Source organism: Aestuariibacter sp. GS-14 (assembly GCF_006494365.1).
GTDB lineage: Bacteria > Pseudomonadota > Gammaproteobacteria > Enterobacterales > Alteromonadaceae > Alteromonas > Alteromonas mangrovi.
Genome location: NZ_VHIP01000001.1, coordinates 403700 through 461370 on the forward strand (window position 1 = coordinate 403700; position 57671 = coordinate 461370).

The window sequence follows — 57671 nt, forward strand, 5'->3', positions numbered from 1 at the left end:
GGTTTTGGTTTTTGCCAGATTTGAATTCACGACTAGCATCGATAAACAGTACGTTGTTATCAGTCTTGTGCTTTTTGAAAATCAGGACGGCAGCTGGGATACCTGTACCAAAAAATAGTTTTTCTGGCAGGCCTATAACCGTATCGAGTAGGTTTTCTTCAATCAATTGCTGACGAATTTTTCCTTCAGATGATGCTCGAAACAGCACTCCATGTGGCACCACAACGCCCATACGACCTGTATCCGGCTTTAGGGTTTCTATCATATGGCTAATAAAGGCGTAGTCACCTTTGGTTTTTGGCGGAATGCCTCTTCTAAAGCGACCATAAGGATCATTGCCTGCGTCTTCAAAGCCCCATTTCTCCAAGCTAAAAGGAGGGTTGGCCGTCACCACATCAAAATGCAGTAAGCCTGAGCCGTCTTTATCCTTTAACAGTGGGTTACGGATAGTATCTCCCCACTCAATGCGGTGGTTATCCTCGCCATGAAGGAACATATTCATTTTTGCCAAAGCCCAAGTTGAACCAATGGCCTCCTGCCCGAAAAGGGCGTATTTCTTGGAACCTGAATTCTTGCGTACGATTGCGCCACATTTCATTAGCAAGGAGCCGGAGCCGCAAGCAGGGTCGCATATTTGGTCTCCTTCTTGCGGGTCTAGCACTGTTGCCAGTAAGTCAGAAACTTCTGGGGGGGTGTAGAACTCTCCGGCGGAGCGGCCACTGCCAGCAGCAAAATGCTTAATCAGGTATTCATAAGCGTTTCCAATAACGTCTAATCCACCAATTCGGCTTGGGCGAAAATCTAACGTTGCTTTCGCAAAATCTTCTAACAAGTGGCGTAGTAATTCGTTCTTTTGTTTGTCAGGACCCAACTTATCAGTGTTGAACATGATGTCCTGAAACACATTCTTAAGTTTGCCACCATTGGCTTCTTCAATCGCATGAAGGGCTTGGTCGATACGTTGTCCATTGCCAGCCTGGTGGCGTTGCTCATGTAAATCCCAAAAGCTAGTGCCTTTTGGTAACACAAAGCGCTGTTTACCCATCATTGCATTGATGAGATCTGGGTTATCGCCATACTGCTCGGTTAGCTTGTTGTACTCATCGCGATATACATCAGAAATGTATTTGAGAAACAACATGGTAAGAATGAAGTCTTTATATGTATCTGCACTGATAACGCCTCTGAACGTGTCACAGGCTGACCATACAGCTTTGTTTACGTCTGATTGAATAATATTGTTCAGTAGTTCAATGGTTTCGTTTGAGTTGTTTGCTGAATCTGTCATTTGTATTCCTAATCTCGACCAGTGGCTCTGCTCGGCTCTAATTCATTTTTTGCAATGGCATTGATTTGTTGTTGTCGATTTTCAATCAATCTTTGCAATGTCTTTCTCTCGTTCAATGCACATAGTTGCATTGAGATTAATTGCCGTTGCCTTTCGATACTGGGCAACACCAAGGGAGTATCTTCAAGAACCTGCTTTCGAATACTGACGTAAAGCGAGCCCTCAGCACTATTAAAAAAATACCGTTGTGCGGGTATTTGGTTGAGCTGCCAAGCTATGAAAGCTGGTAAAGCAACGGCATGTTTCTTAGGTTTTATCCGCACTAAAAAAAAGTGGGGTGAACACACTGATTGTCCGGGTAACGCGCCATCATCGACAATCGCCGCATAATGCTTTGCGCCTTTTGCGACAAACAAAATATCGCCTGCTTGCAACCAATCCGGCTTTTTACGCCCGGTTAACTTGGTTATTACCAAATCTGAAGCATTAATTTCACCAGACTCGTCTGTGTCTCTGACTTGAACAACATGAACATCTCCATCATCCACTGCCTTTATTGAGCCACGGAATGGATGCCCCAAACGTATGTCTGCTATATCACTCAATGTGACACTCATTGCCTTTTACCTTAATAATCAATAAGAAAGCATTTTAAACCGTAAGATAAAACTCAAGTTCAAAGGGTACTTAATATATAGGTAATTATATTGACTGGCATTTTTAGATTAGTCAACAAAAAGTGCAGTATTTAAATGCTGCACTACGCTCTTGACATAGCAAACCTTCTGAACTATTTTCAGTGCAGTATTTTAATGGTGCAGTTTGGGTTTGGGTTGATGGAAGTGTTAAGGTTTAAGAGAGTAAGATTCTATAATGATATGCTGGGGGTTTATCTTTACGAATTGATACATCCTGAAACAGCTGAAAGTGTGCCTTTCTATCTAGATTTTTTAAAAAAAGTCGCATCCGACCAAGCAAAGGCAAGGAAAAGAGCTCAGAATTCAATAGATGCTTATGCAGATGACTTAAAATCATTTCTGGAGTACGTCTATAATGCTCAAAATGTCTTCTTTGATTGTGATTTTGAGACAGAATCAACACTGTTAGCGGATATTATTCTTTCTTATCCAGATTATTTGACACTAGGTACAAGCTCCCCGCAGAAACTGGCTAGTAATACTGCTACTGTATTAAACATAAAACCAGTCTCTAGCAAAACAGCAAATCGAAGACTAAGTACCGTTAACACGTTTCTAGACGCTTCAGCTCAGTTTCACTCGATTTTAAAATCGCTATCGGATACTTCATTTTTAAACGTTGATAGAACTTCCTTAGATATTCATAGAGATCTAAATAATTGCAGGAAGTTAGCTCATAGTGAGACTAAGCGTTTAAGGGAAAAATCTGTACTTGCACAAGTTGTAAGTTGTGGCCCGAAATACGCAAAGTCTAAAGCTTTTAAAATCAAAGGTGATAGTTCGTCTCAACAATTAAGAAATAAATATTTCCCCATGGAGTATTTAGCGCCGTTGTTTCAAGCAGCAACAACATTCAGAGACAGAGCAATCTGGGCACTTATGGCAGGAGGAGGACTCCGAATAAGTGAAGTATCTCAACTATTAATAAATGACATCGATATGGTTGAAAGTATAGTCCATACCTATAACTATCAAGACCGAACTGAATGTTTTGAAGGGTTAACTAGTTCCGAATCTTCGAGTTTATCATTTAAAGGAAGGAAAATTTCTGAAGTAACATTTATAGAGCCGTTTAAAAGTATATTTTTTGATTCAATTGCTAAGTACCTAGAGTTTGAACGGCCTATGGGACTCAAACACAATTATCTCTTTGTAACGCTTGGTAATAATTCACGAGGAAAACCACTTTTCACATGTTCAAATTCAACTCTTGCTTACCCTCTTAAAAAAGCTCTTACCCTCATTGGGGGTCCACTCCGTAGTGACGATGGTGATCCCTATGGCCCTCACTCGCTACGTCATTTTTACGGATATTGGCTAGTTAACTTCCACGTAACAGCTGAGGGAAAGGGTTTTAGTTTGCTTGAGGTCAGAGATTTAATGGGCCATGCAAGTGAGTCATCAACAGCAATTTATGCCGTAATTGATCATGAAATTTCAAAAGAAAAGATGCGTAAGGCGAATCTTGTCATCACTCAGGTCATTGACCCAATAGATTCAGCTCCTTTAGATAAATTAGTAGATCTAAAAAATTCTGTGATAGCCGCATATCGCAGTGGAAAATACTAGCTATGAGAACGACAACAACAATCATTACATCACCAGAAGAAGTTAACAAATGTGCCTATATGTGGTTTTCAAGGGCATTTAGCGATCTAGATAACATATCTTGGAATAAAAATAGAACAGGTTATATTGCGAAACGATTGAGGGATTTGTTAACAGAGTCAACTGGTTGGATAGATAAGCTAAACGATATTTCTTTGTACTTCAGTAAGAGTGAAAATGATTCTAAAACTAAACGAAAGGAATTTTGCGAAGCCTTAGGCTTCTTCTCGACTCATGGAAAGCAGTGTGACTCTATGGTTGTATATATGATCAACATATTATTTGTACACTTGTCTGAGGAAGGGCATATAGCATTGCGATATGGGCATCAATTGAGGTATCCCAAGGATGCCAATTCAATGCGTACTTACTATGAATGTGGATTAGTATCTGACCTAGTAATTAAAATCTATGCGATGTCTAGCAATACTCGATTTAAATTATTTGGATTCTTGCTGAAGAAAAAAATTAGAACCGAAATGGAGTCTTTGGGCACTGGCAAAGCATCAACAAGACAGCGCTCATTTATGAATATCTTAGAGGTAGTAGCTTATTTCGGCATAACTAGATTTGAAGATATTACAGTTAAAAGATTAATAGAGTACCATATTGTTAATTACAAGCTTACTGGGAGTACCTTAGCATTCGCTTTCTACCTAAAAATTATGGATTCAATAAACTCCACCACATATTTTAATGAGTTTAATGATGAAATAAAAAACAACATTCCAAAGTTAAGACAAGAAACTGCGAAAACAAATAAAACAAAAATTATTGATGCTCCTGGATTGATTAAAAAATTCACATGCGAATCGATAGATGTTAGAACTGTTGAACTTCAACATACCAGACCTGCTTCAAAGATAATAAAATTTGGAAACTTCGAATTTAGTGTAAAGTCGAACCTGAGTTTATACCACCCCGAGAACCTAGATGTAGAAAATTATTGGAAAAAAACACAAATAGATTTCGTGAATCAAATTAGAGAGTCAGGAACCAAAAAAACTACAAGGCTAAGGTTATCATACCTTAACTCTTATCTATTCGATTACCTACCCTCATTCTTTGCGACTAATCCTGAAATCCCTTATTCCATGCCATGGAATCCATCAGATTTTATACCTTATATTTTCGTAAAACATTCTATAACTTTAGTTGAACATAATTTCGGAAGAGGAAATGATATTCCTCTACCAATATCCTTACTTGATTATATTTATACAATAACTGAAGAAAAAGCATATGAGCAAGGTTACAACAAGACTAACTCAGGAAGAGATGCCATATCCTTAATCCAGCGATACTTCAATTTCATCATAGACAAGTTTAGCTCATTAGAGGAGTGTAAATTAAACTCAAACCCAATATCTGATTGGGACAAAAATGCTAGAGCAGGCTATTCATTAGCAGGCAGCAACAAAAAATTGCTCGAACTTGATTACTGGATTTTACTAAAGGAATTCTTAAAAGTATTAGCCTATGCATTAGTTAAAAACGCCGAAGATGTAATTTTTAAAGGAAAACCCAATCAAGAGACAATAATAATTAACAAAAAAATATGTTGGCTAGAATATGAAGTTTTCATTGGCAAGATAGATCTATCCTGTCTAGGCCTATTTTCATTTGAAGATGATAAAAACCCAAGAAAAACTACAGCTTATCAGGCCGTCATTAATTTATATCTAATTGCCTGGACTGCATTGAGAGATTCAAATGCTCGCTGGCTGGATGTAAATAACTTTAACGTATATTGTGGAGAGTCTGAGGTAGTTGAAGATAGTGCCGAGCTATTCGTAAATACAGATAAAGTGCGTACAAAACCTTTCCCAATTACTATACCGAGTCATGTATTAAATTTACTTAATAGAGTTGCAAAACTGCGTAGGTCCATAAATAGAAATGGATTCAATGCTCCTATATATTATAACGGAGAAAAATCATCCAAATGGGGTAAGATCTCACCATTACTCCAATCAACTCAAAAAAATAGTAGTGTTTACGCCGCAACAGATAGTTTTCTTCTGAAATTTTGTAAATTATTCGAATCTAAGATAGAACATCACAATAAAAATTGTGACTCGAATAAAATCATTAAATATAAATCATCAATTTATACCTTGCCACTTGAAGCTAATACAAGAACTTTTCAGAACACTAGTGTGTTTTTACACGCTGATATGGATTACTCATGGGTAATTAGATACCCCGATTATGAATGCCGTTACACCCCTTTAAAGCAATCTGTTGCGTGGACACCGCACTCTCTGAGAACGACTTTTGATTCAGTCTTAACCGTCTTAGTTGATCCTGAAACCGTTGGGAAAATAGCGACAGGACAAGGAGCTGCTACTGTCGGTTACTATTCACAACTCCCGCCTCATGAAGTTGAAAGAGTAAAGTTGTTAGCAATGAATTTGCAACTGAGTAAACAATTTTCCGTTCCAATTCCTGTTGAGTATGAAATTAATAATATCGTACCAGCTAAAGATACGGTCATTGATAAAGATTTGTTATTAGAAAGCCATGCCATGGGGAAAGCTATAGAAACGTTCAACTTTTTCAGCCTATCTCATATTAATACTAACAATTTAACTTCTCCACTAGATGCCTTTAGGCAAGCAAATAGGGATCAAATCGCTATTAACAGAACTCATATATGTCCCTACAACAATAACTGTCCTAAAGACGTAATAATCTTGCTCCAAGGAAAAAAGAATTGTTCAATCTGTCCTTATGCAATTCTATGCCACGCAAATAAAGTTGGAATATCAGCTGAGTTAAAACGTCTGGGAGACCACTCAGTAGAAATTACAAAAGAGCTATCTAGTGAAAACTTACTAGAAATAGAGAGAGAAAATTTAAGAATTTTGAAAGACGAAGTAATAAACCAAATTGGAGGTTGGCTCGTGAGGCATAACTTCCTTTCAAAAAATAAAGACAATGGTTCCTTCTATATAGGAGGATCAAGTGAAAAACACCTGAACCACATTAAAAATCTAAGTAGCAGCAATAATTTGATGGGGAGGCTTATCGAAAGTCAAGGCGTTTCCACGTTACAGTCAGAAACGCTGAAACGACAAGCGAGGCAGTTAACAAGAAGGATTAAGTCAATCCTCAATAAGCACCCTAATATGTTTGTCAGTGATACATCGGAAGGTGATGATGTAACTGTAGCTCTTCACATGATCAAAACTATTTGTGACGTCCACGACATAGAAGAATCAACGCTTGTAGAGTCTCTAACCTCCCCAAACCCTATAGAAGTTGAATGGATTAAATTGATAAATGAATAACAGAGAAAGTTCATTAGATTTATATAGAGAAAGAGTCACACAGCGTAGAATTATAGATATAAGGTCAATAATTCTAAGCCTAGAAAAAGAAAGAGCTCGGTTTACCAATATTACTGAGTTGAGCGAGATTATCGCAAAGAAGCTTTCCGTAATTGAAGGAAAACCAGTTGCGAGCTCTACATTGAGACGAAATGTGAATTATAGGATATTGCTCGATGAACACTTGTCTAAATTATTACCTAAACTAACCTCAAATGAACCTGACAAAATTGTTACTGAAAAGCTAAGAGCATATAAACTATCTAAAAAACTAACCACTGCATACAAAAATATTAAAGAGCTAAAAAAAGAGTTGTTAGATACAAGAAACCTTCTATCCAGTAGGATTGCATTGGAGCATGAGTCTTTGGATAAAATGATTTTAAGGAAAGTAGATCAAATTACGTCATCAAATGATGAGTCTATCGAGTCACTTTTTGAGGTAATATATGTGTTACTAATGGACTTGGGTAGTATAGATTTTGATGTTTCTCAGGGAGTGGTTTACGATTCAGCCGATGATATAGTAAGGCTCAACAGAAATGATTTTCCACTCTTTTTCAAGTGGCTCGAAAAAAAATTATAATCTAGGAAAGCTTATATTATTTGAATTAGTCTGAATGTAATCTGTCAGTTTCGTTTTTTTTATGTGACTAGCTCTGTCAGGCTATCCCAAATCTGTTCTTCCCCAAAGTGTATTAATCAACTCTGTAAATTTAAGTCTTTGACTGAATTTTAGTAAGAGCACAAAGTTTCTATAGTACTTACAAGATCAGCATCTACTTAGTAGAAAAATAGACGAGTAAACTCGTGGCTAGGCACGATAGTTTTCAAGCTATCGTGGTAGCATACAGAAGTATTGAAAATCAAAGTTCCGCCCCCATAAACAATTAGTTAACGATTTGCCCTCTATGGAGACTGAGCAGTGCCTAATTTAGATGTAGTGTTGGATTTTGGATATGTTATTGCTCAAAAGAGGCTATCGTCAGCTCGATACCTAATGAAAGTAGGCATTAGCGTTGCAGGTCTTTTTATAGGGCTCGGCTCTTTGGTAGGCTCTTTTTCCTATGAAGGCTTTACGTTAAGTGCGGACAGTAATAGCTCTCCTGTTATACCTTTTATCATTAATGGGTTTGCGTGTTTAGGTCTGGCTAGTCTAGTTATGGGTATATTATTAGAAATATATGAGCACCTCTGGGGAGAAGCGTCAAAAGACAATCGTGCAAAAAGTATAGATTTGAGGAGCTTAACAGCTGCCAAAGCCCCAACTCTGTCTAAGTCCTTTCCTTCATTGATCGAATCATCAGGTATACATGATGCTCTGTATTTGGAGGCAAAATCTGGGGATACCCTCACTGAATGGCTCACGAGATCTACTGAAGCCTTATCTAAGTTTGCTCAAGAAGATCTAGTCAAAATTAACGACTTTGAGAGTGACCATCCTCTAGCAATGGGGGCTTTAGCTCATGTACCACATTGTTTTTCTCTTGGGTTCCTTGTTGCCAATAGAAGATTAGTTCATTACTACTGTTGGAACAGAGATTCTAAAAAAACAGAAAAAAGTCGTTGGATAGATTGCAGAGACCAAAGGACTAGAGGACAGTCTATAAGTGGGCAGGTTAATGTTATTCAATCTGAACATGTCACTACGCCTGAAGACGTGACTAAGATAGGTTTGTCAATTGAGTTGTCTATTCCTTCTAATCCCCAAAACTTCTTGGAGAAGATTGGTGTTGATGTTGTATATCAAATTGGATTGAAGAACCAGTCAATCGGAAACCTCTTCTCGGAGAAAGAACAGGTTAAAATAGTCTGTGAAATTAGAGAGTTAATTAATAATGAAATATTAACTCATTACAAGAATTTGGAAGAACTCCATTTATCTATAACTGGCCAAGCATCATTCATAATGCGACTTGGCGCAGACATGAATCAAAATCATTTACCAAAAGTTATAAAAGTTTATCACTTTGAGAACCAGAACTATCCATGGTATTTCGAGCTCAGCCCGAATAGTGACAGTGTTCAATTCTCTGTGTTAACAAACGAGGAAGGATAAGGAATGAGCAAACGTGATAATGAACAACTACTAAGTCAGCTTGTTGATGACTTAGATCTACCTGACTCGGCTTATGAAACAGCAGTACGTCGCTATGAAAATATAGGAAAGTGGTTAGGTAGGGAAGGTTCTTCGTGTGCCGATTTTGACCCTCATATCTTCCCTCAAGGTTCGTTTAGATTAGGTATCGCTATTAAGCCACTATCAGGTTTAGAAGAATATGATTTAGATCTTGCTTGTAATTTACGTTCTGGTGTTGACTCTACAACACATACACAACTGGAGTTGAAAGAGTTAATAGGTTCTGAGTTAGAGTTGTACCGTAATGCGCGAAGCATTAAGCAGCCTTTAGAAGCAAAACATCGTTGTTGGCGACTAGAGTACGCTGATAACTTAAAGTTTCATATGGATATTGTTCCTTGTGTACCTGAGAGTGAAATTCGAAAGAAGTCACTTGTTGTGTCTATGGAGAACTACGGAATTGTTGAGTCTTTAGCTCAAAAAGTTGCAGAGTTAGCTGTAGGTATAACTGATGATAGGCATCCTAATTATTCTCAGAAAGTGCCTGATTGGTTGATCAGTAACCCTGAAGGGTATGCACAATGGTTTGAGAACAATATGTATCCAACCGAATTACTAAAGGTTGCTTGTGAATCAGCTCAAGTTGATGAAGTGCCCTTCTACAAGATAAAAACACCTTTGCAAAGGGTTGTACAAATACTTAAGCGACATCGTGATAAAATGTTTGCTGATAACTCAGACAGCAAACCAATTTCAGTAATTATTACTACATTGGCTGCATCTACATATTCAGGTAGTAGTTCGTTGGAGTCAGCGCTTAAAGAAGTTTTGCTAGGGCTAAAACAGTTTGTTAATTCAGATTCGAACGAAGTACTAAACCCAGTGAACCCTAAAGAAAATTTTGCTGATCGGTGGTCGATGCCTGCATACGATGATCTTGAGTTAAAGAGAAATTTTCATAATTGGGTTAATCAAGTGAACCGTGATTTTGATTTCTTGTTGGAGTCAAATGAGCTTGAAATGATCTCAGAGTCTCTTGCGAAGAATTTATCAGTGTCCTTTGAAAGCCACAAACTAGCATCATTACTGTCGATTCCTTTAACTTCTGACGCAATTACGTCACAGCCGAAAATTGTAAGCGAGCCTGTCTCAAAGCCTTGGAGCAAAGGGCGAGGTGATTTTTGCAAATAATTGGTTTAGATGATTTTTTGAACGAAAACCCTTTGATGAACGTCCTACCAACATCAAAGGGTAAGTCTATAGAGTTGAAAGGGAAAGTTAAATTGAGTCATCAGTTTAAGCACTTTCCTCAAGTCAGTAGACTTATTGAGGTTAAAGTAAGCATTCCCGAACAGTATCCATTTTCTTCTCCTATTTTTGAGGAGGTAGGAGGGTTTGTGCCGAAAAGGGATGACTTTCATGTAAACCCTGATGGCTCGCTATGTTTGGGGACTCCATTTCGTATTGAAGCATTTATCCGTAAAGAACCGAACTTTAACACTTTCTATAAGAGATTCTTCATTCCTTATATCTATGCAGTATCCCTTAAGATTATGAATAGTGTAGATTTTGTATTTGGTGAACTAAAGCATGGGAATGCTGGAGAGTTGGAAGACTTTTGTGATATTTTTGGTGTCCAAAATAAATCCCAGATCTTAGGTTGCCTCAACTCATTGGCAATGAAAAAGCGGTTGGCTAACAAGAGGCCATGCCCTTGTGAATGTGGCAGGCGTTTGGGTGCTTGTAGATTCCACTATAAGATTAACCAACAGAGAAATATCTTACCAAGAAGTTGGTATAGAAATTTAAAGTCTCGTCTATCATAGTTTCAGCCCTATTTGTTAATTAGACTCTGAGTTGGTGCTTCACGCCCTCACTAACCTTACTAGTAAAACGTTCCTAGACTAGGTCTGGGAATTCAGCTGTTGATGCACCGGATTACTACTGCATTTAGTGCATTAGCAGAAACTAAGGTTTCACTTTTTGCACTTCCCATTTTTAGTGGGATAAGTAAGATAAATCTATATGTTCACAGCAATCTTTATAGTACATAAGAGTTCGATTCCTGGTGGGGACGCCAGTTCGACACACCCATTTTCGGTTTGTTAAACCCCTCCCTTGTACAGTTTCAAACCCTCTGTGAATGCGTAACACTTGTTTGTGTCGCAAAGAGCGACGACATTTTTTGCATTGCAAAGGAGAAACTGATGACAGAATTGAACGAAAAAGAATTAACACAGGTAAATGGCGGCTTTGGTTCGCTTATTTATTGGGGAATACGCGGTGGCATTTATCTATACCGCACTTACTCCGCCACTCAAATTGCTACAGGCGCAGGCTTCGCTGCTGGCGCTGGAATCACAATAGCAGCAGAAATGGATGACTAAGCAAATGCGGGAACTGACAACCGACGAACTACAATATGTACAAGGATCACTTGCTTTTATTCCATTGGCTATCCCATTTGGGAAAGGTGCAATGATAGGTGCTGGTGTGGCAAGTATTCTCATCGCTATGGCTGATGTTACCGACATTATTTAGCCAGCATTGTTATCCACTAGAATCAAGGGTGTGCACGCCCTTTCTTATCAGTGAATGAGGAACTTATGCCAACCACATCCCCTTCTCACCCCGTGACTGTGTCACAAAAACTCTGCTATGGCTTAACGGCCGGCTTTGCCATTGTCGCGGTTATGGCTGCGCTAAAAGCCCTGTTTATTACTCTCGAATACGGATTTGTACCCGCCTATCTGCTGATTTTTGCTGTTGCCGCATTAGCAACGCGAGGAGGAAGCAGGCAAGCCAGTCACAGCCAACTCGCCATTATCATGATCGGTTACTTTACCCTTGCTTTAATGCAAGGATTCAGCCCCAAGGTCACCCTGGTTGTGTTTGTGATTTCAATGGGGTATTTATTAATACGGTTGCTTACCAGACACCTCAAATAAGCCAGAAAAGTTGACCCTGACTGTTCAAGCCGGTATAGAGTGATCGGGATACCAAAGCAACCAGTATAAAGAGTAGCAAAGAGGGTGTTATGTACGATCACAGCGACGATTTTCAGGATTTTTTACAAGAATTAGGCGACGTAAAGCCAATCAAAACTGACGACCGTGTATTGCTGGACACCGCGCAGCAAAGGCTCGCCAAGCAATTGCGACGGGAGGCTCTCGCTGCGAATCAACAGCACGTAAACCCGTTTACAATGGAAAGCGTGAAGCCCGTTGACCCGCTTGATTACCTTGATTACAAAAAGCCGGGAATCCAGGATGGCGTCTATAAAAACCTGCGATTAGGTAAGTACGAAATTGAACAAAAAGTAACATTGAGCGGCTTGTCACTGCACGATGCCAGCGCGTTGCTGTACACCAGACTTACCGCTGCTCACCAACGCGGCGTGCGCACTCTACTCGTACAACACGGTAGAGGCGAACAAAGCAAACCATTTCCAGGCTTGAAAAAATCTTACGTAAATCACTGGTTACCGCAATTGGATATTGTCATTGCATTCCATACCGCACAACCACAACACGGCGGATTCGGTGCAACTTATGTATTACTGAAAAAACATCCTAATCAGAAACTGATTAACCGGGAAAAACAGGCAAAGCGATAACCTGCCGGGACTGGCCGAATTATCGTAATTATTTGATTTTATTACTTACTTTGAAGTGATTTGTTCTGCGTTGTTGATTTCACTGGATTGAGCCGAAGTAGCGAACGCCGCAGTAACGATCATAAACAATACCGCGATTGCAACACCGGTCAAACCGAAACCTTTACTCGAACGATTCATGTTCGTCTCTTATTATGCCAAGACCACTGCTAGGAGGTAGACAGCGATGATAACTCAACCCCTACAAGTCCTTGTAACCACTCAGCATTCCGTACTGATTGCACTACTTTAAAGCAGTATTGAGGGACTGGCAAGGTGTCAGGACAAAAATTTGACACCTTACCGTCATATTTTTGAAATTATTCTACAAACACACGTGCATTCCGGAAAATACGCATCCACGGTGAATCTTCTTTCCACTCATCGGCACGCCATGAATTGGCCACAGCACGGAAAACCCGCTCCGGGTGAGGCATCATGATGGTTGCGCGACCGTCCGTGCTGGTTAAGCCGGTGATCCCCATAGGCGATCCATTCGGGTTCGCAGGATACTGGGTAGCCACGTCCCCGTAGTTGTTAACAAAGCGCAGTGCCACATGCGACTGAGCCGCTTGCAAAGCGCCTTCACTGGCAAACTCTGCCCTACCTTCACCGTGTGAAACAGCAATTGGCATACGTGAACCCGCCATGCCGTCAAACAGTACAGACTTAGACTCCATCACTTCAACCATCGCCACCCGAGCCTCGAAACGCTCAGACTGATTAGTTACAAAATGCGGCCAGTGTTCGGTGCCAGGGATCAGTGACTTCAGGTTAGACAGCATCTGACAACCGTTACACACGCCCAGGCTGAAGGTATCCTTACGAGCGAAGAAAGCAGCAAATTGCTCACTGGCCAGCTCGTTAAACAGAATCGACTTAGCCCAGCCTTCACCCGCACCCAGTACGTCACCGTAAGAGAATCCGCCACACGCAGCCAGCCCTTTAAAGCTGTCCAGTGAAACGGCGCCACTCAGTACGTCACTCATGTGCACATCAATAGCAGTAAAACCAGCACGGTTAAACGCTGCCGCCATTTCAAGGTGTGAGTTAACGCCCTGCTCACGTAAAATCGCAACGCGTGGGCGAATGCCTTTAGCAATATACGGTGCAGCAACATCGTGGTTCAGGTCGTAGCTTAATTTTACATGTAAACCCGGATCAGCCGCATCCTGCTTAGCGTTGTGTTCTTGTTCTGCACAACTTGGGTTGTCACGCAGAGTCTGCATGGCAAAGGTAGTCTCTGCCCACATCGTGCGATAAGCTACGCGAGAACCAGACAATACCGCGTTACCATTACGTGTGAAGGTAACTGTGTCGTTCTGGTTAAGCTCGCCAATGACATGAGTAACAGATGCAAGATCGTGTTGTTTAAATACAGCCAACACGTCTTCCAGCGCACTTTCGCTTACCTGAATAACCGCACCCAACTCTTCGCTGTAAAGCGCAGCCAGATCATCGCTGCCAAGATCATCAAGGGCAACCGTAACACCTGTTTTGCCCGCGAACGCCATTTCTGCCACAGTGACAAACAAACCGCCGTCTGAACGGTCGTGGTAGGCTAACAATTTACCGTCTGCCAACAGTGCCTGAATAGCGTTAAAGAAATTACTAAGCAGTGCCGGAGAATCCAAATCAACCGGGGTTTTGCCTAATTGATTATAAACCTGAGCCAGGCAGCTGGCGCCCAAACGGTTTTGACCCGAGCCTAAATCCACTAGCAACAATCGGGTATCACCTTTATCGGTGCGCAGCTCAGGCGTTACCGTGCGGCGGATATCAGTTACTGCTCCAAACGCTGAAATGAGCAAAGACAATGGCGAAGTCACTGCTTTGTTATTACCCTGCTCATCCTGCCAGGCGGTCTTCATCGACATAGAGTCCTTGCCTACCGGAATGGTTAACCCCAGAGCCGGACACAATTCTTCACCCACGGCTTTTACTGCTTCATATAAACCGGCATCTTCGCCTGGATGCCCTGCTGCTGCCATCCAGTTTGCAGACAATTTAATCCGCTTCATGTCGCCAATGTGAGCAGCGGCAATGTTAGTAATCGACTCACCCACCGCTAATCGCGCAGAGGCAGCAAAATCAAGCAAAGCAACCGGCGTACGCTCACCCATTGCCATTGCTTCGCCGTGGTATGTGTCAAATGCAGAGGCAGTTACCGCAACATCAGCAACCGGAACCTGCCAGGGACCAACCATCTGATCGCGGCTCACTAAACCGGTAACACTGCGATCACCAATGGTGATCAGGAAGGTCTTCTCTGCAATCGTCGGCAAGCGCAACAGGCGCTGCGCAGCATCAGCCAGGGTAATTTCACTGCGATCCAGTTCAGGCGATGCCTGGGTAGCAGACGCCACGTCGCGATGCATTTTAGGCGGCTTGCCCAATAGTACATCCAGCGGCAAATCAATTGGCTGGTTATCGAAATGTGCGTCATTCAACAACAGATGTTGTTCCTGAGTGGCTTCACCAATAACAGCAAATGGCGCACGTTCACGCTTACAAATTGCTTCAAATACGGCAAGGTTTTCAGGTGCAACAGACAGTACGTAACGTTCCTGAGATTCATTACACCAGATTTCCAGTGGCGACATGCCCGGTTCATCAGACAGCACTTTGCGCAGTTCGAAACGACCGCCACGACCGCCATCGTTCACAAGCTCAGGCATTGCATTAGACAAACCACCCGCGCCCACGTCGTGAATAAACTGAATGGGGTTGTTGTCGCCTAACTGCCAGCACGCGTCAATGACTTCCTGACAGCGGCGTTCCATCTCTGGGTTGTCGCGCTGCACTGAGGCAAAATCCAAATCTTCGCTGGATTGTCCTGACGCCATCGAGGAGGCAGCACCACCACCAAGGCCGATATTCATCGCCGGGCCACCCAGTACAATCAGTTTGGCGCCTACCGTGATCTCGCCTTTTTCAACGTGATCCATACGGATATTACCTAAACCACCCGCCAGCATAATAGGCTTGTGGTAGCCGCGTACTTCAGTGCCGTTAAAGCTCGTCACTTCCTGTTCATACGTACGGAAATACCCCAGCAGGTTCGGACGACCAAATTCGTTGTTAAACGCGGCGCCGCCCAAAGGACCGTCAATCATGATATCCAGTGCACTGACGATACGCGACGGTTTGCCATATTCTTTTTCCCATGGACGAACGGCATCAGGCAACTTCAGGTTTGATACCGTAAAACCAACCAATCCGGCTTTTGGTTTAGAACCGCGTCCTGTTGCACCTTCATCGCGAATTTCACCACCTGAGCCTGTAGCAGCACCAGGGAATGGCGAAATAGCGGTAGGATGGTTGTGGGTTTCCACCTTCATCAGAATAGCGATGTCTTCATGGTGGTACATGTATTCGTGTGATTGTGGCTCGGGGAAGAATCGGCCAGCCTGCCAACCCTGCATTACCGCAGCATTGTCTTTATACGCCGAGAATACGTATTCGGGGCACACCTCAAAGGTATTTTTAATCATTTTAAACAGCGACTTAGGCTGTACTTCACCGTCGATGGTCCAGTCGGCGTTGAAAATTTTGTGTCGACAGTGCTCTGAGTTCGCCTGAGCAAACATGTAAAGCTCGATGTCATTAGGGTTACGGCCCAATTTCACAAAGTTTTCGTAGAGGTAGTCAATTTCGTCTTCAGCCAGCGCCAGCCCTAATGTTTGGTTTGCCGTTGCCAATGCTTCGCGGCCACTGGCCAGGATATCGACTGAATTAAATACCTTGGGCTCGGCTTTATCAAACAGTACACTCGCCGCTTCCAGTGAACCAAATACGCTTTCGGTCATGCGATCGTGAAGTTCAGCCGCAATAATCGCGCGGGTACCGGAGGACACATCGCCTTCTACTTCCACGAAATAAGCGCATCCACGCTCAATTCGTTCTATGGCAGACAAACCACAGTTGCGGGCAATGTCAGTAGCTTTGCTAGACCAGGGAGAAATGGTACCAGGACGGGGTGTTACGAAAAATAACTCGCCTTTAGCACTTTCCTGCGAGGCTGTTGGTCCATAGGTTAACAGTTTATTCAGCACTCCCTGCTCGGCATCACTAAGAGCCTGACTGGCAGATACCAGATGCACAAATTCGCTGTAAAGGTGAGTTACCTTAACGCCAGCGTTGGCTAATCGTTGAATCAGTTTTGCTGTACGAAAGTCAGATAATGCAGGTGCGCCACGTAGGACCAACATATTAAGCTACCCAAATTGTGAGAACACCCGCTGATTAAACGGTATGCAAAAAGCAGGGTTCTGGTTGTGAAGTCGTGTGGCGCGGATTATAGTGGAAAAGCTTCGCCTTGATAACCGCTAAGCCGTAATCAATGGCATATTTTTTGTCTGATTGGCAGTGCATTGCCGAATCTTAATAACACAACAGCCTGAAAGCCTGATAACAATGACATTGCACTCGATATTTTGCCGCCAGACCTGGCTTCGATTAAGCCTTATCCTATTTACTATTTTGCCTGTTGTGTTCTGTCATAACGCAAACGCCCGCACTATCCCCGACATTCTAACGTCTAATCAGCTAAGCGTTGGCGTGATAAACAGTCCGGTTGGTGGCAATATTGGGCGTACCGGCTACCAGGGTGAAAATATTGCGCTTGCGAAAGGTTTTGCTGATTATCTTGAGGTCACGCTTTTCATTCGCCACTTTTATAACCATGACGAGCTCGAACAGGCACTGCAAAACGATGAAATAGACATTGCCGCGCCGCTTTTCACCCCCGAAACACTAAACGACAAATTTGCTACCGGACCGGTTTTTCAGCACAGGCCCCAAGTCCGGTTAATGCTATCTGAACAGTCAAAGCCTTGTGTGATGGCCAGCGACATACTAAGAGATACCCCGGTTGAAACGATGTTACCCAAGCTGGTGCAGCAGCAAGAAGCCTGCGTGGTATTACCGGAGAAATGGTTGCAACCACTAACGCCACAGCCACATCTCAACATGATAACACTACCCACCTCCGACACATTGCCGCACCAGTGGCTGATCAAGCGTGAAGCAACATTACTGCGCGCTGCGCTATTTGATTTTACGCACCGAAGCCGTGTAAACGGTTCACTGGCGATTGCTCTGACTAAACCGGCTCCATTTAACGACCTGTCTGGCCCCTTACCTACGCGTCAGTTTATTGCCGACACTCAAACACATATAAGCGCTTTAAAAACCGCATTCAGCTATCCTGGGCAAACCTTTCCATGGCATTTGTTGGCGGCAATAAGTTATGCCGATCACATGCTTACCACTAAAGATAGAAATGAGGGTGCCGGTGTATTGGAACCGTTCACTTTACCACCCGCAATGGCCACTCCACTGGCATTAACCCGGCCCTATACTCAGGCTCAACTTGTGCAGGCGTTGGACACCTATCTGGCAGAATTAAGCCGGAAACTGCCCGCTAAATTGCAATTGCCAGACAAGCAAATGATCATGGTGGCAGCGTATGTACTGGGACTTGACCACCTCACTGATGCGATCTGGCTGACTCAGCAACAAGGCGCCGATCCGTTTTTATGGGCTAACGTTAAGCAGCAGGTTGCGCTGCTGCACGCTCCCAACGTTTACCAAACAACACGACACGGTTATGCCAATGGGCCCTTGGCAGTGCATTATGTCGAATGGGTAAACCACTTCTCGGATACCCTACAATTACTGGAAAATCAAAATTAATCGTGTCTGAATCCTTACTAACTGGGAACTTTTACAATTTTTCTTGACCAAACAGTCAATATGAATGACATTGTGACTTACTGAATGTCAGTTGACTTGTTTTTTTGTCACATCACCTTCATATAACTTTCGTAGCATTAACAAGTCGGTCATAGTGATCAAGTTACAAAAGCAACAGCATTTATTAAAGGAAATATTATGAAACTTAACCATCGTCGACGTTTTCAAACGCGCAAAACCAGCCAAAAGATATATCAGCGTCGCCGCCAATTTGCCACTTTCGAATTGCTGTTCCCAGCGAAAATCAACTAATCCTGTTTTTTCGCTGCCTTCTTTTCCGCTCTTCGTCGCTTAAAAAAATCTGAGATTGTTGTTGCACACTCCTGGGCTAATACGCCACCCGTAACCTCAAGCTGATGGTTGAGTGCATCGTGTCTGCACAATTGCATCACACTGCCTGCCGCACCGGTTTTATCGTCATAGGCACCAAATACTAAGCGGGATATCCTGCTGTGTACCAATGCACCCGCACACATAGAGCAAGGCTCAAGCGTGACGTAAAGGGTAGCGTCAATTACCCGATAATTTTCGCGCCGTGTCGCTGCCATACGAATGGCCTTCAGTTCCGCATGGGCAGTAGGGTCGTGATCACTGATTGGCGTGTTCCAACCTTCACCTATTACGGTATCGTTAGCAACAACCACTGCACCTACCGGAACTTCACCGGCCAGTTCGGCTTTATGGGCCAGCCCGAGGGCATAACGCATCCAGATTTCATCTTGGTTAATTTGCTCACTCATTAGCAAAATATACCTATTAGTTCGTCAATACCGCTAAAACGTTGATAATGATGATTACCAAATATCGCGATATTATACTGATTTTATTGATTTTTGTAATTTTGGCGAATAAATTGCTCTACTAGCTTTGTCATCGCATTAATCGACACATTAATTGCGCGACAGGTTTAACCAACTGGGGCCGGTTTTATTCATGCCTGACAAGCATGAAGTGAACATTTTTTATACAAAGATAAAAAGATGCCCTATTATAAAACATCGACGTTGGTATACCTATCGCGAAACGCTTTACTGGTTTAATAAAAAGGGAAAGAAAATGAGCTTTTTTACTGCAGCTGTCGCCATAGTGGCAATCGTAGCCGGTGTATTTATCACCTTGATCAAACAAAGATACCGTCATGCAGGACATGCAGAAAACGGCAAGGTTAGCGCACTTGAGGACGACATTGTGGCATTAAAAGACCGCATTGCAACGTTGGAGAAAATCGTTACCGACTCAAGTTACGATCTTAAAAAGCAATTTAAAGATCTGGAGCAGGATAAAGTAGCCTAATCCCCTTCAAGCAGATACCGCTCGGCGCGTTCAACGCGCCGTGGTTTACCTGCCACTACAATAACATCACCCGATTCGAGAACCCCTTCCCACTCAGATGGATCCCAGTCGACCGCGTCTCTGCGTACCGACTTAATTTTTACTTTGTTATTCAGTTTGTCTAATTCGACCAGCGTTTTGCCTATTGCAAAAGCGTTCGCGCCCAATACCACCGCATGCATAAACTCCAGTTTGTCTGCTGTACCATAACTAATTTCAGTCGTTTCGCCAGGATAGAATCCGTGTAAATGATCGTATCGTCCTTTACGCTCTTCCCTCACTCGCTTGAGTATGCGAGACATGGGTATACCGGCGTAGTGCATAACCTGAGAAATCAGCATTAAGCTGCCTTCCTGTAATTCCGGTACCACCTGACTGGCGCCGGCCTTATACAGTTCGTCCAGCTCAGCATCGCGATACGTCCTCACCATAACATCAATATCGTCGCGGCATTGTCTTGCAGCATCAATAACTAACTTAGCCTTTTCCGCCTCTGAAAAAGTGATTAGTACGAGTTTTGCGGTAAGTACACCTGCATTCAGTAAAATGTCTTTTTGCGTAGCATCACCAAAAATCACCGGCTCACCCGCACTGCGACTTTCGTGAACCCGTATAGGGTCAACATCCACTACAATGTAATCAACATCTTCCATATCGAGCATTCTGGCTACCGACTGCCCGACACGGCCAAATCCGCAAATCAATACGTGATGACTGATGTCTTCAGGCTCAAATACTCCCTGTTCCTGTGCCTGTAATACCCGTTTATCCGGTGAGAGCCATTGTGCAATCCCAAGACTCTTTTCAATCAGATAGGGGGTTAACGCCATACTGATCACGCCAATACACACAATTACGGAGGACTGAGTAGCGGTAATGACACCGTGAGAGTTAGCCAGAGCGGCGATTACAAAGCTAAACTCCCCCACCTGACACAGCTTAACGCCCGCAGACCAGGCATCCACTTTAGAAATAGCAAATAAACTTGCGGAGATGCGCACCAACGCCACTTTGGTTATCATCAGCAGCGTCACGCCAAGAATAATCCAATACCAGTATTCGAACAGCACACTGATTTTCAGTTGCATGCCAACAGTTGCGAAAAACAGGCCCATTAATATGTCGCGGAATGGCCGGATATCGGCTTCAAGCTGGTATTTGTACTGGCTTTCACCCAGCATCATGCCAGCCAAAAAGGCTCCTAACGCCATAGAAAGGCCAAACGCGTAGGTTAATCCACCCGCAAGCAGCGCAACCAAAATAGTGGTTAGCACAAACAATTCATCGGTACGGGTACGCGCCACCTCCCGGAATACCCAGGGCAGTAACCACTTCCCTACTGACATTAGCAAGGTAACCACTACCACGCCTTTAACCAGCGCCAGACTTAACGCCCAGGCCAAACTCGATGAATCCGCCCCCGATAACAAGGGGATCACGATAAGAAATGGCACGACCGCCATATCCTGAAACAGCAGGATACTAATAGCGAATTGCGTTCGGACATTATTTAAAATGCCCATTTCGGTAACCTGTTTAATCACGATTGCGGTTGAACTGAGAGCCAACATCCCGCCCATAACAATGGCTGCAGATACAGACACTTCCGTAACCAGAAAGACCACCAATGAACCCAATACCGTGGTAGTGAGCATTTGCAACAGGCCGGCACCAAACACCAAAGATCGCATAGCCAGGAGTTTGGGCAAAGAAAACTCCAGACCCAGTGAAAACAACAAAAATACAATGCCCACTTCGGCGAGAAGATGCATTTCTTCAGGATGTGCAAACAGCGAAATACCGCTGGGTCCGGCAATCACGCCGGCAAACAGATAGGCAAGAATCGGCGGCAGATGGATGCGTTTGAACAAGGCAACACTTACCACTGCAATCAGCATGAGTAAGACGATTTGTACAAAACTGTTATCTACCACTCTTTACTCCTTCGAATCGGGTAACCCGTCAAAAATAAACTAGGCATGTGTTTTGCAGAACTATCCATAAGATTAATCAAAGCACAGTTTGGCAGATTTCACGACAAAATTTTGTCATCCCGTTTTGATTAGTCCATACATCAACGCGTTAAGGGGCATTGTGTGGATATATCAATGATACAGTTTGAAACTAGTGCAGATAGTGCATTTTCGCCCATTACGGAGCGGGAAATATTATCCTCGGATCAAATTAACAGTGTATTGAGTCAGCTCACATCAACCATTGAATTATCTACACTGGGTTCACTCTATTTTACACAGTTGGCAGCATTTCTACCGGTCGAAAGTCTGGATTTAAGCGAATTCGGTGATGCAATGCGCTTTGGCCTGCGCCCACGGGAAAATCTTGAAACAATCTCATTGCCGGTTTCCACCATAAAATTTGGTGAGAGTAAGTCAACTGCCTATATACGCTATCAGTTTAGTGAGATGATTGCGCCAGCGCAGCGTCGTATCCTGGCGAATTTGCATCATATTTTTATCCGTCCACTTGGACATGCGCTTGAGTTTCGTCGTCTGAAGTTAATGGCAACCAAAGATCCATTAACCAATTTAGGCAACCGTAATGGTTTTAACGAAGCGGCCCAGCGTCTGATTAATCGACACATTCGGACAAACCAAATATTTGGCCTGCTAGTGGTTGATTTAGATAACTTTAAGCAAGTTAATGACTGCTATGGTCATCAGCAGGGAGACCGGGTATTACAGGAAACCGCGCATAATCTTATCGACAGTATTCGCGGACACGAAGAAGCATTCAGATTTGGTGGTGACGAATTTTGTTGCCTGCTGGATGTATCCTGCAGTCAGGAATTAAATACGGTTGCACAGCGCATTCAACGCGCCATGCACTCCCATCCATTACTCACCAGCCATGGCGTGACATCCAGTATCGGGGGCTCGTTATTTAAAGCAGGAGATAGTCTGGAAATGCTATTCGAGCGTGCCGATAGAGCGCTTTATGAAGCCAAAGACGGCGGCAAAGATACTTATCAGGCGGCATAACAACGCAGGCCAAAACGGCAATGAATTGCCCTAAGGGATTGCCCTAAGGGATTGCCCTCAGGGATTGCCCTAAGGGATTGCACTCTGATAGTTAGTCGATACGCAAACTAAGCGTTTGCGCTTCCCCTTCACTCAATATTATGACTTGCCTGCCAGCGGGGATAAGTAAGGCCAGCGGCACACTGTCATCGCGAATCAATAATAGCTCTGTACGCTGCCAGGGCGGCATATTCCACAACTTACACCATTGTTTAAGTGGTTTGTGATGTCGTTCACCAACCGGCTTTACCGAGGTGGTCAATGCCGCTGATTCAACAGTAATGTGATTAGGATGATTCACATGCAGTAACTGGCAGTGCTCCATAGCGCTGGCCGATAACAACAACCGCATTCCGCCTATCGATAACGCCTCGTTTTGTTTTAGCAAAGAAGGTGTTATAGGTGCATCCGAAACTGTTGCACTGCTGGATTTGACTAAGTGTAAGTTTTCCCGAAACCGGCGCACACTGTAGTTACCCAAAATCACCTCGGGTTGACGGTCGGCGCTGGCATACTGGATATTAATAATTTGCTCAACCTGCGCTGCACTGGGCAGCGGTGCATCGTGCTTTTCAATCCATCGGCGGATCAAAGCCTGTTGCCAACCCTTGGAATACAACGCTAATCCATTGAGTTGCAGGCTGCCATCAGTTGATACTAAAGATGCCAAGCGTTCATCGCACACTTCTTCCAACAGTTGCTGTTGCGATGCGCAAAGTGTAGCACTGCGACTCAACGTTTGACTAAACCCAGGCCAACGTTGCTGTATCGCCGGTAAAATGGTATTGCGTAAAAAATTGCGATCATAGCGAATATCGGCATTAGACTCGTCGGTTACCCAGGATAATCCGTTATCTCTTGCATATTGCTCTATCTCAACTCTGGCCACCGCCAGAAGCGGCCGCCAGATGTGTACGTCCTGTTGTTTACTGCAGACGGCCATGCCGGAAAGCCCCTTGGGACCGGCGCCGCGTTTTAATTGCAACAACACGGTTTCAGCCTGATCATCACAGTGATGTGCTGTGAGCACGGCAGCCTGGTATGCTTTTGCCATTGCAAATAACGCTTGGTAACGCTTTTCGCGAGCTGTTGCCTCCAGGCTGGTTCGCGGCGCTTTTTCCACCCTTACACAGGCACTTTGAAAACTTACGTCCCACAACGTACACAACGTTTCGCAGAATGTTTGCCACTCAGCCGCATTAGCGCTGATACCGTGATTCACATGCATCGCAACCAAAGGGGGCAATTGCAACAGATGTTGATTGCGCAAAGTCACCAACGCATGCAGCAATACTACGGAATCCACACCCCCACTCAGCCCTATAAGCAAAGCGTCGGGAGTATGTTCACGTAACCGCTCGGTTAACGACTGTTTAAGACTTGATAGTAAAGATGTCATGCAATAAAAAAGGAGCCTATTGGCTCCTTTAACTGATTCTCAATAATAACTTAGCAATAGCCAAAGGACATGATGCGATCATATCGTTCGCTCATCAGTTTATCCAGCGGCAATGACTGCAACTGGCTAAGCTGTTGTTTAAGTGTAGCTTTCAGATTGGCTGCCATACTGGCGTGATCGCGATGTGCACCACCTAGCGGCTCATTTACGATGGCATTGATCAAACCGAGTTCTTTAATTTGCTGTGCACTTACACCCATGGCTTCAGCTGCCAACGGTGCTTTATCGGCGCTCTTCCAAAGAATTGACGCACAACCTTCTGGCGAAATGACCGAGTAGGTGCTGTATTGCAACATGTTAACCCGGTCGCCCACACCGATGGCCAACGCGCCACCCGAGCCGCCTTCTCCAATAACCGTACAAATAATTGGCACTTTCAGTTCAGCCATTTCTTTGAGGTTACGGGCAATGGCTTCACTCTGGCCGCGCTCTTCTGCGCCAACACCAGGATAGGCTCCGGGCGTGTCAATCAGCGTAATAATAGGCAGATTAAAACGTTCAGCCATTTTCATTAAACGCAGTGCTTTACGATAGCCCTCTGGTTTAGGCATACCAAAGTTACGTTTGATTTTTTCTGGTACATCACGGCCTTTTTGATGGCCAATGATCATCACAGCCTGATCGTCCAGCTTAGCCAATCCGCCAACAATGGCTTTGTCGTCGGCAAATGCACGGTCGCCCGCCAATTCGTCGAACTCTTCAAACGCGTGCTTAATATAGTCTTGCGTGTAAGGGCGCATGGGGTGACGAGCCAACTGCGAAATCTGCCAGGCACCTAAATTTGCAAATATCTTACCGGTCAGATCGGCGCTTTTATTGCGCAAGCGGGTGATCTCTTCTTCGATCCCCACATCAAACTCACCACTTTGATTTACCAGCCTTAGCTCTTCTATTTTTGCTTCTAGTTCGGCGATTGGCTGTTCAAAATCCAAAAACTGTATACTCATTACTTGTCCTATCTTTACTTCCGGGCAAATTCACTGTGTTAATGAAAAGTCAGTTTCACTGCCTGTTCACCCAAACACTGTTTCAACTCGTGCAACAACTGATCTTCGGGTGTGATGTACCAGTGTGCACCGCACTTAAGGGAAACTGCAACATCTGGATGTAAAATATCTAATTGTACCGGACAACTTCCGCCGGAATAAGTTTGCAAAATTGATTGCAGTGACGCTAACTTATCAGGTTTACACCATTGCGTATCAACTTGCAATGCCAGTGCCCGCGCGTTTTTCTCGCGAGCCTGCACAATGTCCATTGCATCTCGGGCGGAGATTGTATTGCCACCCGAGAAATCATCAAAGCTGACCTGTCCTTTGATCAGCAGAATGCGGTCTGGTTCCAGTATGGATTCGAATTGTTCATACATATCCGGGAAGAATCGAACATCCATACGCGCACTTTTGTCATCGAGCGTTACAATGGCCCAGCGACGACCTTTTTTATTGGTCATTACCCGTACACCTAACACCAATCCAACGGCGGTGCTCATTTGATCTTTAGGGGTAGGTTTAAGATCGACCAGTCGCCCATCAATGTAATTTCGAATCTCTTCTGCATATTGATTTATGGGGTGTCCGGTTAAATACAAGCCCAATGTTTCTTTTTCCCCGTCTAACCACACTTTTTCCGGCCATTTCGGCACATCAGCAAATGCCTGTTCTACTTGTTCTGGCTCGGTGGTTAACAGCCCAAACATATCAGACTGGCCAAACGACTCCGCTTTTGCGTGTTGATCTGCGGCGGCAATGGCCTCAGGCAACGTTGCCATAAGGGCCGCGCGATGTGGGCCGAGATTGTCCATTGCACCAGAGAGTACCAGCTTTTCCAGTACCCGCTTATTTACTCGCTTTAAGTCCACTTTGGCGCAGAAATCAAATAAATCTGAAAACGCGCCATGGGTTTCACGGGCTTCTATAATCGCTTCTATTGGGCCTTCACCCACGCCTTTAATAGCGCCAATACCGTACACAATACGGCCTTCAGCATCTACGGTAAATTTATAGCGGCCTTTGTTCAGGTCAGGCGGCAGAATTTCAAGACCCATTCGACCTACTTCATCCACCAGCGTAACAATTTTGTCGGTGTTATCCATATCTGCCGACATTACCGCGGCCATAAATTCAGCCGGGTAATGTACTTTAAGCCACAGAGTCTGATACGACACCAGGGCGTATGCAGCAGAGTGCGATTTGTTGAATCCGTACCCAGCGAATTTTTCTACCAGGTCAAATATTTTCATTGCCAGGTCAGGGTCAATGTTATTGTTCTTTGCACCATCCTGAAAGGTTGAACGCTGCTTGGCCATTTCTTCGGGTTTCTTCTTACCCATTGCACGACGCAACAAGTCAGCGCCACCCAGACTGTATCCGGACATTTCCTGAGCAATCTGCATTACCTGTTCCTGATACAGGATAATGCCGTAGGTTGGCTCCAGGATTTCTTGTAAACACTCGTGTTGATATTCTGCATCCGGGTAGGAAATCTCTTCACGGCCGTGCTTACGGTCTATAAAGTTATCAACCATGCCCGATTGCAACGGCCCTGGGCGGAACAATGCCACCAATGCGATAATATCTTCAAAACAGTCAGGTTTGAGTCGCTTAATCAGCTCCTTCATCCCTCGCGATTCTAACTGGAATACCGCTGTTGTTTCTGCGGCTTGCAGTGAACGGAAACTCTTTTTATCGTCTAGTGGAATGGCGGCGATATCGACGTGTTTACCCTGCCCTTCCTTAATCATATCGAGCGCCCACTGAATAATCGTGAGTGTTCGCAGACCCAAGAAGTCAAACTTAACTAACCCGGCAGTTTCGACGTCGTTTTTATCAAACTGCGTTACCGGGTTTTTACCTTCATCATCGCAATACAAAGGTGCAAAGTCGGTGATTTTGGTGGGTGCAATTACCACGCCCCCGGCATGCTTTCCCGCGTTACGGGTAACGCCTTCCAGAATGCGCGCCATGTCGATGAGCTCGCGTACATCCTCGTCCTGATCATATAACTCAGGTAAACGTGGCTCGGCCTCAAAGGCTTTCTTCAGGGTCATACCCGGATCAGGCGGGATCAGTTTAGATATGCGATCAACAAAGCCATAGGGATGACCAAGCACACGGCCCACGTCACGCACAACCGCTTTCGCAGCCATGGTTCCGAAGGTGATAATTTGAGACACCGCGTCACGTCCATATAACTCAGCAACGTGGTCGATTACTTCATCGCGACGATCCATACAGAAGTCAACGTCGAAGTCGGGCATGGATACCCGCTCAGGGTTCAGGAACCGTTCGAAAAGCAGGTCGAATTCAAGTGGATCAAGATCGGTAATTTTCAGCGCATATGCCACTAAAGAACCCGCACCGGAGCCCCGTCCTGGCCCTACAGGAATATTGTTGTCCTTACTCCACTGAATAAATTCCATTACGATAAGGAAGTAACCCGGGAACCCCATCTGGTTAATCACCCCAAGCTCTATATCCAAACGCTCATCGTATTCAGGACGACGCTTTAACCGCTCTTCTTCATCGGGGAACAAAAACTCAAGGCGCTCTTCCAGCCCTTCTTTTGATACCTTTACCAGAAAATCTTCAGTGGTCATGCCGCCGGTAGGAAACTGCGGCAGGAAGTACTCGCCTAAGCGCACTGTTACGTTGCAACGCTTGGCGATTTCCACGGTATTGGCTAAGGCTTCAGGAATGTCTTCGAACAGTTCTGCCATTTCATCGGCACTGCGCAGATATTGCTGCTCGCTGTAAAGCTTGGGACGACGTTTATCGTCAAGGGTAAAACCATCGTGAATACTTACGCGTATTTCGTGGGCATCGAATCCAGCTTCATCAATAAAACACACTTCGTTAGTGGCAACCACAGGCAAATCAGCAGATTCAGCCAATGCTACCGCACGGTGATTATAATCTTCCTCACCACGGCGACCCGTTCGCATAAGTTCAAGATAAAAGCGATCAGCAAAATGCGTTTGATAGAACGCCAGATTATCTTCCAGCATGCGTGGATTGTTTTTCGCCAGACACAAGCCAATATCGCCGCGCATCGCTCCCGACAGTATAATCACACCCTCGGCGTGTTCTGCCAACCAGTCTTTGTCGATAACCGCGCGCTGCGCAACCTGTCCGCGTAAATAGGCTTTAGAGATCAACAGGGTAACGTTTTTATACCCTTCGTTATTCATTGCCAACAGGGTCAAGCGGAAAGGCTCTTCGTTAAAATCTTCGCTTTGTACCCAAAAATCACAACCAATAATGGGCTTAATACCGCGGGAATGTGACTCAGAATAAAACTTAACCAGGCCACACATGTTCATTTGATCGGTAATCGCTACGGCAGGCATACCCAGCGCCTGAACTTTATCCAGGATAGGTTTCACCTTATTCAGGCCGTCCATCATCGAGAAATCAGAATGGACGCGTAAATGAACAAAATTCACTGACATAGTTGTGGTGTACCTTTACTACTTGGCGGCTGAATCTGACCCGGCCAGCACGGCTTGCACGGGTTTAAAACTCTTGCGATAACAAGATAATACACCGTATTGGGCAATGGCTTCAAAATGCGCTTTGGTTGGATACCCTTTGTGCGCAGCAAAACCGTATTCCGGGTGTAGTTTGTCCAGTGCAATCATATCATCATCGCGGGCAACTTTGGCTATTATCGATGCGGCTGAAATTTCTGCATGCTTGCTATCGCCTTTCACCACCGCTTCGCCAGCGTATTGCCATTTTGGCAACCGGTTGCCGTCGACCCGCACAAATTCAGGGGTAATTATGAGCCCTTCTACCGCTCTAACCATGGCAAGCATGGTAGCATGCAGAATATTCAGGCGGTCGATTTCTTCCGGGGTTGCACGTCCAATCGACCAAGCCAGGGCATGCTGCTTAATCTGCTCGGCCAGCATATTGCGCTTTTTCTCACTGAGCTTTTTTGAATCAGCCAGACCTTCAATAGGGTGCTTGGGATCAAGAATAACCGCAGCAGTCACCACATCGCCAACCAGCGGCCCGCGTCCTACCTCATCTACACCAGCTATATAGACGTATTCATTACTCATTGATTACCTCAATAACCGCATCGGCAGCCCGCTCATCGGCATTCTGCTTTAATGATTTGTGTAAACGGGTAAACGACGCCACAAGCTCTGTGGTATCGGTAGAAAACAATGAAATCAACTCCTGGCTTAATCGCTCAGAATTCACGTCTTCCTGCAATAACTCCGGTATTAACTGTTCATCAGCCAGAATATTTGGTAATGCAAAATACTTTGGCTTGTACATGCGTTTCATCATTTTATGTGTGAGCCACGACAATAAATAGGCAGCTACCATGGGTCGCTTACACAGCATGGCTTCAAGTGTGGCGGTTCCTGACGCCAGTAATATAACATCACTGGCAATCATCGCCTCTCGGGACTTTCCTTCCAGTAAAACGACGCGTTTATCGTTTAACCAGGCCGGCAAATTGTCCTGCAAATATTCGTGAATTTGCTGCGTTCGCGCCTGATTCGCAGCAGGGATCACAATTTGGCAATCGGGCATTTTCTGCCACAATTTCTCTACCGTTTGCGTGAATACAGGTAACAGTTTGGCCACTTCGCCACGTCGACTACCCGGTAGTAATGCCAGGCACGGTTCTTGAACAGCCAGTTTTAATGTTTTTCGGGCCTGAGCCTGATCAGGCGCGATAGGAATGATATCCGCCATGGTGTGGCCAACAAAGGTATAGGGAATCTGGTACTTATCGTAAACCTGATGTTCAAAGGGAAAAATGCCAAGCACTCGGTTGGTGGCTTTGGCAATCTTAAATATGCGCTTCTCACGCCATGCCCACACCGTAGGACTGACATAGTGGACGGTTTTGATCCCCTTGGCTTTTAGCGCCTTTTCAACACGCAGATTAAAATCAGGTGCATCCACGCCAATATAGACATCTGGCGGATGTTTAACGAAGTGCTCAACCAGTGCATTTTTAACATGAAGAATGCGGCGAATGCTGGACAGTACTTCCACCAGTCCCATCACAGACAGTATTTCAATGTCAAACAGGCTGGTGCAGCCCGCAGCCTGCATATGTGGCCCGGCTATGCCTTCAAAAATGGCATCAGGGTAACGTAGTTTCAGCGCGCGGATCATCCCCGCGGCGAGAACATCTCCTGATGCCTCGCCAGCGACGACCGCTATCCGTAACGGTTCAGGAGACATGAACTAGCGAACTATACCGCGCTCAGCGCCAGCTAAAAAGGTAATTAACATACCGATTTCCGGGCATTCGCCGGTCATTTCAGTTAACTTTTTAATCGCCTCTTCCAGCGTATTGTTGTCGCGGTAAATCACTTTATAAGCCCGTTTAATCGACATGATTGTTTCAGAGCTAAAGCCGCGACGTTTGAGACCTTCAGAGTTTATGCCCTGAGGAATGTGCTTGGTGCCACTTACCATTACAAATGGAGGCACATCACGCAATACAATTGCGCCACCGCCCATAAAGGAATGAGCCCCAATCTTACAGAATTGGTGTACCGCTGTGGTACCGCCTAAAATGGCATAATCGCCAATTTCAACGTGTCCGGCCACCGCGACATTATTTGCCAGGATGGCGTTATCACCAATTTTACAGTCATGCGCAACGTGGGCGTTAACCATCAGCAAATTGTTCGAGCCAATGCGGGTTACACCTTCGTCCTGAATGGTTCCGCGATGAACAGTCACACCTTCGCGAAAAATGTTATTGTCGCCAACAATCAGTTCTGTGCGTTCACCAGCGTATTTTTTATCCTGACAGTCTTCACCTATAGAGCAAAACTGGTAGAAGTGGTTTCCCCGACCTATGCGGCTGGGGCCTTTTATCACTACATGCGATTCGACCCGGCAATCATCGCCAAGCACGACATCGTCTCCCACAATCGAAAATGGACCAATTGATACGTTCTTACCAATTTTCGCATTGGGTGAGATCACTGCAGTTGAATGAATCACGTTATTGTTTCTCTCTCATTGCACACATAAATTCTGCGCTACAGGCTTCTTCGCCATTCACACTGGCCACACCGCTAAATTTCCAGATACCTCGGCGCTCTTTTACCAGGCATACTTCAAAATCCAGTCTGTCACCGGGTGTTACCGGCCGCTTAAAGCGCGCGTTATCAATACCCGCATACAAGTATAGCTTATCGTTTTTACCTACGGTTTTAAAACCCAGAATGCCGGCCGCTTGTGCCATGGCTTCTAAAATTAACACGCCTGGAAAAATGGGATAATCCGGAAAATGACCGGTAAAACACGGCTCGTTCAGGGTGATATTTTTATATGCTTTAATGCTAACGCCCAGCTCGTAATCTGTTACGCGGTCAATTAGCAAAAACGGGTACCGATGCGGTAATAAATCCATGATTTCACGGATTTCAATAATATTAAGTGAACTGGCCAAACACTCTCTCCTTTGACACTATATTAGCAGCACGCGTCCTCAACGGTGTTTTGCTGCTATGACTTCATCTGGGCCGCAACCTTACGCGCTAATCACTTAAAAACAAATCAGACCAACACGTATGTATTGGTCTGATTTGCAAAGTTTATCGATGAAGTAAATCAGAATTACTTGATCTTGCTAACCTGATCTAACACTTTCTGAGACATGTCATGGCTTGCATCAACGTAAACTATAGCAGGTGCATCCAGCACAATGTCATAGCCTTCTTTTGCAGCAACTGCGTCGATAGCCTGTTTGATCAAGGCTAGTAGCTTATTGCGCTCTTCATTTTGACGGCGTTGAATATTCTGTTGCAGAGGCTGAACTTTCTGGCTCAGTTGCTCACGTACTGAAAGGATTTTGTCTTCCAGTTCTTTCTTTTCCTGCGCACTCATGGTAGCCGCATCGCGTTGCAGTTTCTCGGTATAGAGCTGGCCGTCGCGTTGCAACAGGTTCACTTCATCCACCTGAGCCTTGAATTCCATTTGAATGGCATTCTGAATCTCGGCAGCCTGTGGCAGCGACTGGAAGATATCCTGCACACTTACCACACCAATTTTCTGCTCCGCCATTGCTGCAGTACTAACCATTGCGCTACCTAACATAGCCGATGCGATTGCGTATTTTGCCAACTTGTTCAAAGGGTGCTCCTTTTGTGTTCTGGTCTATGCCAGCTTAATTTTAAAATGTTTGACCGATATTAAATGTGAAGAATTTAGCGTCATCACCGTCGCGTTCTTTAAGTGCTTTGGAGAAACTAAATACCATTGGTCCCATTGGTGAAATCCATTGTACCGAAATGCCGGCAGAACTTCTAAATAATGTCCAGTCGGAGAAATCCAGCAATTCATTCGCGCCGGCATTATTTAATCTTGAGTATTCCTCATAGTCAAATTCTGTATCCCAAACGTTACCCACGTCTACGAACATACTGGTTCTCACTGAGTTTGAAGAATCTTCTTCCACAAACGGCGTAGGAACGATTAACTCAATACCACCCAGCGCCATGGCGTTACCACCAAGACTTCTGCGCGATAACACATATGAGTCGTTAGACGGATCACCTGGCACTACCGTACCGTCCGGCAGAGTAACAGAGTTCTGGCTACTGGTACGTTGAATACCACGTGGACCAACCGTGTTGTTTTCAAAACCACGCAGTGTATCTGCACCACCGGCCGTGAAGTTTTCGTTAAACGGCAGAATTTGATCGCTGCCGTTAATATCACCATAACCGTTACCATAACCCAAACGCAGCTTGGTTAAGAACGACCAGCGCTGGTCGCGGGATACCGGGAAGTAGAATCGCGCATCATACACCGTTTTAAAGTAATTCACGTCGGAATTTGGTGTTGTAATACTGAAAGACGCACGCTGCGATGAACCTGCTGTAGGGAATAAACCCCGGTTCAGCGTACTTCTACTCCAGGCGATAGACGCCTGCAAACTGGTGTATTCAATAGGCGCATCCGGATCGTCTTCGTTGGTAAACTGTTCATAAAAACGGTTTGTCTGTTCATAATAACCGCGGTTAGACAGTTCTACGTCAGAGTAGGTTAATCCGAAGCTGACACGGTTAAATTCGTCAATTGGATAGCCAATTGTGCCGCCAATCGACCAGCGCTTGGAGTTATACTGAATAACGTTAAAGCTGGAGCCGTCGAACTCACTGTAAGCAACGGTTCCACCCAGGCTGATACCATCAATAGTGAAAAACGGATCGGTATAAGACAACTGCGCCTGTTTCTGGTAGGACACCGTACTTAAATTCACGCCGATTTGTTTACCGGTACCCAGGAAGTTATCCTGCTGAATACCTGCCTGTAAACCCAGCTTGGTTTGGTCACCGTAGCTGATACCTGCGTTGAACGAGCCGGACGGCTGTTCTTTTACGTTAAACTCAACATCAACCTGGTCGTCCTTACCTGGAATACGTACGGTTTCGAACTCAACGTCTTCCATGTAAGTTAAGCGCGACATGCTGTTTTTAGATGTTTCCAGCATGGAGTTAGACAGCCAGGTACCTTCCATTTGCACTACGTTTTGACGCAATACCTCGTCGGCGGTAATGGTATTGCCGTTAAAATTAATCCGGCGAACATAAATACGCTTACCCGGATCAACGCGCAGCGTCAGTTTAACCGTTTTATCTTCGTCGTTGATTTCCGGCACCGTGGTAACGGTAGGATAGGCATAGCCAAAGCGGCCCAGGTATTTACTGATGTATTCTTCGGTATAGGTAACTTCAGCCTGGCTGTACAATTCACCAGGTGTAAGAGGTAGTACTTGTTCAATAAAATCTTCATGACCAAGCAAATCACCTACCAGCTCCACGCCCGAAATAGTGTATTGCTCACCTTCGGTAATATTCAGTGAAATATAGATACCGTCTTTCTCGGGTGACATAGCAACCTGAGTCGATTCCACATTGAAGCGCAGGTAGCCGCGGTCCATGTAAAAGTTACGCAGGGTTTCCATGTCGCCTTGCAGGGTTTGCTGCTGGTAGCGCGTTTCCGACAGGAAATCATACCAGGCGGTGTTGTACTGCAATTCGAAATCTTCAAGCAACTCTGTGTCGCTAAAAATGTCATTGCCCACAATGTTGATTTGCTTAATTTCAGCTGCGTCACCTTCTTCAAACAACAGCTTTAAATCCACGCGGTTACGGGGCAGCGGCGTTACGATAGCAGTGACATCTGCATTGTACTTACCAATACTGTAGAAAAAATCCTTAAGACCGTTTTCAATTGAGGTGAGTACTGTCTTATCAAGCGGTTCACCTACGCGGATGTTATTGCCATCCAGGCTTTCCTGTAGCTGTTCGTCTTTAATATCATCATTGCCTTCAAAGATGATATTACTGATAGTTGGACGCTCAGCAACACGAATAACTAACGTGTTACCATCGCGCATAACCGCTATATTTTCAAAGTGAGTGGATGAATACAGCGAACGAATAAGTTGCGTAATACGAAACGCATTAAGCTCGTCGCCTTTCTGAACCGGGATATAAGTAAGCGCGGCACCTAACGCCACCCGCTGTAATCCTTCTACCCGAATATCTTCAACTACAAATTCGCTATTGCTTGATGCAGCGTTCGCTAAGCTAGCACTGGAGTACAAGATTCCGGCTACAACTAACTGATTAAACTTCATCTATTCTTTTTCTTCCTGCTGCGTTCGCGTTTTTCTTGCTAACGACTGACTCGGTTAAGACAATCGCGTTATGTCGTTAAAGATGGCGATGCTCATGATCGTAAACAACAGCATGGCGCCAATCTTAAATCCCCACTCCTGTATCTCTTCGGATACTGGCTTTCCTGTTAGCCATTCGATGGTGAAGTACATTAAATGCCCGCCGTCCAACATTGGCAGGGGTAATAAATTTACAATACCCAGATTCACACTGATTAATGCCAGGAAACTCAGGAAATACACCAGACCGTATCCGGCACTGTTTCCCGCCCCTTGGGCAATAGAAATAGGACCGCTTAAATTTTTCACCGATACATCACCAGTGATCAGCTTGCCTATCATTTCAATGCTCAGCGTCATTAAACGCCAGGTTTTATCAACGGCTTTACCCATCGCATCCAACACACCGTACTGGTGAGTAAATACGTACCCTTCTGGCCATGCCTCTGCATAAGGACTCACGCCCAGATAGCCATCCTGCCCTTCCGGCGTATCGCGGCGCCCAATTGTGGCAGAAAGGTCATAGGTTTGACCAGCCCTGTTTACACTTAACGTAACTTGCTGACCAGGGCGTTCTTTTACAAATGCCACCAAACTTTGCCAGTCATTCACTGCTTCGCCATTAAGCGCCAGGATAGTATCACCAACCTGAACCCCTGCTGACTTGGCAGCCGAGCCTTCGCCTACATACGCAACGTTAAGCGTTGCTGCAGGTGTAAACGGGGTAATACCAACACTGCGTAAAGGAGACTCCGATTCTGAATCAAAGTTCCATCCGTCAAGCATTAACTGGCGCTGAAATGTCATTCCACTGGTATTTTTTACTATAACCGGCATGGTAGCATCGCCAACATGAGAGATCAGTTCAAAGTTAACTGCCTCCCAATCCGGCGTGCTTCTGTTACCCACCTGTATAATTTCATCACCGGCAGTCAATCCAGCCTGAGCTGCAATACTTTGCGGTGCAATTTCGCCAATGACCGGCTTAACGGTACTGATGCCTATTAAAAACATCACATACAAAGCGATAGCCGCAAAAATAAAGTTTACGCCGGGCCCAGCGGCAATAATTGCCATGCGCTTTGCTACGCTCTGACGATTAAATGCCTGGGAAGATAACTCAGCTGGTACGTCATCCACCCGCTCATCAAGCATGCGAACATAACCGCCTAACGGGATGGCCGCTACCACAAACTCGGTGCCATTACTGGCTTGTTTACGCCACAATGGTTTACCAAAGCCAATCGAAAAACGCTTTACGTAAACACCACACAAACGCGCCACATAGTAGTGACCCCATTCGTGTACGGCAACTAATATACCCAGTGCAACAATAAACGCACCAGCGTTACGTAAAAACTCAAATACCACTTAATTATCCCCGACTAACGCCAGTGCAGCCACACGGGCTTGCCTATCCAGCTCTCGAATTTGTTGGATTGAAGAAACCTCAGTTGGTTCAAACCGATTTAGAATTTCTTCATTAATTTGCGCGATTTGGGTAAAACGTATGCGATTATCCAAAAAGGCCTGCACCGCGATTTCGTTTGCGGCATTCAATCTTGTAGTGGCGGATTGCCCTACGCGACAAGCTTCGATTGCCAGATAGAGATTAGGGTAACGGGTACGGCACGGTGTGGTAAAACTCAAATCGGCCAACGTAGCAAAATCCAGTGGTGCCACGCCTGCATCAATGCGTGTTGGATACCCCAATCCGTAAGCAATGGGTGTCCGCATATCCGGGTTTCCCAGTTGCGCCAACACAGAGCCGTCAATATATTGCACCATTGAGTGAATAGTACTTTGAGGATGCAGTACTACCTGGATGTCATGTTGCGCAAGGCCAAACAACCAGCATGCCTCTATAAACTCCAGCCCTTTGTTCATCATGGTGGCGGAATCGACAGATATTTTACGCCCCATACTCCAGTTAGGATGGGCACACGCTTCAGCGGGCGTAATGGCGTCAAAGGTACTCAAATCGCGCTGGCGAAACGGGCCTCCTGAACCGGTGAGTAAAATCTTACTAATACCGGCAGCGTCTAGTTCACCATAACGAAAATCGGCAGGTAAACACTGAAAAATAGCATTGTGCTCACTATCAATTGGCAAAATAGTGGCTTTAGACTGCTTTGCGGCCTCAATGAATAACGCGCCAGACATCACCAGCGACTCTTTATTGGCCAACAGTACGCGCTTGCCGGCTTTTACTGCTGCCAATGTGGGCTCCAGGCCCGCAGCACCAACAATCGAAGCCATTACGGTATCGACCTCTGCGGCCGATGCGACCTCTTCCAAGGCCCGTTGGCCTGCCAAAACTTCTGAACTTATTTCATATCGCTGAGCAAGTTCGCAGGCAGCAGCATAATCCTGCTCATCAGCAACAACAACATAGCGGGCATGATATTGCTTGGCCTGTTGAATCAGCTTTTCAATCTGGCGATGACCTGTAATTGCAAATACACGAAACAGTTCAGGATGACGCTGAATAACATCAAGTGTACTGTCACCAATAGAGCCCGTGGCCCCTAATATAGTAACGGTTTGCATTACGCCATCCAGGTAACAAAGCAGTATGCAAAGACTGGGAACGCTGCCGTAAGGCTGTCTATGCGGTCAAGCAACCCACCGTGACCGGGCAAAATACGGCCGCTGTCTTTGATGCCCGCGCACCGCTTAAACATACTCTCATTCAAATCACCCATGGCAGATACACCTACGGTTAAGCCACCAATAAGCAAATGGGGCCAAATCCGCGTAGACTCTACCTGATAGTGCAATGCTGCAAAGGCAATAATGGCAAATGACGCCATTACCCCACCAAACAATCCTTCAAACGTTTTCCCGGGTGAAACATTGGGGCGCAACTTGTGACGACCAAATTTTACACCTACGAAGAACGCGCCAATGTCGGCGGCCCACACAATACCCAGTACATAGAAGATTAGTGACGCGCCATAGAATGCATCTACTTCATATAATCTGGCGCGCAAGGAAACAACCGCCACCCAGGTGGGAATGAGTGTAAGCACGCCAAACAAACAGCGGATCATCCAACTTGTTTGCCAAAACTTGGAGTAGCGGGGATAGGCAATGATCATCGCGAGGGATACCAGCCACCACAAACAGGCTACCGATAAAACCCAATGGTAAATGGCGTTCAATTTGCCCTGATACCAAATCATATTGGTATCAACCAGGCTAATCAGCCCAAGGCAAACCGCTAATAACACCAATAAAAAGGCCACTTTGTGTGGGCGCTTCGGCAAGCCAGACATATTCGCCCATTCATAGCCGCCCAAAGCGATAACAGCGGCAATGGCGTACTGAAATACGTCTAATGGCAAAAACAGAATAGCCAGAATAGCAAGAGGCGCCAGGATGAGCGCCGTAATGATGCGTTGCTTTAGCATAAGGAAAGTCTTTCGTAAGAGATTGTCATGATGCGAATGAAGGCGTTCACCCTACAACCTCTTCCGCTTCGACTTGTTCACCGATCAAACCAAATCGACGCTGGCGTTCACTGAAGTCTTTAACTGCAAGATAAAACTCGTCTTCGTTAAAATCCGGCCACAACACATCAGTAAAGTACAATTCCGCATAAGCGCACTGCCACAACAGGAAGTTGCTGATGCGGTGTTCACCACCTGTTCGAATCAACAAGTCGAGTTCAGGCAAGCCTTTGGTAGACATATATTGATCAAATGCCGCTTCGTCTATATCCGCTAACGACATATTACCAGCAGCGGCATCCTGAGCCATTTGCTTAGCTGCGTGCAGTATATCCCAGCGACCACCGTAATTGGCGGCAACATTCAGGACTAAATCCTTGTTGTCAGAGGTTAATTCCTCTGCTTTGCGGATTTTAGACACCAACTTGTCGTCAAAGCGGCTCAGATCGCCCAGCACCTGTAAACGCACACCGTTTTTGTTCAGGCGCTTGGCTTCTTTATTTAATACCAGATTAAATAAATCCATCAGCACGCTGACTTCTTCTTCCGGACGCTTCCAATTTTCGCTGCTGAACGCAAATAAGGTGAGTACCTGAATATTGCTTTGACGAGCAAAACGCACCGCAGCACGCACTGACTCAACGCCAGCACGATGACCAAAGGTTCGAATTTTTCCTTTTTTCTTTGCCCAGCGACCGTTGCCATCCATGATAATGGCAACGTGCTTTGGCACCTTTAACGACGCGAGACGATCTTGTCCCGCCGTTGCGATGTCATTCTCCGATGGCTGCATAATGGCAATTACACTTCCATCAATTCTTTTTCTTTGTCTGCCAGCATGACATCCACGATTTTAATGAATTCATTGGTCAGTGTTTGTACATTCTCTTCGCCTGCACGACTTTCGTCTTCACTGACTTCCTTCTCTTTAAGCAAATCCTTGATGTCGCTGTTAGCGTCGCGACGGATGTTACGAATCGCAACACGTCCTTGCTCAGCTTCGTTACGCACTACACGGATCAAATCTTTACGACGCTCTTCGGTCAGTGGCGGAAGAGGAATGCGAATAGTAGTCCCTGCGCTCATTGGATTTAAGCCCAGACCAGACTGCATAATGGCTTTTTCTACTGCCTGGATCGCGCTCTTATCGAATACAGTTAACGCCAGCGTGCGGCTATCTTCGGCTACCACGTTCGCCACCTGACGCAGCGGAGTATCAACGCCGTAATAAGATACCTGAATCCCATCAAGCAACGCTGGGTGTGCACGACCCGTACGAATTTTGCTTAACTGGCTTTTCAGCGCACTAATACTTTTTTCCATGCGCTCACGCGCATCTAATTCAATTTCATCAATCACGGTTATATTCCTGTTTTTTTATTTTTCGACACTGTCGCTGTGCGTAATCAGTGTACCTTCAGGTTCACCCATCACTACCCGTTTCAGGCAGCCCGGCTTATTCATGTTAAATACGCGTATTGGCAGGTTGTGGTCACGAGCCAGTGTAAACGCCGATAAATCCATTACTTTCAGTTCCTTTTCCAGCACTTCCTGGTAAGACAACTGAGCATACATTTGCGCTTCGGGGTTTTTCACCGGGTCATCGTTGTATACGCCATCTACTTTGGTAGCTTTTAACACTGCGTCAGCTTCTATTTCGATACCGCGCAAACACGCTGCTGAATCAGTGGTAAAAAACGGGTTACCTGTACCGGCGGAGAAAATCACTACCCGGCCAGATTTCAGCAAGCTAATTGCTTCTGCCCAATTGTACGCGTCACACACCCCATTAAGAGGAATAGCAGACATCAGACGGGCATTTACGAATGCGCGGTGCAAGGCGTCACGCATGGCAAGACCGTTCATCACTGTTGCCAGCATCCCCATGTGGTCACCTACCACGCGGTTCATGCCAGCTTTTGCCAGTCCTTCTCCGCGAAACAGGTTGCCACCGCCGATAACCAGCCCCACCTGAACGCCCAACTCGACCAATTCTTTAATTTCCTGCGCCATGCGGTCAAGTACTTTGGGATCAATACCAAAGCCTTCTTTTCCCATAAGCGCTTCACCACTCAGTTTAAGCAGTATGCGTCGGTAGGCGGATTTTGGTGCGATGCTCATTGTTATAGTTTCCTCTTGATTCGGCTTGGGTCATAGTTCGCAGTACAAATTATGAACCAAACCGACTAAATCGGTCGTTACGTCACTGTGCGGCACAGCAGCCATGGTGGCTTACTTATAAAAAAGCACCCCCGAAGAGGTGCTCGTAAGTGTATCCGACATTGGCCGAATGCAAAAGTCAAACCGCTAATTATTTCTTAGCAGCTGCCATTTGCGCAGCAACTTCTGCCGCGAAGTCTTCAGTTTTCTTCTCGATACCTTCGCCTACTTCGAAACGTACGAAGTTGATTGCGTCTGCGCCCTTGCTCTTCAGCAGGTCACCAACAGACATTGAAGGATCTTTTACGAAAGGCTGACCAGTCAGGCTGATTTCGCCAGTGAACTTGTTCATGCGGCCAGAAACCATTTTCTCAGCGATGTCAGCAGGCTTGCCAGACTGCATTGCGATTTCGATTTGGATGGCCTTTTCTTTCTCTACAACTTCAGCCGGAACCTGTTCAGGCTTAACGAATTGAGGTACAGAAGCAGCAACGTGCATTGCTACGTCTTTTGCCAGGTCTTCATCACCACCGTCCAGGATGGCCAGTACACCAATGCGCGAACCATGAGTGTATGCACCCAGGTTGTTACCTTCTACTGTCAGTACACGACGTGGAGAGATGTTTTCACCGATTTTGGCAACCAGTGCATCACGTACGTCGCTTACTACGCCGCCTTCGATTTCAGAAGCATTCAATGCTTCGATGTCGCTCAGGCTGTTGGCGAATGCCACTTCGATTAATTTGTTGCCGAAAGCCAGGAAGCTTTCGTCACGGGCTACGAAGTCAGTTTCACAGTTCAGTTCAAGAATGGTCGCTTTACCACCTTCAACTTTAGTCAGGATTACACCTTCAGCAGCGATACGGCCTGCTTTTTTGGCTGCTTTTGCCTGACCTGACTTACGCATGTTTTCGATGGCCAGTTCGATGTCACCATCGGTTTCTACTAACGCTTTTTTGCAATCCAGCATGCCGGCGCCAGTACGTTCACGCAATTCTTTTACAAGTGCTGCAGTCACTGCCATTTTCAATTCCTCAGCAATAATTTTAAATTTAAGTTTAAAAGGGGCGATTGCCCCTCTTAGATAATTCGATTGTTAAGCAATGACCCCGAAGCAGTTGCCTCAGGGTCACAAAGCAAATTACTCTGCTGCTTCAACGAAGTCGTCTTGTTCAGCTTGTACTTCCAGGTTGTTTTCACGACCTGAATTTACTGCGTCAGCCGCAGCGTTTAAGTACAATTGAACTGCACGGATTGCATCGTCGTTACCAGGGATGATGAAGTCAACACCGTCTGGATTTGAGTTGGTATCAACTACTGAAACTACTGGAATACCCAGGTTGCGGGCTTCAGTGATTGCGATGTGCTCGTGATCTGCATCGATAACGAACAATACATCTGGCAAACCGCCCATGTCTTTAATACCACCCAGGCTGCTTTCCAGCTTTTCCATTTCACGCTGAAGCATCAGCGCTTCTTTTTTGGTCAGCTTTTCGAAAGTACCATCCTGGCTTTGTTGCTCAAGCTCTTTCAGACGCTTGATTGACTGACGAACAGTTTTCCAGTTGGTCAACATACCGCCCAACCAACGCTTGTTTACGTAGAACTGGTCACATTTTTGTGCCGCTTCTTTCACTGCATCACCAGCAGCACGCTTAGTGCCTACGAACAGTACTTTACCTTTCTTGGCAGATACGCCAGACAGGAAGTTCAGTGCGTTGTTGAACAGTGGAACCGTTTTTTCAAGGTTGATGATATGAACTTTGTTACGAGCACCAAAGATGAAAGGCTTCATTTTTGGGTTCCAGTAACGAGTTTGGTGACCAAAGTGCACGCCGGCTTTCAGCATGTCACGCATAGATACGTTTGCCATTGATTTTTCCTCAATTGGGGTTAGGCCTCCATACACCCCTTATATCGATCCGCAAGCGGACACCCCGATACGCAGTAACAGTGTATGTGTGTGTTTAAATTAAGTTTATACTCTTGAGTGTTGCAGCACTGTGACAGCACTGAAACCACATCCGAAATACGGATATTTTCAAAAGCGCGCGCTTTATACCACAAAGCCTCAAAAGACTCAAGAAAACCGGTCAAATTGTACGGATAACAGCGTGTACAACTATACAGGCGCAGCGGTATTCGTTACCATAGCCGCTCATTAACCTGCCCTCATCAAAACAAACAGGGCAGATTATCCCATTTTTTATGATTTGCCAGATGAAAGAGGATTCGGGTGGCTGCAATTATTAAAACCGCTGAAGAAATCGAAAAAATGCGTGTCGCAGGTCGTCTTGCGGCAGAAGTGCTCACCATGATTGGCGATTACGTCAAAAAAGGGGTAACCACTGACGAGCTCAATACGATTTGTCACGATTACATAGTTAACCAGCAGCAGGCTATCCCGGCCCCGCTGAACTACGGGCATCCGCCATTTCCCAAATCGATTTGTACGTCGGTAAATTACGTGATTTGCCATGGTATTCCGTCTGATAAAAAGCTCAAGGACGGCGACATAGTGAACATCGACGTTACCGTGATTAAAGATGGCTATCACGGCGATACTTCCAAGATGTTTATTGTTGGGAAACCCAGCATCATGGCTGAGCGCTTAATTCGCGTAACCCAGGAATGTCTTTACAAAGCCATTCAACAGGTGCGTCCAGGCATGCGCCTTGGCGATATTGGCCACATTTGTCAGTCGCATGCAGAAGCTCACGACTATTCGATTGTGCGTGAATATTGTGGTCACGGTATTGGTGCAGGCTTCCACGAAGAACCACAAATCGTGCATTATGGCCGTCCTGGCACTGGTGAAGAATTGGTGCCTGGAATGTGCTTTACTATCGAACCGATGGTGAATGCGGGCAAACGACATTCAAAGGTTTTGCCTGACCAGTGGACCGTGGTCACTAAAGACCGCAGTCTGAGCGCTCAATGGGAGCATACCTTATTGGTAACGGAAGACGGCGTTGAAGTGCTGACACTTCGCGAAGAAGAAGCACTCCAGCGCGTTTATCATCATTCTTAGTTACTTTACGGCCCGTAAATCCCCCGGTTTACGGGCTTTTTCTTGCCAGGTCAGCGCAACGGCTATTTTCATTACCTGGCAGTTAACCCTGAAGTCAACAAGTGGGTAGCCTAGTGAATTTACAACAGTTATGTGACAGCGTATCAACACTGGATTCTGTAGACGATATAAAAACCATAAAAGGTTTAGTGCAAAACAGCTATGATTGGCTCACGTCTTCTTTTAACCAGGCCCCCATTGATACGCTGGTAACCGGGCGCGCTACTTTCATCGATAGTTTGCTTCAGCGCTTGTGGCAACTGTACGGACTCACCGACATCAAACACCTGGCTCTGTGCGCTGTGGGCGGTTATGGCCGGGGTCATTTGCAGCCTTATTCTGATATCGACCTGCTGATTGTCAGCAAAAAGCCGTTGAAACCTGAGGTAAAAGAAAAAGTAGGCAGATTTATCACGTTACTGTGGGATATACGCCTCGACGTAGGCCAGTCGGTAAGAACAATTAAAGAAACGGTTAAGCTGGCCAAAGACGATATTTCGATTGCCACAAACCTGGTGGAAAGCCGGTTATTATGCGGTTGCAACGAGACTTTCAACGACCTGTGGCACGCTGTAAACGTGAAAAGTAGTTGGACTAGCCAGGCCTTTTTTACCGCCAAATATGAAGAGCAGCTTGCCCGTCACGCAAAATTCAACGGTACGTCTTATAACCTCGAACCCAACATAAAGGAAAATCCAGGCTGTTTACGGGACATTCAGTCGATTGGCTGGGTAGCTAAGAAACACTTTAAAGAATACGACGGGTGGAACCTGGTTGGGCATGGCTATTTTACCGAACAGGAACACGCTGAACTGATTGAATCTCGCATGGCATTGTGGCGTATTCGCTTTGCCTTACACATTGTGGCAGGTCGCAGTGAAAACCGCTTGTTGTTCGATTATCAGACCGACGTTGCGCGCATGCTGGGATATGGCGAGGAAAACAAAACCGCCGTCGAAAAAATGATGAAGGCTTTTTTCCGCACTGTAAGAAGAGTAAGCGAACTAAACCAATTACTGCTGCAACGTTTTCGTTATGACATGCTCAATCAGTCTATTCGCAATAAGCAGCCCATTAATAGTGACTTCTGTTTATCTGACGGGCGGATTTCGCCGGTACACGAAAATGTCTTCCCAACGCCTGAGGCCATTTTAGACTTTTTGAAGGTAATAGCAGATACCCCCGCCACTGTAGGCCTGGATACAGACTGTATTCGACAGCTACGCAATGCACGCCGACGTTTTCAAAGTGCTTATTACGTTGAGCGAGATGCTTGCCGGGCGAAGCTCATCGAATTATTCAGACATCCGCACTTTTTTGATTTTGCCTGGGACGTCATGCATCAGTACGGTATTTTGCAGTCGTACCTGCCCCAGTGGGATCACATAGTCGGTATGATGCAATTCGATTTATTCCATGCCTACACTGTTGATGAACATACCCATCGCCTGGTTAAACACGTTAATCATTATTTTTCAGCCAGCAATATAGAATTCCCGCGTTGCGGCCGAATTGTAAAAGAATTAGATAAACCCGAGTTACTGTATATCGCCGCTATCTTCCACGATATCGCCAAGGGTCGTAACGGCGATCACTCAACGCTGGGAGCCAGAGACGTAGCAGAATTTTGCAAGGCCCATCATATTGATGAAACTGACGCTGAACTGATCGCCTGGTTAGTAGAACACCACCTGCTGATGTCGGTAGTAGCGCAGCGCCGCGACATTTACGATCCTGATGTTGTGAATGACTTTGCAACCGCAGTACGCAGCCATAATCATCTCAATTTACTCTATGCGCTAACTCTTGCAGATATTCGCGCAACGAATGACAATCTGTGGAACGACTGGAAATCGTCGCTGCTCAGAGAGCTATACCTGATGACCCAAAAGGCATTAGACAACGGTTTGCAATGTGGCATTACAATGCAGGAGCGCGTCGAGCAACACAAAGAAAAAGCACTCGCCTTGCTATTGAATCAAGGTGTTAGCAATGATGCACTGGTTGCTTTATGGTCACGCTTTGAAGACGACTATTTTGCCCGCTTCCGTCCGGAGCAAATTGCCTGGCATTCCCAGGAAATTCTCTCGTTTAAGCCGGGTGAAGACGATACGATCATGCTGATCAAAACCAACAATACCATTGCCAAAGGTGGAACAGAATTACTGTTGTACGGTAAGGACCGCCCAGCGCTGTTTGCACAGGTTGCTTCAGTGCTGGATAGTCGCAACTGCACGATTCGCGATGCGCATATTGCGGTCACCCGCGACGGGCAGGTATTTGACAGCATGTTAATTCTGGAAAACGACGGTTCGCGTATCGACAGTGAGTCCCGAATGCGTTCTATTGAAGCGGCGATTGCCGATCAATTATTAAAACCTGGCAGAAGCCATACAAATACGCGTAAACTATCGCGTCAGCACAAGCAACTTAATGTACCGGTAAAGGTGCGTTTTTATTCGGCACAGGACGATGCCACCCTGATAGAGTTGGAAGCACTGGATGCGCCTGGAATTTTGGCAAAAGTAGGCCATGCTTTTGTCGATTGTAAACTCACATTAAAATTAGCCAAAATTGCCACCATCGGTGAACGCGCCGAAGACGTGTTTATCGTCAGTAATGAGCAAGGTAAAGCCCTGACGCCGGAAGAACAGACTGCGCTTAAAAAGCGCATATTGTTTAAACTTGATCAACTTGAAGATATCAACATACCATGACTGAATTAAAAGCCATTATTGAAGCGGCCTTTGAAGACCGCGAGAACATTACTCCATCAGCCGCCCCTGCCAACGTTAAGCAAGCGGTAAGCGATGCTATTGCCCTGTTAAACAGTGGCGAAGCGCGTGTAGCAGAGAAAATTGCCGGCGAATGGGTTGTGCATCAGTGGCTGAAGAAAGCCGTACTGCTTTACTTCCGTTTGCATAACAATGGCGTAATGGAAGGTGCAGAAAGCCGTTTTTACGACAAGGTTCCGCTAAAATACGCGAATTATACTGCTGAGCAATTCGCCGCCGAAGGCGTGCGTATTGTGCCACCAGCTGCCGTCCGTACCGGTTCGTTTGTAGGTAAGAACGTGGTGGTAATGCCTTCTTACGTTAACATCGGCGCCTACGTTGGTGAAGGCTCTATGGTAGACACCTGGGCAACCGTAGGTTCATGTGCGCAAATCGGTAAAAACGTGCATCTGTCAGGCGGTGTGGGTATCGGTGGTGTATTAGAACCGCTGCAAGCTAATCCAACTATCATTGAAGACAACTGCTTCATTGGTGCACGCTCTGAAATTGTTGAAGGTGTCATTGTTGAAGAAGGTGCCGTCATTTCTATGGGTGTTTACATTGGCCAAAGTACCCGTATTTATGATCGCGAAACTGGCGAGATCCACTACGGTCGCGTACCTGCAGGTGCAGTAGTTGTACCCGGGAACCTGCCAAGCAAAGATGGTAAATACAGCCTGTATGCCGCCATTATTGTGAAAAAGGTAGATGCGAAAACACGCGCAAAAGTAGGCATTAATGCCCTGCTGCGCGGCGCGGAATAATCCCGTCATCCAGTAATAAACCACACATAAAAAATCCACCGTGACGGTGGATTTTTTGTATGCATTAGTAATACGCTCGTAAGGTTCTTACACGTTACGCCAGCTTGTTAACAAAGCCTTTTAGCCATTCAATAACGTCAGCTTCGGGTTCCAGCGTTTCCATCGCATCCACTTCCAGCATATCGGCGATGCGTTTACCCTGTAACTCTGTTAACAGTTCCTGCCACTGTCTGCCAGCACCACAGAAAGAATCACCGTAACTACTGTCACCTAATGCAGCAACCGCGAAGGGTTTGCCATCCAGCAGCGGGAAAGCGGTGCGTAATTCATCAAAGGTGAATTCCAGATTGGGCGGAATATCGCCCGAACCGGTAGTAGATGTGATCACCAGTAATCCATCCGGATCGGTAATGTCAGTGACACTCGCATCGGTGAACACCACCGCATTGATACCTTCTGAAGACAGAAACGTTTGCACAGACTCCGCTACACTCTCGGCATTACCGTATACCGAACCTACAATAATATTTACTGTCGCCATTTACTTACCTTTTTCACAGACTCCAGGTTAAAAACGGTTGCCAGCTTACCAATAACTCATGCATTTCGCTATCGGGTTGGCACGTAATAGAAAGCCATTGGCGGCTTATTGGATGATAGAACCCCATTTGAGTACACACCAGCATAAGTCGCTGACAATGAAAGGTATCTCTCAAAAATTGATTTTGCCGCCCATCGCCATGAGTGGTATCACCTACAATAGGATGGCGCAAATGAATAAGATGACGACGCAACTGATGCTTGCGTCCTGAATAGGGCCGCAATCCAACCCAGCTGTAGCGCGCTGTTTTGTATCGCCCAACCTCGAAGGGCAATTCATAGTATGCCAACGGCCAGTAATCTGTGTGAGCTGACTGAGGTTCGACGGCCTGGGTCCGATTCGCATCCGCCATTTTGTCCCATCGGTATTTTAATGCGTAGTCGACTGTGCCATGTGCCTTAATCAATCCGCGAACCAATGCACGGTATTCTTTTTTCATCCCATGAGCCATCATTTGTGCATTCATCAGGGATGCCGTTTCACTTTGTAACGCAAACAACAATACACCTGCAGTGGGACGGTCCAGGCGGTGTAAAGGAAACACATGCTGACCGAGTTGATCTCGCAGTATCTGCACTGCAAAGCGCGTTTCATGTTTATCAATAGGGCTTCGGTGAACAAGCAATCCAGCTGGCTTATATACCGCCACCAGCCACTCATCCCGATATAGAATTTGCAGGGTTTCCTGATGATTTTCGGGCGTTGTGGGTACTAACGATTCGCTCATGCCTGCTCACTCCAGCTATCCAGCTCACCCAGTATGCGTTGCACTTCTGCATACCGGCTTCCCCAAACTATTTCCGCAACCGGCTTGATCGCCATCACAGGAACGGATATCTCTGGCGTAGCTAGCAGCGATTGCATGCGCGGTAAGAAAATAAATTGCAGCCATTGTTCCAGTGCCAGCGTATCGCAGGCAAAGGGTTGCTGGCTGGCCAATGCACTGGCGGATGGGGTTTCACTCCCCCATAATCCGGAATCCTGTAAGGCATTTTCTAACGCTTCCAGCAATAGATTCCCCCGCTTTACTGCATCTGTCATTACGCCAACCTCCAATGCCTGTTAAACTAGCGGTTATCTGAAATAGTATGAATTTGAAGCATGAATTCACAAGACATCCACTCTTTGAGTGAGTTTCTGCTACACGCAGGCACGGATTATCGCATTTTTGACCTTGGACGGGGAGTCTATCCGGTCGATTCGCAAACCTTTCTGGATATTGAGAACGGAAAAATATGCCCTCCTCATCCCCGACAACAACACGCCTGGTTCGCCGTGGTATTTTGGAAAACCAATAAGCATGCTCATCGCTACATTTGGTTTGTAAAATTGCCATTGGATGAACAAGGGTTATTAATTCAGGCTTCTCGCAATCATTTTTTGCAGATCATTGTTGACGCGCTGGGCAATCAGATTACCGGCGATGGCAAGCAGGAGAAACTGCCTGACAACCCATATACCTTTACCCCGGGCCAGCAGCAAATGGCGCAGTTTTCTGCCCTCACACGGCATCTGTTGAATGATCCAAAACACCAGGGAGTTGAAAACGTATTGCATTATTTGCAGACCCCCAGTGTAATTGACTGGCAACAATTGCCAGTGCAAGCCATCGCCGATGCGATCATGGACATAAGTGACGCAACTGCTGACATCATTATTTCGCAACTTGATCAGTACAGCCAACCTTTCATTGATACCCTATTAAGCAGCCTTGAGTGCGTGTCATTGCCACAAAAACTCACACAGTTTTTTTGTGATAAGGCAATTGAATGCAGTGTAAACGATTCACCAGGTACGTTACTTGGCTTTCTTCGCGCGGTGAGCCAGCCCACGTTTTCTCCAACAGTTAATCACTGCATTAATCGGGTCTTCGACAATATCAAACAACCTGATATAGATTTACTAAGCGTTATTGCTGCCCGACATGTTGCTCAACTGGATCTATTAACTGCGCAACGTTTTTTAGAAATTGCAGCGAAGGCCGATGCTGCTGGCAATTATCAGCATCAGTTGTTTATTGGCTTATTTACCGACTTAGTTCAGATCCCCGCACTGCGCAGGACTTTACTCATTCTAGCCAGAGCACATCAGCATAACCCGGACATGAAAGATGCTCTGGCAGCGCTATTTCAACAGGCAGGATAACAGGATGAACTTACTGGATGTATTTTTGCTGGTACTGATTGCCACAAGCGGTGCGCTGTTCTGGCGAATCAGAATGATTTCAGAAGCAGCCAGCCGCTATCTGAATCAATACTGTGATTCGCAGCACCTGCAACTTATTAGCGTTGCACGCAGGCGTACCCGCCCTATGCTGTATCGCGGCAAACTGGATTGGCGCAGTGAATTTGACTTTGAATTCTCATCAACCGGTCAGGACTGTTATACTGGCAACTTAACCATGAACGGACTGACGGTTGTGGCCACCCAAACACCGCCTCACCGTATACATTAAACATCACACAAGGACGTTTCGCACTATGCAATGTACACAATGCAAACAAGGTCAGTTAGTACCAAGCTTTTTGGATGATTTATTTCGTGCTCATACCTGCAATCACTGCGGCGGAAACTGGATCCTGATTGAAGATTTTGTGAGTTGGAAAGAGCGCAACAAAGCGTTTGAATTCAAGAAGGAAAACAGCTTTTCGGAAGATACGGGAGACACGAAAAAAGCGCTGTTTTGCCCCGTTACAGGCAGTATTATGCGCAAATTCAAAATCTCCGCCACTACAGACCACAGAGTAGACTACAGCGCCCAGGTTGGCGGCATATGGCTGGATAAAGGCGAGTGGGCGCTGCTAAAAACGGAAGGTGTAGCAGGTGTACTCAATAATGTAGTTACCCAACAATGGCAAAACAAAGTTCGCGAAGAAAGTGCAGCTTCACACTTTGCCGACATATACGTGTCTAAATTTGGTGACGAGACTTATAAGGAAATTAAAGCGTTGCGCGAATGGTTGAATGCCCAACCCAATAAAGCTGATTTGCGTGCCTACTTGTTAGCTGAAGACCCTTATTCGGCTAACTAACTATAAAAGGACGGGCGCAGTAAAATACATAAGCCCGTTCGTATTTACTCCACCGCCGTAGTCACTGGCGCTGATAACTGTAACGTTTTAGTGCACTGACGGCTGAGACGATACAGGGTTTCAGGGGTCTGATATTGCGCAAACTCATCGGGAATAAACGAGGTTGAGTAAGCAACCAGTTCTGAACAAAACCAGCTGTCAGGACAATGTTTAAACGAACGAAAAAACACGCCTTTAATGCCAACATTGTCGAAAGGTTTACCGATTAATTGCACTGCCCTGCCAATATCGCCATCAATTTCACGGTATTCAATTTCGCGATATCGCGCTTCAAATTCACTGAGATGACTACGCAATACACCAAAACCGCCTTTGGCTTCGATAACATGGGCATCATCAGTGTCTAATATTGCTACATGAGACCATTTTGAACCGGTTCTCCAACGAATCATTCTGGAAATCCAGGAGCGATTACAACCAAATACAATAATCATTAGCGCTTTCCCATCCAAACTCACACACAACCGGAATGAAGCAGGCGTACCCACAGCTGGCCAGCAGACACTTCGTCGCTCAGGGGCCTTATGCTCTTGCGTTCAACAAATATGAATTGTATTTAGTTATATCGGATGTTTTTTAAACTGTAAACAAGAGACTTGTGCAATACAAATGAAAAAGGCGATAGCTCTCACTATCGCCTCTTTATAGAAATTTGAAGATCCCTCTCTGCGTAAAGTGCCAAATAACGTCTAACGCTATTCCCCTGCACGCAATTCCTTCTTTCTCATCCGTCCTGAATGAGCAGCCAATCCCTAGCTGGTCCCTTTCCTTTATCCTTGTTTACTTTACGTCCTGTTAAAGTATTCTTCGCTCCATGAAGTTGTCCATCAACCATCCCGGTTGTATCCGCTTCCTTGTAACCGGCTTCTTGCCAGTGTGCCCCATCCTGGGTTGTCCAGTGTCGTCCTTGGGTCATCCTGACTCAACGTTTCTCCCTGTGACGTAAATATAATATCTAACCCAATAATTATCGGAAGCGACTTTTTACAGAAAAATCGTGCATAGCCAGATGCTTTCATTGAACTTTAGTAGAAAGTTTTTTAAATACAGCAACATAGAAAATTGCGTAGGTGTTAACCTTTAGTCTAATTAGAACAAGCTTACAACACTGTAAGAAATGTCGTACAAGAAGAGGGACAAAATAGGACTTTGCAGACAGAAAATCGCGACCAGCAACTACCGTAACTCTCCACAGATTTTTACTGTTTATAAGAAGTTCGCTCTGCCAGTATATCTGGTAAGGGTATGAACATCCTTGTAGACTCGCAGCACACTCATAAACAGGTGCGAGATGCCATGCAGAATATCGCCATCTTTGTTGACGTACAAAATGTCTATTACACCACCCGTCAACACTATCGTCGCAACTTCGACTACAATGCTTTTTGGCGTAAAGTTACCCAAGGGCGAAATGTAATTGCGGCCTTTGCGTACGCAACACACCGCGGTGACAACAAACAAACAGAATTCCAGAATATTTTGCGGGCGATTGGATTTAACGTAAAACTCAAACCCTTTATCCAACGGGCAGATGGTTCAGCTAAAGCAGATTGGGATGTGGGTATTACTATTGATGTTCTGGACTACGCAGACCAGGCAGATCAAATCATATTGGTTTCCGGCGATGGTGACTTTGACTTGCTTGCAGATAAAATTACCAGAGATAAGGGAAAGCAATTTCATGTATACGGCGTTGAAGCCCTTAGTGCCGGTTCGTTAATAAAGGCCGCCACTCAGTTTACGCCAATTGATACTGACTTACTGTTGTAATGGAATCCGAATTGGTATTGTCCGGCGCACAATAAAAAAACGGTGGCCGTGGCCACCGTTTTTCTGTGAATTTTGAGTTTCCTTCTCAGCGATCCATTGCGACTTAAATCGTCCCGATTAAAATCCTTATACGCCCCTTTCCATCTTTTCTCACCACATCCTGCGTGAGCTGCAAATCCTGTGCAGATCCCTTTCCTTTACTCCCTGATTCGTTACACATCCTGCGTGTAGCATTCCTCATCCCGAGGTTGTCCTTATTTGGCCGCCTGGCCGGTCCTTACTGTCCCTAAATGAAACTGCCTGTTTCATTATGCTCATCCGTGAACAGTCCTGTGGTCGTCCTTGTGTCATCCTGACTCGTCGTGTTTCCATGTGACAAGTTCATATTACCCTGTTGGGAATAGATTACTATTACGGTTCTGTCACAAATAAATAATTTATTGCCAACTACAAAAGCAGTATAAAAATTTAACTAATACTTTCATGTATTTATAAAAATTAGTCAGCCAAACACATGCTCACAAAGGAACAATGTCTCACAACTTTGTAAGATATTTCGTACAGAGCTGTGAGACACAATCTTAATCTTTTGGCTAATGGCATCATGCGATGCCGGGACAGACTATCAACGGATACCCAAAACAGGGTTATGGACGAGGTCGAAACATCACATGGCCAAACTTAGTGGTAATTTCGACCTGGGCAACTTTTTGATAAAACCCATCAGCAAAAAATGACTCGTATTTAGGCACGGTAACAAATACGCCAACGCCTTCAGAATCGCGGTGTTCCAATAACACACTGTCTATTGCACGCATCAGTAAATGGCCCAGACCATGTGACTGATGATCGGGATGTACCGCAATAAAACTGAGCAAGTGGTACTTTTGAGCTGGCATCGCACTGCGAATCTTTTCTTCTTTTTCCAACATCTGACGGGTACCGTAGTATCCGGCTGTCAGTAACATCTTCAAACGCCAGTGCCAATACCGACCAGCGCCAATGGAATTGTCCGGTCCGGTAAGACAAGCCACTGCCAGTAATCGCCCTTCATCAAATAATCCAATGATGGGCTGATCAGCTTCCCAAAACGCGGTTAGTTCCTCGCGGATCGCAGAGCGCAACCGTGATTCATATCCCTCACGCTCAGACTGGAAAATTTCCAGAAAGATGGGATCGTCGTGGTAGGCATTGTAAATAATTGACGCAGCAACTTTAAGATCTTCTGCCGACAGATAAGCCGCTCTGACATTATCAAGCTGCGGTGAGGTATCTGCTTGAACCATATTTCAATCTCCCGGTTTAACGCTGTTGTTTTTATACGTCTAAAAACTGAATACGACTCACAGCCGAAAATACACAGTAATACTCACTTTATCTGAAAATCCTCACAAAGGTAAATTTTTTGTTAATTTTTTGTACTACCAAACCGTATTTCTTTGAAAAAGCAAAAAGGCGCTCATTTGAGCGCCTTTTTAATTATTAAAAATCAGAATGTTATACTTCAAACTGGTAGTCTCTGGATTTCATTACAGTTTGCGTAATGCCTCTTCGCCCCAGCCAATTAATCGGTTATCTTCAAATACCAACGGCGTGCACTCGTCTTTGGTAGTGATACCATCATCAGCCGCACGCTGCGTTCTGTAGTAAAGCACGCGATAGGTATGACCATCCTGACGAAGTAACTCGTTAAAATCTGCAACGCCCATACTGCGGGTCACGTCTTCATAGTGTGCATCGAGTTCCAGTTTTGAAATGTGTTTGCGATTATTGTATTCCCGCTGCTCCCAGGACGAGTTGTAATTTCTGCCGTCATCATCCCCTACTGAAATAACGCAACCAGAGAGTAAAAGTGGAGCCACCAGTGCCGTGCACAACAATATTTTTTTCATGTTTAGTCCTTGTCTTGCTAATTTGAATAGGTTTCGTTGTTATGCCAATACAATCAAGATTAGGGCCAAAAATAAACCATTGATTTAAAACAACTTTTAAAAAACACACTTGGCCTGAATGTAACTTTTAGGCAAAATAGGCAATTATTTAGCTTTTCTGACCACAATTGTAATTTTTATGAACGATAAAGAGAAATTTGAAAGCCTGTTTGCTATATGTATCAGCCTGGCAGAAGCTGGCCAGTCTCCCAGCGTAGGCTTACTCCGCGGCAAAGCCCCTTTTAGGGTAAGTGTGTTGGAAGCCATTGAAGTAATTAAGCGCTTTAATCAGCACCAGCAACTGGAAGCCAATAAGCCTAAAACCCTGACAGATCAGCAAAGGATTAAAGAGCTGGAAGCCCGGGTCGCCCAGTTGGAGCAGGCCATCGGTGTAATGGAAAGCCGGCTTGCCAAGCTCGACAACATCTGAGTTTAGTTTCCCAACAAAGGTTGATTAACTAAGCCCATCCAAAAAAGTGGCTAAATCCGGTGCCAGCTTGCGCACCGGAAGCCTACCGACCTGCTCAAGCACCACCTCTCCGGAGGTATTGTCTACAGAGAGAATAAAATCATCTTCATCCGTTAGACCAAAAAACAAGGTAAGCGGTTGTTTCAATCGTTGCTTCATCATTAAATGGCCAATCAAATTTTGCTGTAAACGCTCAAAGTCATCAGCATTACACACTTGTAAAAGTTCACACTGACCATCACTGGCCTGCGCAAGTAGATTAAAACTCCAGTTGGTAGTGAAGAACTGACAAAACTGCTCATTCAGGGAGATGTTCAACGCACTTTCAATATTGGCGAAATTCAGCGGAAGATCCATTGCTACCGGCTGCCAGTTAACCGCCATTCCAGCCTGAGCTGCTTCCTGGTAGCAAGGTGATGGCCAGTCTGGATCGTATTCAATTTTGAATCGCTGTTCGATTGTATTGGTGTCAGCCTGTAATCTTTGCACTAAGTTATGCAATGATTGTTGAACGATTTGCTCCATTGCCGCTCCATTTTCGCTATAATTGCCAGCATAGTAATAAATTTGTCCGGTAGATTATAGATCTGTGCTCCACTTGAGATTATTCAGGATGTGCAAACAATCTGCCCGTTGAACCTCGAAATGGAGCCAGACCGGTTGCATGACTGAACACACAAAAAAAACAGAATTGTCGCTTCCCACTCATCTTACTTTAGGTCAAAGCGTTGATTATATTGAGAATTACACTCCTGGATTGCTACAAAGCGTTCCCCGCTCCCTTAGCCGGGACCAGATTGGTGTTTCTCACCCTTTGCCTTTCGAAGGTGTCGACATTTGGAATGGTTACGAATTATCGTGGTTAAACAGCAAAGGAAAGCCGCAGGTAGCCATTTTGCAATGTCGTGTACCCGTTACGTCTGATAATTTAATTGAGTCCAAGTCGTTCAAGCTGTATCTGAACAGTTTTAACCAAACCCGATTTGACTCACGCGATGAAGTTTTAGCCTGTTTGCAAAATGATTTAAGCGAATGTGCAAATGCGCCTGTAACCGTTACGCTGTTGGGTCCGGACCAATTTGATGCCATGCCGGTTAACAACCTCACAGGAACCTGCATTGACGATCTGGATATTGATGTAGCTCATTATTCACCAATGCCATCTCTGCTAACCTGCGATGAAACTCAACAAGCAGAAGAAACATTGGTCAGTCACCTTCTTAAGTCAAATTGTCTCATTACCAGTCAGCCAGACTGGGCCAGCATTCAAATTAAGTACCAGGGCCCCAAAATTGATCATGAAGGCTTACTGGCTTATCTGATTTCGTTTCGCCAGCACAATGAATTTCACGAACAGTGTATTGAAAGGATTTACTGTGATTTAATGGCATTCTGTAAGCCATTGAAATTAGCTGTCTATGCGCGATACACAAGACGTGGTGGATTAGACATCAATCCTCTGCGAAGCAACTACACTAGTGAAATAGAAAATAGTCGTCAGGCCCGGCAGTAATCTGCCCTGGCAGCGCTAATAACAGGACAGAACAAAAATGGACGCAAAGCAGTTGCAATCGCTCAAAGCCAGTAACGAGCAGTTAGCCGGTTTCATTGTAAGACTGACAAATTTTTACGAAGGCCTGTCTCCTGATATTGATGCAGAGCTTGGCAGGCTCCGGGGTCATTTGAGTGGCAACGTAGATTTCACGCTGGCAAAAGTGAGCATAAACAAAATTAATCAATTGTTTATGCTTGAACCTACCAACCTTAAAAACCTGACACAGCAGTGGCTGCGCCAGCTGGACAATGACATTAAGGAATTTCAGCGTCACATTGAAGACGCTGAACTGACCAAAAAAGCACTGGGCGTGGCCACTTCGCTGAGCAAACCTGTCAGCTCAGTCGGTCAGCTCCTGCCACTCTACGAAAAACTCATTAAGTGTTATCAGGCTGGACTATTAAGTGCTGCGAAACCGGGTGCTGCCAATAACGGTGGGGCAAACAGCAAAACAGTTCAACTAAAACAAGACTTGATTGAGGAACTATCGCACCTGTTGCAAACCTACTCGCGAATTAATCCCGATGATGCCTTAATTGCTTCACTGCGTGACCGCATTGATGAAGAGTTAACCGAAGAAGAATTACTCAGCAGTTGTTTGTTGTTAATTCGCATCATGGTGCAGGAAACCGTTACCGAAGCCAGCACCGCAGGTAAGATTATTCACCGTTTAAACAATGCGCTGGGCAACATCAATGGTGACGTCACTTCAAGTATCAGTAAAAGTGTTGAAAGCTTTGAAGCACGCCAGGTTCGTCAGAAATCGCTGCGCTCCGTACTGGAAGATATGGAAGACGCTTTAGAGAACGAACAAAATATCGATCAGCTGAAAGAGCAGGCACAGCACTACCTTGGTCAGCTTGCAAATTCGTTATCGGCAGGAGAAGAAGCCGATAGGGTTGAACAGGAAGGTCTGATGACGCTGTTAGTGTCGATGCAGCAACAGTTGTCTTCATTACAAAAGCAAACAGACTCGTACCGCAAAAAACTGGTTGAACAGCGGGTAAACATGTACACCGACCCGTTAACCAAAGTGCCCAATCGCATGGCTTATAATGACCGCGCCGGTAAGGAATGGCAAAAGTGTCAGCAACTCAAGCAACCCATGAGTA

The 57671-nt window shown here is 45.3% G+C and carries 53 protein-coding genes (2 of these 53 running past the window's edge); 23 read left to right on the forward strand and 30 right to left on the reverse strand.

Annotated features, from left to right (window positions below; genetic code table 11):
* Nucleotides 1–1288: the 5' portion of a type I restriction-modification system subunit M gene (locus FJ444_RS01760; protein WP_140956183.1), read on the reverse strand. 266 nt of this gene lie to the left of the window's left edge; the window shows 1288 of its 1554 coding nt (coding positions 1–1288); the start codon lies at nucleotides 1286–1288; the stop codon falls past the left edge of the window.
* Between the two features lie 8 nt (nucleotides 1289–1296).
* Entirely contained in the window at nucleotides 1297–1905 is a 609-nt protein-coding gene (locus FJ444_RS01765) for a restriction endonuclease subunit S (RefSeq protein WP_140956184.1), read from the reverse strand.
* Nucleotides 1906–2040: 135 nt separating this feature from the next.
* Between FJ444_RS01765 and FJ444_RS01770 the strand changes: the two genes are divergently transcribed.
* The 10 genes from FJ444_RS01770 (at nucleotide 2041) to smrA (ending at nucleotide 12622) form a co-directional block, all read left to right on the forward strand.
* Nucleotides 2041–3555, forward strand: coding sequence for a site-specific integrase (locus tag FJ444_RS01770; RefSeq protein WP_140956185.1), 1515 nt, complete (start codon nucleotides 2041–2043; stop codon nucleotides 3553–3555).
* A 2-nt stretch (nucleotides 3556–3557) separates the two neighbouring features.
* Nucleotides 3558–6887: a hypothetical protein gene (locus FJ444_RS01775; protein ID WP_140956186.1), complete on the forward strand. Its 3330-nt coding sequence runs from the start codon at nucleotides 3558–3560 to the stop codon at nucleotides 6885–6887.
* A complete protein-coding gene (locus tag FJ444_RS01780; RefSeq protein WP_140956187.1) occupies nucleotides 6880–7512 on the forward strand; it encodes a hypothetical protein in 633 nt (210 codons plus the stop codon). The genes FJ444_RS01775 and FJ444_RS01780 overlap by 8 nt, the downstream gene beginning before the upstream one ends.
* A gap of 339 nt (nucleotides 7513–7851) precedes the next feature.
* Nucleotides 7852–8985, forward strand: a complete 1134-nt coding sequence (locus FJ444_RS01785) for an SAVED domain-containing protein (protein WP_140956188.1) — start codon at nucleotides 7852–7854, stop codon at nucleotides 8983–8985.
* A gap of 3 nt (nucleotides 8986–8988) precedes the next feature.
* On the forward strand, nucleotides 8989–10197 hold the full coding sequence (locus FJ444_RS01790) for a nucleotidyltransferase (RefSeq protein WP_140956189.1): 1209 nt from the start codon (nucleotides 8989–8991) through the stop codon (nucleotides 10195–10197).
* A complete protein-coding gene (locus FJ444_RS01795; protein WP_140956190.1) occupies nucleotides 10188–10832 on the forward strand; it encodes a hypothetical protein in 645 nt (214 codons plus the stop codon). Before FJ444_RS01790 ends, FJ444_RS01795 begins: the two co-directional genes overlap by 10 nt.
* Nucleotides 10833–11213: 381 nt before the next feature.
* Nucleotides 11214–11393 carry a bacteriocin gene (locus FJ444_RS01800; RefSeq protein WP_140956191.1) on the forward strand — a complete coding sequence of 60 codons (180 nt, stop codon included), beginning with the start codon at nucleotides 11214–11216 and terminating at the stop codon, nucleotides 11391–11393.
* A complete protein-coding gene (locus tag FJ444_RS21305; protein WP_181405027.1) occupies nucleotides 11386–11547 on the forward strand; it encodes a hypothetical protein in 162 nt (53 codons plus the stop codon). The genes FJ444_RS01800 and FJ444_RS21305 overlap by 8 nt, the downstream gene beginning before the upstream one ends.
* Nucleotides 11548–11612: 65 nt before the next feature.
* Entirely contained in the window at nucleotides 11613–11954 is a 342-nt protein-coding gene (locus FJ444_RS01805) for a hypothetical protein (RefSeq protein ID WP_140956192.1), read from the forward strand.
* Between the two features lie 89 nt (nucleotides 11955–12043).
* Nucleotides 12044–12622 (forward strand): DNA endonuclease SmrA, encoded by a 579-nt coding sequence (smrA, locus tag FJ444_RS01810; protein WP_140956193.1) that lies wholly within the window; start codon nucleotides 12044–12046, stop codon nucleotides 12620–12622.
* A gap of 45 nt (nucleotides 12623–12667) precedes the next feature.
* On the opposite strand, the gene FJ444_RS21565 is transcribed toward smrA, so the two are convergent.
* Together FJ444_RS21565 and purL are read right to left on the reverse strand one after the other, a co-directional pair.
* Nucleotides 12668–12802: a hypothetical protein gene (locus FJ444_RS21565; RefSeq protein WP_255438889.1), complete on the reverse strand. Its 135-nt coding sequence runs from the start codon at nucleotides 12800–12802 to the stop codon at nucleotides 12668–12670.
* Nucleotides 12803–12981: 179 nt separating this feature from the next.
* Entirely contained in the window at nucleotides 12982–16872 is a 3891-nt protein-coding gene (purL, locus tag FJ444_RS01815) for a phosphoribosylformylglycinamidine synthase (RefSeq protein WP_140956194.1), read from the reverse strand.
* A 205-nt stretch (nucleotides 16873–17077) separates the two neighbouring features.
* Between purL and FJ444_RS01820 the strand changes: the two genes are divergently transcribed.
* Nucleotides 17078–18358 (forward strand): hypothetical protein, encoded by a 1281-nt coding sequence (locus tag FJ444_RS01820; protein ID WP_140956195.1) that lies wholly within the window; start codon nucleotides 17078–17080, stop codon nucleotides 18356–18358.
* A 308-nt stretch (nucleotides 18359–18666) separates the two neighbouring features.
* Here FJ444_RS01820 and tadA read toward each other — a convergent pair whose 3' ends face one another.
* A complete protein-coding gene (tadA, locus tag FJ444_RS01825) occupies nucleotides 18667–19158 on the reverse strand; it encodes a tRNA adenosine(34) deaminase TadA (protein WP_140956196.1) in 492 nt (163 codons plus the stop codon).
* 316 nt (nucleotides 19159–19474) lie between these two features.
* Here tadA and FJ444_RS01830 point away from each other — a divergent pair, with 316 nt between their 5' ends.
* The gene (locus FJ444_RS01830) at nucleotides 19475–19711 is read left to right on the forward strand and encodes a hypothetical protein (RefSeq protein ID WP_140956197.1); all 237 of its coding nucleotides are present in this window, start codon (nucleotides 19475–19477) and stop codon (nucleotides 19709–19711) included.
* On the opposite strand, the gene FJ444_RS01835 is transcribed toward FJ444_RS01830, so the two are convergent.
* The gene (locus tag FJ444_RS01835; protein WP_140956456.1) at nucleotides 19708–21648 is read right to left on the reverse strand and encodes a cation:proton antiporter; all 1941 of its coding nucleotides are present in this window, start codon (nucleotides 21646–21648) and stop codon (nucleotides 19708–19710) included. The genes FJ444_RS01830 and FJ444_RS01835 overlap by 4 nt on opposite strands.
* Before the next feature lie 210 nt (nucleotides 21649–21858).
* Between FJ444_RS01835 and FJ444_RS01840 the strand changes: the two genes are divergently transcribed.
* Nucleotides 21859–22749 carry a GGDEF domain-containing protein gene (locus FJ444_RS01840; RefSeq protein ID WP_140956198.1) on the forward strand — a complete coding sequence of 297 codons (891 nt, stop codon included), beginning with the start codon at nucleotides 21859–21861 and terminating at the stop codon, nucleotides 22747–22749.
* Between the two features lie 91 nt (nucleotides 22750–22840).
* On the opposite strand, the gene tilS is transcribed toward FJ444_RS01840, so the two are convergent.
* The 17 genes from tilS to rpsB form a co-directional block, all read right to left on the reverse strand.
* Nucleotides 22841–24187: a tRNA lysidine(34) synthetase TilS gene (tilS, locus tag FJ444_RS01845; RefSeq protein ID WP_140956199.1), complete on the reverse strand. Its 1347-nt coding sequence runs from the start codon at nucleotides 24185–24187 to the stop codon at nucleotides 22841–22843.
* 50 nt (nucleotides 24188–24237) lie between these two features.
* The gene (gene accA, locus FJ444_RS01850) at nucleotides 24238–25194 is read right to left on the reverse strand and encodes an acetyl-CoA carboxylase carboxyl transferase subunit alpha (RefSeq protein ID WP_140956200.1); all 957 of its coding nucleotides are present in this window, start codon (nucleotides 25192–25194) and stop codon (nucleotides 24238–24240) included.
* A gap of 38 nt (nucleotides 25195–25232) precedes the next feature.
* Complete coding sequence (gene dnaE, locus FJ444_RS01855; RefSeq protein WP_140956201.1) at nucleotides 25233–28697, reverse strand: DNA polymerase III subunit alpha; 3465 nt, start codon at nucleotides 28695–28697, stop codon at nucleotides 25233–25235.
* 18 nt (nucleotides 28698–28715) lie between these two features.
* Nucleotides 28716–29312, reverse strand: a complete 597-nt coding sequence (gene rnhB, locus FJ444_RS01860; protein ID WP_140956202.1) for a ribonuclease HII — start codon at nucleotides 29310–29312, stop codon at nucleotides 28716–28718.
* Nucleotides 29305–30459, reverse strand: a complete 1155-nt coding sequence (lpxB, locus tag FJ444_RS01865; RefSeq protein WP_140956203.1) for a lipid-A-disaccharide synthase — start codon at nucleotides 30457–30459, stop codon at nucleotides 29305–29307. The genes rnhB and lpxB overlap by 8 nt, the downstream gene beginning before the upstream one ends.
* Before the next feature lie 3 nt (nucleotides 30460–30462).
* On the reverse strand, nucleotides 30463–31233 hold the full coding sequence (gene lpxA, locus FJ444_RS01870; protein ID WP_140956204.1) for an acyl-ACP--UDP-N-acetylglucosamine O-acyltransferase: 771 nt from the start codon (nucleotides 31231–31233) through the stop codon (nucleotides 30463–30465).
* 1 nt (nucleotide 31234) lies between these two features.
* Nucleotides 31235–31684: a 3-hydroxyacyl-ACP dehydratase FabZ gene (fabZ, locus tag FJ444_RS01875; RefSeq protein ID WP_140956205.1), complete on the reverse strand. Its 450-nt coding sequence runs from the start codon at nucleotides 31682–31684 to the stop codon at nucleotides 31235–31237.
* Between the two features lie 167 nt (nucleotides 31685–31851).
* Nucleotides 31852–32367, reverse strand: coding sequence for an OmpH family outer membrane protein (locus tag FJ444_RS01880; RefSeq protein WP_140956206.1), 516 nt, complete (start codon nucleotides 32365–32367; stop codon nucleotides 31852–31854).
* A gap of 40 nt (nucleotides 32368–32407) precedes the next feature.
* Nucleotides 32408–34882, reverse strand: coding sequence for an outer membrane protein assembly factor BamA (bamA, locus tag FJ444_RS01885; protein ID WP_140956207.1), 2475 nt, complete (start codon nucleotides 34880–34882; stop codon nucleotides 32408–32410).
* A gap of 54 nt (nucleotides 34883–34936) precedes the next feature.
* Nucleotides 34937–36292, reverse strand: a complete 1356-nt coding sequence (rseP, locus tag FJ444_RS01890; RefSeq protein ID WP_140956208.1) for a sigma E protease regulator RseP — start codon at nucleotides 36290–36292, stop codon at nucleotides 34937–34939.
* Nucleotides 36293–37471 (reverse strand): 1-deoxy-D-xylulose-5-phosphate reductoisomerase, encoded by a 1179-nt coding sequence (gene ispC / locus FJ444_RS01895; protein WP_140956209.1) that lies wholly within the window; start codon nucleotides 37469–37471, stop codon nucleotides 36293–36295.
* Entirely contained in the window at nucleotides 37471–38334 is an 864-nt protein-coding gene (locus tag FJ444_RS01900; protein WP_140956210.1) for a phosphatidate cytidylyltransferase, read from the reverse strand. Before FJ444_RS01900 ends, ispC begins: the two co-directional genes overlap by 1 nt.
* 46 nt (nucleotides 38335–38380) lie before the next feature.
* Entirely contained in the window at nucleotides 38381–39166 is a 786-nt protein-coding gene (uppS, locus tag FJ444_RS01905; RefSeq protein ID WP_140956211.1) for a polyprenyl diphosphate synthase, read from the reverse strand.
* 8 nt (nucleotides 39167–39174) lie between these two features.
* The gene (gene frr / locus FJ444_RS01910; RefSeq protein WP_140956212.1) at nucleotides 39175–39732 is read right to left on the reverse strand and encodes a ribosome recycling factor; all 558 of its coding nucleotides are present in this window, start codon (nucleotides 39730–39732) and stop codon (nucleotides 39175–39177) included.
* Between the two features lie 18 nt (nucleotides 39733–39750).
* Complete coding sequence (gene pyrH, locus FJ444_RS01915) at nucleotides 39751–40494, reverse strand: UMP kinase (protein ID WP_140956213.1); 744 nt, start codon at nucleotides 40492–40494, stop codon at nucleotides 39751–39753.
* Between the two features lie 190 nt (nucleotides 40495–40684).
* Nucleotides 40685–41557, reverse strand: coding sequence for a translation elongation factor Ts (gene tsf, locus FJ444_RS01920; protein WP_140956214.1), 873 nt, complete (start codon nucleotides 41555–41557; stop codon nucleotides 40685–40687).
* Between the two features lie 117 nt (nucleotides 41558–41674).
* Nucleotides 41675–42406 carry a 30S ribosomal protein S2 gene (gene rpsB / locus FJ444_RS01925; protein ID WP_140956215.1) on the reverse strand — a complete coding sequence of 244 codons (732 nt, stop codon included), beginning with the start codon at nucleotides 42404–42406 and terminating at the stop codon, nucleotides 41675–41677.
* 363 nt (nucleotides 42407–42769) lie between these two features.
* On the opposite strand from rpsB, the gene map reads away from it, so the two are divergent.
* The 3 genes from map (at nucleotide 42770) to dapD (ending at nucleotide 47141) form a co-directional block, all read left to right on the forward strand.
* Nucleotides 42770–43564, forward strand: coding sequence for a type I methionyl aminopeptidase (gene map / locus FJ444_RS01930; protein ID WP_140956216.1), 795 nt, complete (start codon nucleotides 42770–42772; stop codon nucleotides 43562–43564).
* 113 nt (nucleotides 43565–43677) lie between these two features.
* On the forward strand, nucleotides 43678–46320 hold the full coding sequence (glnD, locus tag FJ444_RS01935) for a [protein-PII] uridylyltransferase (RefSeq protein ID WP_140956217.1): 2643 nt from the start codon (nucleotides 43678–43680) through the stop codon (nucleotides 46318–46320).
* Nucleotides 46317–47141 carry a 2,3,4,5-tetrahydropyridine-2,6-dicarboxylate N-succinyltransferase gene (gene dapD / locus FJ444_RS01940; protein WP_140956218.1) on the forward strand — a complete coding sequence of 275 codons (825 nt, stop codon included), beginning with the start codon at nucleotides 46317–46319 and terminating at the stop codon, nucleotides 47139–47141. Before glnD ends, dapD begins: the two co-directional genes overlap by 4 nt.
* Nucleotides 47142–47235: 94 nt before the next feature.
* Here dapD and FJ444_RS01945 read toward each other — a convergent pair whose 3' ends face one another.
* From FJ444_RS01945 to FJ444_RS01955, 3 genes are read right to left on the reverse strand one after another with little or no spacing between them, the layout of a single operon-like run.
* The gene (locus FJ444_RS01945) at nucleotides 47236–47682 is read right to left on the reverse strand and encodes a flavodoxin domain-containing protein (protein ID WP_140956219.1); all 447 of its coding nucleotides are present in this window, start codon (nucleotides 47680–47682) and stop codon (nucleotides 47236–47238) included.
* A gap of 13 nt (nucleotides 47683–47695) precedes the next feature.
* On the reverse strand, nucleotides 47696–48469 hold the full coding sequence (locus FJ444_RS01950; protein WP_140956220.1) for a pseudouridine synthase: 774 nt from the start codon (nucleotides 48467–48469) through the stop codon (nucleotides 47696–47698).
* Complete coding sequence (locus FJ444_RS01955; protein ID WP_140956221.1) at nucleotides 48466–48783, reverse strand: YqcC family protein; 318 nt, start codon at nucleotides 48781–48783, stop codon at nucleotides 48466–48468. The genes FJ444_RS01950 and FJ444_RS01955 overlap by 4 nt, the downstream gene beginning before the upstream one ends.
* Nucleotides 48784–48843: 60 nt before the next feature.
* Here FJ444_RS01955 and FJ444_RS01960 point away from each other — a divergent pair, with 60 nt between their 5' ends.
* The 3 genes from FJ444_RS01960 to FJ444_RS01970 are packed head-to-tail and all read left to right on the forward strand — an operon-like array spanning nucleotide 48844 to nucleotide 50774.
* Nucleotides 48844–49887 carry a DUF3549 family protein gene (locus tag FJ444_RS01960; protein ID WP_140956222.1) on the forward strand — a complete coding sequence of 348 codons (1044 nt, stop codon included), beginning with the start codon at nucleotides 48844–48846 and terminating at the stop codon, nucleotides 49885–49887.
* Between the two features lie 4 nt (nucleotides 49888–49891).
* Entirely contained in the window at nucleotides 49892–50197 is a 306-nt protein-coding gene (locus FJ444_RS01965) for a DUF3301 domain-containing protein (RefSeq protein WP_140956223.1), read from the forward strand.
* Nucleotides 50198–50222: 25 nt separating this feature from the next.
* The gene (locus FJ444_RS01970) at nucleotides 50223–50774 is read left to right on the forward strand and encodes a zf-TFIIB domain-containing protein (protein WP_140956224.1); all 552 of its coding nucleotides are present in this window, start codon (nucleotides 50223–50225) and stop codon (nucleotides 50772–50774) included.
* 44 nt (nucleotides 50775–50818) lie between these two features.
* On the opposite strand, the gene FJ444_RS01975 is transcribed toward FJ444_RS01970, so the two are convergent.
* Entirely contained in the window at nucleotides 50819–51226 is a 408-nt protein-coding gene (locus tag FJ444_RS01975; protein WP_181405028.1) for a hypothetical protein, read from the reverse strand.
* Nucleotides 51227–52130: 904 nt separating this feature from the next.
* Between FJ444_RS01975 and FJ444_RS01980 the strand changes: the two genes are divergently transcribed.
* Complete coding sequence (locus FJ444_RS01980) at nucleotides 52131–52604, forward strand: NYN domain-containing protein (RefSeq protein WP_140956457.1); 474 nt, start codon at nucleotides 52131–52133, stop codon at nucleotides 52602–52604.
* 647 nt (nucleotides 52605–53251) lie between these two features.
* On the opposite strand, the gene FJ444_RS01985 is transcribed toward FJ444_RS01980, so the two are convergent.
* Entirely contained in the window at nucleotides 53252–53890 is a 639-nt protein-coding gene (locus FJ444_RS01985; protein WP_140956226.1) for a GNAT family N-acetyltransferase, read from the reverse strand.
* A 243-nt stretch (nucleotides 53891–54133) separates the two neighbouring features.
* The gene (locus FJ444_RS01990) at nucleotides 54134–54496 is read right to left on the reverse strand and encodes a DUF3192 domain-containing protein (protein WP_140956227.1); all 363 of its coding nucleotides are present in this window, start codon (nucleotides 54494–54496) and stop codon (nucleotides 54134–54136) included.
* A gap of 178 nt (nucleotides 54497–54674) precedes the next feature.
* Here FJ444_RS01990 and FJ444_RS01995 point away from each other — a divergent pair, with 178 nt between their 5' ends.
* Complete coding sequence (locus FJ444_RS01995) at nucleotides 54675–54965, forward strand: hypothetical protein (RefSeq protein ID WP_140956228.1); 291 nt, start codon at nucleotides 54675–54677, stop codon at nucleotides 54963–54965.
* Between the two features lie 24 nt (nucleotides 54966–54989).
* Here the strand turns inward: FJ444_RS01995 and syd are convergent, their stop codons facing one another.
* Nucleotides 54990–55529 (reverse strand): SecY-interacting protein, encoded by a 540-nt coding sequence (syd, locus tag FJ444_RS02000; RefSeq protein ID WP_140956229.1) that lies wholly within the window; start codon nucleotides 55527–55529, stop codon nucleotides 54990–54992.
* A gap of 139 nt (nucleotides 55530–55668) precedes the next feature.
* Here syd and queF point away from each other — a divergent pair, with 139 nt between their 5' ends.
* Together queF and FJ444_RS02010 are read left to right on the forward strand one after the other, a co-directional pair.
* Nucleotides 55669–56517: an NADPH-dependent 7-cyano-7-deazaguanine reductase QueF gene (gene queF, locus FJ444_RS02005; protein ID WP_140956230.1), complete on the forward strand. Its 849-nt coding sequence runs from the start codon at nucleotides 55669–55671 to the stop codon at nucleotides 56515–56517.
* 37 nt (nucleotides 56518–56554) lie between these two features.
* A protein-coding gene (locus FJ444_RS02010) for a GGDEF domain-containing protein (RefSeq protein WP_140956231.1) crosses the window boundary here: on the forward strand, nucleotides 56555–57671 show its 5' portion. It continues 392 nt past the right edge of the window; the window shows 1117 of its 1509 coding nt (coding positions 1–1117); the start codon lies at nucleotides 56555–56557; the stop codon falls past the right edge of the window.

Coding starts and splice junctions, on each gene's coding strand:
- FJ444_RS01765 (WP_140956184.1), bottom strand. CDS start 1,905: ATGAGTGTCACATTGAGTGATATAGCAGACATACGTTTGGGGCATCCA.
- FJ444_RS01770 (WP_140956185.1), top strand. CDS start 2,041: ATGCTGCACTACGCTCTTGACATAGCAAACCTTCTGAACTATTTTCAG.
- FJ444_RS01775 (WP_140956186.1), top strand. CDS start 3,558: ATGAGAACGACAACAACAATCATTACATCACCAGAAGAAGTTAACAAA.
- FJ444_RS01780 (WP_140956187.1), top strand. CDS start 6,880: ATGAATAACAGAGAAAGTTCATTAGATTTATATAGAGAAAGAGTCACA.
- FJ444_RS01790 (WP_140956189.1), top strand. CDS start 8,989: ATGAGCAAACGTGATAATGAACAACTACTAAGTCAGCTTGTTGATGAC.
- FJ444_RS01800 (WP_140956191.1), top strand. CDS start 11,214: ATGACAGAATTGAACGAAAAAGAATTAACACAGGTAAATGGCGGCTTT.
- FJ444_RS21305 (WP_181405027.1), top strand. CDS start 11,386: ATGACTAAGCAAATGCGGGAACTGACAACCGACGAACTACAATATGTA.
- FJ444_RS01805 (WP_140956192.1), top strand. CDS start 11,613: ATGCCAACCACATCCCCTTCTCACCCCGTGACTGTGTCACAAAAACTC.
- smrA (WP_140956193.1), top strand. CDS start 12,044: ATGTACGATCACAGCGACGATTTTCAGGATTTTTTACAAGAATTAGGC.
- FJ444_RS21565 (WP_255438889.1), bottom strand. CDS start 12,802: ATGAATCGTTCGAGTAAAGGTTTCGGTTTGACCGGTGTTGCAATCGCG.
- purL (WP_140956194.1), bottom strand. CDS start 16,872: ATGTTGGTCCTACGTGGCGCACCTGCATTATCTGACTTTCGTACAGCA.
- FJ444_RS01820 (WP_140956195.1), top strand. CDS start 17,078: ATGACATTGCACTCGATATTTTGCCGCCAGACCTGGCTTCGATTAAGC.
- tadA (WP_140956196.1), bottom strand. CDS start 19,158: ATGAGTGAGCAAATTAACCAAGATGAAATCTGGATGCGTTATGCCCTC.
- FJ444_RS01830 (WP_140956197.1), top strand. CDS start 19,475: ATGAGCTTTTTTACTGCAGCTGTCGCCATAGTGGCAATCGTAGCCGGT.
- FJ444_RS01835 (WP_140956456.1), bottom strand. CDS start 21,648: ATGCTGATTGCAGTGGTAAGTGTTGCCTTGTTCAAACGCATCCATCTG.
- FJ444_RS01840 (WP_140956198.1), top strand. CDS start 21,859: ATGATACAGTTTGAAACTAGTGCAGATAGTGCATTTTCGCCCATTACG.
- tilS (WP_140956199.1), bottom strand. CDS start 24,187: ATGACATCTTTACTATCAAGTCTTAAACAGTCGTTAACCGAGCGGTTA.
- accA (WP_140956200.1), bottom strand. CDS start 25,194: ATGAGTATACAGTTTTTGGATTTTGAACAGCCAATCGCCGAACTAGAA.
- dnaE (WP_140956201.1), bottom strand. CDS start 28,697: ATGTCAGTGAATTTTGTTCATTTACGCGTCCATTCTGATTTCTCGATG.
- rnhB (WP_140956202.1), bottom strand. CDS start 29,312: ATGAGTAATGAATACGTCTATATAGCTGGTGTAGATGAGGTAGGACGC.
- lpxB (WP_140956203.1), bottom strand. CDS start 30,459: ATGTCTCCTGAACCGTTACGGATAGCGGTCGTCGCTGGCGAGGCATCA.
- bamA (WP_140956207.1), bottom strand. CDS start 34,882: ATGAAGTTTAATCAGTTAGTTGTAGCCGGAATCTTGTACTCCAGTGCT.
- ispC (WP_140956209.1), bottom strand. CDS start 37,471: ATGCAAACCGTTACTATATTAGGGGCCACGGGCTCTATTGGTGACAGT.
- FJ444_RS01900 (WP_140956210.1), bottom strand. CDS start 38,334: ATGCTAAAGCAACGCATCATTACGGCGCTCATCCTGGCGCCTCTTGCT.
- uppS (WP_140956211.1), bottom strand. CDS start 39,166: ATGCAGCCATCGGAGAATGACATCGCAACGGCGGGACAAGATCGTCTC.
- pyrH (WP_140956213.1), bottom strand. CDS start 40,494: ATGAGCATCGCACCAAAATCCGCCTACCGACGCATACTGCTTAAACTG.
- tsf (WP_140956214.1), bottom strand. CDS start 41,557: ATGGCAGTGACTGCAGCACTTGTAAAAGAATTGCGTGAACGTACTGGC.
- rpsB (WP_140956215.1), bottom strand. CDS start 42,406: ATGGCAAACGTATCTATGCGTGACATGCTGAAAGCCGGCGTGCACTTT.
- dapD (WP_140956218.1), top strand. CDS start 46,317: ATGACTGAATTAAAAGCCATTATTGAAGCGGCCTTTGAAGACCGCGAG.
- FJ444_RS01945 (WP_140956219.1), bottom strand. CDS start 47,682: ATGGCGACAGTAAATATTATTGTAGGTTCGGTATACGGTAATGCCGAG.
- FJ444_RS01950 (WP_140956220.1), bottom strand. CDS start 48,469: ATGAGCGAATCGTTAGTACCCACAACGCCCGAAAATCATCAGGAAACC.
- FJ444_RS01955 (WP_140956221.1), bottom strand. CDS start 48,783: ATGACAGATGCAGTAAAGCGGGGGAATCTATTGCTGGAAGCGTTAGAA.
- FJ444_RS01960 (WP_140956222.1), top strand. CDS start 48,844: ATGAATTCACAAGACATCCACTCTTTGAGTGAGTTTCTGCTACACGCA.
- FJ444_RS01965 (WP_140956223.1), top strand. CDS start 49,892: ATGAACTTACTGGATGTATTTTTGCTGGTACTGATTGCCACAAGCGGT.
- FJ444_RS01970 (WP_140956224.1), top strand. CDS start 50,223: ATGCAATGTACACAATGCAAACAAGGTCAGTTAGTACCAAGCTTTTTG.
- FJ444_RS01975 (WP_181405028.1), bottom strand. CDS start 51,226: ATGATTCGTTGGAGAACCGGTTCAAAATGGTCTCATGTAGCAATATTA.
- FJ444_RS01980 (WP_140956457.1), top strand. CDS start 52,131: ATGCAGAATATCGCCATCTTTGTTGACGTACAAAATGTCTATTACACC.
- FJ444_RS01985 (WP_140956226.1), bottom strand. CDS start 53,890: ATGGTTCAAGCAGATACCTCACCGCAGCTTGATAATGTCAGAGCGGCT.
- FJ444_RS01990 (WP_140956227.1), bottom strand. CDS start 54,496: ATGAAAAAAATATTGTTGTGCACGGCACTGGTGGCTCCACTTTTACTC.
- FJ444_RS01995 (WP_140956228.1), top strand. CDS start 54,675: ATGAACGATAAAGAGAAATTTGAAAGCCTGTTTGCTATATGTATCAGC.
- syd (WP_140956229.1), bottom strand. CDS start 55,529: ATGGAGCAAATCGTTCAACAATCATTGCATAACTTAGTGCAAAGATTA.
- queF (WP_140956230.1), top strand. CDS start 55,669: ATGACTGAACACACAAAAAAAACAGAATTGTCGCTTCCCACTCATCTT.